Consider the following 57,260-nt stretch of genomic DNA (forward strand, 5'->3'; position numbering starts at 1 on the left):
GAACTCGGCCGTGAAACGCCTCAGCGCCGATGGTACTGCGTCTCAAGACGTGGGAGAGTAGGTCGCCGCCAGGTCACCACGGCACACGCCAAGCCACCCGCCCGGACAGGCCGCACACCACACCGTCACTTGCACGCGTCCTCACAGCGTCCCGTCCCCACACCCGCGGGGTGGAGCAGCCCGGTAGCTCGTCAGGCTCATAACCTGAAGGTCGCAGGTTCAAATCCTGCCCCCGCAACCAAATTTATCTGCTCGGCAAGGCCGGCCCCAGAGACGGGGCCGGCCTTTCGCGTTCCGGAGCACAGCGCCAGGATGCCGGCCAGCGCACCGTGCAGGTCCACCCGCAGCGTACCGTCCTCCGGCGTCAGCACCACGGCCTCGACCAACGACCGGATCAGTTCCGCCGCCTCGGCCTGCGTGTCGGGCGTGGTCAGCGCGTCCTGCAGCGCCATCACCCTCGCCCGATCCTCCGCCCTGTAGGCGGTGTCTTTGGCGCCAGTGGTGAGCACGACGTAGAGTTCCTGGCCCACGGAGATGTCGCGGGTCAGGTCCTTCAGGCGCGTCCCCGCGTCGTTGGCGGCGCCCGCGTCGGACTTCAGCGCGGCCTGCTGGGCGGTCAGCGAGGCGTACGTAAGGCACCATGCGCGAGACGGTGACGTAGAAATCTTCCTTCTTGGCCCGGAAGGGGAAATGCGGAAAACCCGGTGCGGCGCACAGCCGGAGTCCGGGTCCGGAACGTTCGCACTCCAAACATCGCTGTTGACCAAAGCTGTATTATCGATCATACAGGTTCCTGTCTGATCGAGATGCAGGCGGCGGTTTCCGGCGAGAGGGGAGGCGGGGCACTGTGAAGTCGGCGGTGGAACCCCTGAAGGCGCGCAGGATCTATCTGCTGCTGCGCGACCGCATCGTCGCCGGCGAGCTGCCGCCCGGCGGGCGCCTGCCGGGGGAGCCGGCGCTGGCGGCGGAGCACGCGGTGTCGCGGGTGACCGTGCGCCGGGCGCTCGATCTTCTGGAAAAGGAAGGGCTGGTGCAGCGCAAGCCCGGTTCCGGCACCTTCGTCCACGACAGCCGCAGCGTCCGCCCCATCGTCGCCGACCTGTCCAACGTGCTGTCGCACCTGATCGACATGGGGCGCAGCACCGACGTGAAGCTGCTGTCCTTCGGTTATGTCGCGCCGTCCGAGGCGATCGCCGACAGCCTGGGGCTGAAGCCCGGCGAACGGGTCCAGCGGTCGGTGCGCGTTCGCCTGATCGACGGGGAGCCCTTTTCCTACCTGACCACCCATGTGCCGGAATGGCTCGGCCTGACCTATTCGGAGGCGGAACTGGCGGCGCGCCCGCTGCTGGAGCTGATCGAGCGGTCGGGCGTGAAGACCGAGCGCGCCACCCAGGCGATCAACGCCACGCTGGCCGGGCCGGAGGCGGCGGCGGCGCTCGACCTGGAGATCGGTTCCCCGCTGCTGACGCTGACCCGCATCGTGTACGAGCCGTCCGGCCGCGGGGTGGAGCATCTGCACGCGCTGTACCGGCCCGACCGCTACAGCTTCCACATGGATCTGGTGCGCATCGGCGACGACGGCGAACGGCGCTGGAGCCCGGCGCTGGGCTGGCCGCGCGCCCCCAATAAAACCAAGGCCGATAAAGCAAAGACCGACAAAAACAAACCGGGCGAAAAGCCCACCCGCGGTCCGCGGGCCATCAAACAGAGGAGTTGAGCGTTATGGGACGTTCGGTTCAGGACTCCGCCATCTCCGGCATTTCCCGCCGCACGGTGCTGAAGGCCGGCGCCGCGGCCGCCGCCTTCACCGTGGTTCCGGTGGCCGCCCCGTCGATTCTGCGGGCGCAGACCCCGGCCGTGAAGATCGGCATTCTCCAGCCGGTGACCGGCGCGCTCGCCCATGACGGCGACCTGGGCCGGCTGGGCGCCGAACTGGCGATCAACGAGATCAACGCGGCGGGCGGCATCAAGGCGCTGGGCGGCGCCAAGATCGAAATGCTGTTCGGCGACGCCCGTTCCACGCCCGAAGCCGGCACGCAGGAGGTGGAGCGCATGCAGGCCGAGGGCGTGTCCGCCATCGTCGGCGGCTTCGCCAGCCCGATCTGCCTCGCCGCCTCGCAGGCCGCGGCGCGCTACGACCTGCCGTACCTGGTCGACGTCGGCGTGTCGGACCAGATCATGACGCGCGGCCTCGCCAACACCTTCCGCTTCAGCCCCGGCTTCGGCAAGGTCACGCAGGTGGCGCTCGACAACCTGACCGCGATCAACGAGCGGGCGGGCAAGCCGGCGAAGACCGTCGTGCTGGTGCACGAGGACGGGCTGTTCGGCTCCGGCCTCGCCAAGCTGCTGCAGGCCGAGCTGCCCAAGCGCGGCTTCGAGATCCTGGAGACCATCGCCCATCCGACGCCGGCGCGCGACATGTCCAACGTGGCGCTGCGCATCCGTTCGCTGAACCCGGACCTGGTCATCCCGTCCAACTACTACGGCGAGTTCGTGCTGCTCGCCCGCACCATGCAGCAGCAGCGCATCAAGCCGAAGGGCGTCTACGCGATCCTGGGCGGGGCGGCGTCGAACGGGCGCTTTGTCAAGGAATTCCCGCAGGCGGCCCAGAACGTCATCGACTGCAACCACTGGCACGACCCGAAGAACCCGAAGGCGCTGGCCCTGCGCAAGGCGGTGGAAGGGCAGGGCAAGTCCTTCGCCTACAACGTCCCGCTGAACTACTCGAACCTGCTGCTGCTGGCCGACGCCATCGAGCGCGCCGGCTCCGCGGATCGCAAGAAGATCATCGAGGCGCTGAACGCCTCCACCTTCGCCGGCCACATCATGCCCTATGGGCCGACGAAGTTCGTGAACGGCCAGAACGAGGGCGCCACCCCGATCAACACCCAGATCCAGGGGGAGGACATCAAGGTGATCTTCCCCGAAGCCTTTGCCGAGGCGAAGGCCAACTTCCCGGCGGCGTGATCCGCCCTTCCGCTTTCGCACCTCCGCATTGTCCCTCACCCGTCCAGGGTTGCCGCGAACCGGCGCCCGGACGGGTGCGGGAGCCATTTCCCATCAGGCGCGGGCTGCCATGTATTCACCTCAGATCATCCTGGAAGCGGCGTTGAACGGGCTGATGACCGGTGCGGTCTACGCGCTGATCGCGCTCGGCCTGACGCTGATCTACGGCGTGCTGCACATCATCAACTTCGCCCACGGCGCGCTGCTGACCTGCGCGATGTTCGCGGTGTGGATCGCCTGGGCTTGGCTGGGCCTCGACCCCTATCTGGTGATCCTGCCGCTGGTGCCGCTGATGTTCGCGCTCGGCTACGGCTTGCAGCGCTTCGTCATCGGGCCGGCCAGCCATGGCGACGACGGCAACATCCTGCTGGTCACGCTGGGCCTGTCGATCGTGCTGGAGAATGTGCTGCTGGCGCTGTTCCAGTCCGACACCCGCACGCTCGACACCGATTATTCCTTCCAGGTGGTGGCGCTGGGGCCGCTGCTGCTCTCCTACCCGCGGGTGATCGGGCTGGGGGTGGCGGTGGTGGTCACCGGCCTCCTGTGGCTGGTGCTGAACCGCACCGACACCGGCAAGGCGATCCGCGCCGTCGCCAAGGAGAAGCTGGGCGCCAACCTGGTCGGCATCGACGTGCCGCACGTCTACGCCGTCACCTTCGGGCTGGGCTGCGCCTGCCTTGCCGTGGCGGCGGGCTTGCTGATGCCGACCTTCTACGTCAACCCGCGCATCGGCGGCGCCTTCGTGCTGGTCGCCTTCACCGTGGTGGTGCTGGGCGGCATGGGCTCGCTGCCCGGCGCGCTGCTGGGCGGCCTGTTCATCGGCGTGGTGGAGAGCCTGTGCGGCCTGTTGCTGGGCGACAGCCTGGGCCAGATCGGCATCTTCCTGATCTTCATCGCCGTGCTGCTGGTGCGGCCGACCGGCCTGTTCGGAGCCAAGGCATGACCGCGCGCGACCTGATCCCGATCGCCGTCCTGACCGTCCTGGCGGCCCTGCTGCCGCTGGTGGTGACGTCCAGCCCGGTGCTGAACTTCCTGGTCTTCATGCTGATCGTGGCACTGGGCGCGCAGGGCTGGAACATCCTGGGCGGCTTCGGCGGCCAGTTCAGCTTCGGCCACGCCGCCTTCTTCGGCACCGGCGCCTACGCGACGGCGATCCTGCAGCTGCGCTACGGCGTCAACGCCTGGGCCGGGCTGGTCCTGGCGACGGCGGCCGGGGCGGCGGTCGGCTGGGCCATCGGCTTCCTCAGCTTCCGGTCGGGCCTGCGCGGGTCGTACTTCGCGCTGGTCACGCTGGCTTTTGCCGAGGTGTTCCGCATCCTCGCCAACGCCGCCTCCTTCACCGGTGGTGCGGCCGGCCTGCTGATCAAGCTGGACGTCCACCCGGCCAACCTGCAATTCGCCGACCGCGCCGTCTTCTACTGGCTGGTGCTGGCGCTGGTCGCCGCGGTGCTTCTGCTGACGCGCTGGATCCAGCGCTCTCGCTTCGGGGCCCAGCTGGTCGCGGTGCGCGAGAACGAGGACGCGGCCAAGGCGCTGGGTGTGGACTCCCTGAAGGTGAAGCTGCGCGCCATCGCCCTGTCGGGCGGCGTGACGGCGCTGTCCGGCTGCCTCTACGCCCAGTACTTCCTCTACATCGACGCCAACATCGCCTACGGCAGCTGGATTTCGGTGGAGTTGCTGCTGGCCCCGATCATCGGCGGCGTCGGCACCGTCTTCGGCCCCGTGGTCGGCGCGCTGACCCTGCATGGGCTGGGCGAGGTCGCCAAGCAGTTCGCCGGCCGCATCCCCGGCATCGACCTGATCGTCTTCGGCACCGTGCTGGTGCTGGCCGTCGCCTTTGCCCGCGGCGGCATCCTGGGCCTGCTGGAGCGGCTGCGCGACCGCGGCCGCGGGATGGTGGCGCGCGGCGCCAAGGAGGTTTCCCATGCTGGCCGTTGATGGCGTTTCAAAGCGTTTCGGCGGGCTGATGGCGGTGGACGGCGCGTCGCTGGCGCTGGAGCCCGGCGGGATCGTCGGCCTGATCGGGCCGAATGGCGCCGGCAAGACCACGCTGTTCTCGATGATCTCCGGCTTCGTGCCCCCGAGCGACGGGCGCATCCGGTTCGAGGGCACCGACATCACGGCGGAAGAGCCGCACCGCCGGGCGGAGCGCGGCATCGGCCGCACCTTCCAGATCGTCCAGCCCTTCGCCGGGCTGACGGTGTGCGAGAACATCGCGGTCGGCGCCTATCTGCGCCATGCCAAGCGGGCCGACGCCACCGCCCGGGCGCGCGAGGTGGCGCGCCGGGTCGGGCTGGCGGCCGAGCTGGACCGGCCGGCCGGCGGGCTGACGGTGGCCGGGCGCAAGCGGCTGGAGCTGGCCCGCGCGCTCGCCACCGAACCGAAGCTGCTGCTGCTGGACGAGGTTCTGGCCGGCCTGAACCCGTCGGAGATCCGCGACATCATCCCGGTGATCCGGGGCATCCGCGACGAAGGGGTGACGATCCTGATGATCGAGCACGTCATGCAGGCGGTGATGAACCTGTGCGAGCGCGTCTATGTGCTGGCGCAAGGGCGCATGATCGCCGAGGGGCCGCCCGCCGCCGTCTGCGCCGACCCCCGTGTGATCGAGGCCTATCTCGGCCACGGCGCCGCCGCCCGCCTGAAGGCGGAGGGGGCGGCCCATGGCTGAGCCGCTTCTGGACATCCGGGGCCTGAAGACCGGCTACGGCGCGACCGAGGTGCTGCGCGGCATCGACATGGCCGTGCAGGACGGCGAGATCGTCACGGTCCTCGGCTCCAACGGCGTCGGCAAGACCACGCTGAACAAGGTGCTGTCGGGCGTGCTGCCGCCCTGGGCGGGGGAGATCCGGTTCGCCGGCCGCCGCATCGACGGCAAGTCCGCCGCGCGCATCGTGGAGGAGGGGCTGATCCAGGTGCCGGAAGGCCGCAAGATCTTCCCCAACCTGTCGATCCGCGAGAATCTGGAGCTTGGCAGCTACCGCCGCGGCAAGCCGAACCGGGCGCGGAACCTGGAGCGCATCTTCACCACCTTTCCCCGCCTGAAGGAGCGGGAGGCGCAGCTGGCCGGCACGCTGTCGGGGGGTGAGCAGCAGATGCTGGCCATCGGCCGCGGCATGATGGCCGAACCGCTGCTGCTGATCCTGGACGAACCGTCGCTCGGCCTCTCGCCCCTGGTGGTGGAGGAGATGTTCGGGCTGATCCGCAGGCTGAACGGCGGCGGGCTGGCGATCCTGCTGGTGGAGCAGAACGTCGTCCAGTCGCTGGAGGTCGCCCGACGGGCCTACATCCTTGAAAACGGCGTCTTCGCGCTGTCGGGACCGTCCGACGAGATCGCGCGCGACCCCGAATTGAAACGCACCTATCTCGGCCTCTGAAGGGCCGTCCGCCTGGGAGCGGTGACATGACAAGCCTGTCCTTCGACGTGAAGCCGGCGAGCGAGCTGCTCGCCGCCGCCCGGCCGTCCTGGCTCGACCGCTGGGGCGCCTTCGCCGCCGGCCTGACCTTCGCCGACCTGCCGGCCCCGGTGGTGGAGCGGGCGAAGCTGGTGCTGCTCGATTGCATCGGCGTGATCGCCGCCGGCATGCAGGAACCGGAATGCCGCGCCCTGGCCGGCCGCATGGCCGAGACCGGCGGCGCCGGCGACTGCCCGGCCATCGGTGCTGGGCGCGGTTTCGCCGCCGGTCCGGCCGCCTTCCTCAACGGTGTGGCCGGAACCATGCTGGAGCTGGACGAGGGCAACCAGTACGCCCGCGGCCATCCGGGGATTCATGTCCTCCCGGCGATCCTTGCCGCCGCCCCGCGCCAGACATCCTCCGGCGCGGACCTGCTGACCGCGCTGGCACTGGGCTACGAGATCGGGTCGCGCATCGGCATCGCCGCCAAGCTGCTGGTCACCACCCACCCGCACGGCACCTGGGGCACCGCGGGGGCGGCGCTGGGCGTGGCCCACCTGAACCGGGCCGACGCGGCCGCGATGATCGAGACGCTGAACATCGCCTCCACCCTCGGCCTCGCCACCAGCCGGCGGACGATGCTGGAGGGCGGAACCGTGCGCAACGCCTACGCCGGCGTGTCGAACCAGCTGGGCCTGACCGCCTGGGATCTGGCGGCCAGCGGCTTCGTCGGGGAGACCGACGGGGTGGGCAGCGTGTTCGGCGGCGTCATCGCCACCGACTTCCGGCCGGAACTGATGGTGGAGGAGCTGGGCGAACGCTGGGAAATCGCCCGCAACTACTTCAAGCGCCACGCCGCCTGCCGCTACACCCACGGCGCGCTCGACGCGCTGGGCGACATCGTGGCGCGGGCCGGCGGGCGGATCGCCCCGGCCGACGTCGCGGCCATCGAGGTCGACACCTACGTCTGGGCCGCGCAGCTGAATGGCCCGGAGCCGAAGAACATGCTGGCGGCGAAATTCTCGCTGCCCTTCGCGCTGGCGACCTTCCTCGCCAACGGCGCCGCGACCCCGGACGCCTTCCGCGATGGCGCGCGGGAGGATGCGGCGACCCGCGACCTCGCCCGCCGGGTGACGGTGCGCGAGGACCGTGACCTGACCGCCCGCCTTCCAGGATTGCGCCCGGCCCGCGTCCGCCTGACGCTCGCCGACGGCCGCAGCTTCGCGGCGGAGGCCCTGACCAACAAGGGCGACACCGAGGATCCCTACAGCCCGGACGAGGTGCGCGCGAAGTTCGCCGACCTCGCCGCTCCGGTCTGGGGCGCCGCCCACGCCGCCGCCATCGCGGATTGCGTCGAGTCCATCGACCGCGCGGCCGACCTTTCAACCCTGACCCGGCTTCTGTCGGCGCCTGCCGTTGCCGGGGGGAGCGCCTGAGATGACCCATTCCGATCTCGCCTTCAAAAATCGGCTCGCCGAGGATCGCGTCGTGCTGGCCCCCGGCGTCTACGACGCCTTCACCGCCTCGCTGGCGGCGGCGGCGGGGTTCGAGGCGCTGTATCTGTCGGGTGCCGCCATCGCCTACACCCGGCTCGGCCGGCCCGACATCGGGCTGGTGTCGGTCAGCGAGGTGGCGGACACCATCGCGCTGGTGCGCGACCGCGTGCCGACGCCGCTGGTGGTGGACGCCGACACCGGCTACGGCAACGCGCTGAACGTGCAGCGCACCGTGCGCATGTTCGAACGGGCCGGCGCCACCGCCCTCCAGCTTGAGGACCAGAGCTTCCCCAAGCGCTGCGGCCACCTGACCGACAAGGCGGTGATCCCGGCGGGCGAGATGGCCGGCAAGATCAAGGCGGCGGTCGATGCCCGCGCCAGCGAAGGCACCCTGATCATCGCGCGCACCGACGCGGTGGCGGTGGAAGGCGTCCCGGCGGCGCTCGACCGCGCCCGTCTCTACGTCGAGGCCGGCGCCGACGTGCTGTTCGTCGAAGCGCCGAAGAGCCGGGAGCAGCTCTCTGCCATCGCCACTGACCTCGGCGGTATCCGCCCGCTGCTGGCCAACATGGTGGAGGGCGGGCAGACGCCGATCAGCTCCGCCGCCGACCTTGGCGACTTGGGCTACCGGCTGGTGATCTTCCCCGGCGGCATCGTGCGGGCGCTGGCCCGGCAGGCGCAGGACTATTACGCCTCGCTGGCTGCCCACGGCACCACCCAGCCCTTCCGCGACCGCATGTTCGACTTCAACGCGCTGAACGACCTGATCGGCACGCCGGAGATGCTGGCGCTCGGCGAGACTTACAAGGACTTCACCTCCGCAAAGCGGGAGGACGCGGCATGACCATTCAGAAAACCACCACCAAATCCATGGACATCGACCCCGTCACGCTCGCCGTCCTGAAGGGCCGGCTGGAGCAGATCGCCGACGAGATGGACGCGACGCTCTACCGCTCCGCCTTCAACCCGATCATCGCGGAGGCGCGCGACGCCTGCCACGGTCTCTACCATGCGGAGACCGGCGCCACCCTGGTGCAGGGCACCAACGGCTTGCCGATCTTCGTCGGCGCCATGGCCTTCGCGGTCAAGGCGGTGATCGACAAGGTGGCGAAGGAGGGCGACCTCCATCCCGACGACATCTTCCTGTTCAACGATCCCTACGACGGCGGAACCCACCTGAACGACTTCCGGCTGGTGCGGCCGATCTTCCGCCAGGGCCGCCTGTTCTGCTGGATGGCGTCGGTCGGCCACTGGCTCGACATCGGCGGCAATGTGCCGGGCAACTTCAACGCGCGGGCCACCGACAGCTTCCAGGAGGGCGTGCGCATCCCGCCGGTGAAGCTGGTCCGGGCCGGCGTGATGAACCACGACCTGTTGGCGATTCTCGCCGCCAACTCCCGCGTGCCGGTGTCCAATTACGGCGACTTGAACGGGCAGCTGAACGCGCTGGATCTCGGCGTGCGCCGCCTGACCGAGCTGCTGGACGAGCATGGCGAGGAGACGGTATCCGCCGCCTTCGACGCCTTCACCGCGCGCGCCGACGCCCTGATGCGCAGCGCGCTGTCCAAGCTGCCCGACGGCACCTACAGCTTCGAGGATTATCTCGACAACGACGGCATCACGGCGGACAAGCTGCGCATCGCGCTGGACCTCACCATCGAGGGCGACCGGATGGTGCTGGACTTCTCCCGCTCCTCCGCCCCCTGCGCCGGGCCGCTGAACATCGCCTATTCCACGGCGGTCGCCTGCTGCTACGTCGCGCTGAAGCATGTCTTCACCGACGTGCCGGCCAACGCCGGCTGCCTCAACCCGATCACCTTCGTCATTCCGGAAAGCACGCTGCTGGCGGTGAAGCCGCCCAAGCCGGTCGGCGGCTATACGGAGACCATCCTGCGCGTCATCGGCGTGGTGTTCGGCGCGCTGGCCCTGGCCGATCCCGCCCGCGCCACCGCCGCCCCCTTCGGCACCATCAACGCGCTGTCGCTGGCCGGCCACCGCCAGGACGGCTCGCGCTGGGTCATGTTCTCCTTCTTCGGCGGCGGCCTGGGCGGCAACCCGGAGAGCGACGGGCTGAACCACGCCAACAACCCGATCTCCACCGCCACCATCCCGCCGGTGGAAATCCTGGAGGCGGCCTATCCGGTGATGTTCACCCAATGGGCGCTGCGCCCGGACTCATCCGGCGCCGGCCTGCACCGTGGCGGGTTGGGTGCGGTCTACGAGATCGAGGCGCTGACCGACGCCGACGTCTTCCTGCTGGGCGAGCGTGGCGTCTTCGCGCCCTTCGGCGTGGCCGGCGGCACGCCCGCGGCCCTGAACCGCTTTACGTGGCAGAGCGACGAGGGCGAGAAGTCGCCGCCGCTCGCCTCCAAGGTCACCGACGTGAAGATCCGCGACGGCCAGCGCGTGCGGCTGGAGACGCCCGGCGGCGGCGGCTGGGGCGACCCGAAGCGCCGCGATGCGGAGGCCGTGGCCCGCGACGTGCGGCTCGGCTACCTCGGCCGGGAGGCGGCGCGCAGCGCCTACGGCGTGGCGCTGACCGACGACGGCGCGCTCGACCCCGCCGCCACCGCGGCGCTCCGCGAAACCCCCGCCGCCTGACGATTCCGGGACCAAGACCATGAGCAAAGGCATCTCCACGGGTGCGATCGTCGGCGTCGATGTTGGCGGCACCTTTACCGACCTGTTCCACTACGACGAGGCGCGCGGCAGCTTCCGCACCGCCAAGGTCCCCTCCAACCGCGGCGACGAGGCGGTCGGCTTCCTGGCCGGCCTGCAAAGCTTCGGCCCGGTAGCGGAACTCGGCTCCATCGTCCACGGCACCACCGTCGGCACCAACGCGCTTCTGGAACGCAAGGGCGCCAAGGTCGGGCTGATCACCACCGCCGGCTTCCGCGACGTGCTGGAGATGCGCCGCCGCGACCGCCGCCACACCTGGGGCCTGTGGGGCGACTTCGTCCCCGTGGTCGACCGCGACCTGCGGCTGGAGGTGGCGGAGCGCACGCTGGCCGACGGCACCATCCGCACCGCCATCGACCCGGAAGAGGTCCGCGCCGCCGCCCGCCGTCTGGCCGAGATGGGGGCGAAAGCGCTCGCCATCGTCTTCATCAACGCCTACGCCAACCCCGCCAACGAGCTGGCGGCGCTGGAGGCGGCGCGCGAGGTGTGGCCGAACGCCAACCTGGAATGCTCCTCCCGCATCCTGCCGGAAATCCGGGAGTTCGAGCGCACCTCCACCACCGCGCTGAACGCCTATCTCCAGCCGGTGGTCGGCAGCTACCTCGCCAAGCTCGACAACGCGCTGGCGGGGGAGGGGTTCGGCGGGCGCTTCCACATCGTGCAGTCGAACGGCGGCGTCATGTCCACCGACACCGCCCGGCGCCTGCCGGTGCGCACCGCTTTGTCCGGGCCGGCGGCCGGCGTCATCGCCGCGGCGGCGATCTCCAAGGCGGCGGGCTTCCCCAACGTCATCACCGGCGACCTCGGCGGCACCAGCTTCGACGTGTCGCTGGTGGTGGAGGGGCAGACCATGCTGGCGGCCCAGACCACCATCGACTTCGGCCTCGTCGTCCGCACCCCGATGATCGAGATCACCACCATCGGCGCCGGCGGCGGCTCCATCGCCGGGGTCGATCCCGGCGGTATGCTGCAGGTCGGGCCGGAAAGCGCCGGCTCGCGGCCGGGGCCGGTCTGCTACGGCCAGGGCAACACCCGCCCGACCCTGACCGACGCCAACGTGCTGCTCGGCCGCATCAACGCGGAGCGTCCCATCGGCGGCAAGCTTGCCCGGCTGGACGTGGACGCCGCACGGCAGGCCATCGCGACCCACGTTGCCGAACCCCTGGGCCTCGACGTCATGGCGGCGGCGGAGGCGGTGGTGCGCATCGCCAACAGCAAGATGGCCGGCGCCATCCGCCTCGTCTCCATCGAGCGCGGGCACGACCCGGCCAAGTTCGCCGCCGTGCCCTTCGGCGGTGGCGGGGCGCTCCATGTCGGCGCGCTGATCAAGGAGGTCGGTCTGAAGGCGGCGCTGGTGCCGCGCTTCCCCGGCGTGACCTCGGCGCTCGGCTGCGTCATCGCCGACATTCGCCACGATCAGGTGCAGACGGTCAACCTGCCGCTGGCCGGGGTCGACGCCGCGTCGCTCGACCGCCGCATGGTGGAGGAGGCCACCGCCGCCCGCGCGGTGGTGGAATCCGCCGGCCTCAGCGTCGATCGCATCGACCTCGTCTTCGAACTCGACATGCACTACATCGGCCAGACCCACACGGTCGCCGTGCCGCTGCCGGTGTCGGTGGAGAACGGCACGACCGGCCCCACCACAGGAATTGACGAGGCGACCATCCGCGCCGCCTTCGAGCGCGCCTATCAGGCATCCTTCAGCCGGCTGCTGCCGGGCGTCGGCGCCAAGATCGTCAACCTGCGCACCGCCGCCATCGGCCGCCGCCCGCATTTCGACCTCGCCGCCCTCGCCCCGCAGCCCGGCACGACGGTGGAGGGCGCCTACGCCGGGTCGCGGCCCGTGTGGTTCGACGGGGCGTGGCACGAGACGGCGGTCTACAACCGCCTGGACTTGCCGGTCGGCGCGTTGATCCAGGGTCCGGCAATCCTGGAGCAGCCGGACGCCACCACCGTCATCGACCCCGACCTCTCCGCCCGCGTCGATGGCTTCGGCAACGTCATCGTGGAAAGGACCGCCCGATGAGCGCCGCCGCGATTCCAATCGAGCGCACCGCCCTGCTAGTCTGCGACCTGCAGAACGACTTTCTGCACGCCGAGGGCGCCTATGGCCGCGCCGGCCAGACCGCGCCGGAGATCCTGGCCCTTCCGGAGCGGGTGAAGCCTCTGGCCGATCTGTTGCGCTCGCGCGGCGGCTGGGTGATCTCCACCAACTTCACCCTGGTGCCCGGCCGCGGCGGGGAGCCGATGATCTCCCCCCACCTGAAGGCGCTGCGCCCGTTCCTGGCGAAGGGCGATTTCCAGCCTGGAAGCTGGGGGCACCGCACGGTGGACACGCTCCAGCCCGTCGATGTGGAGGTGGAGAAGATCGCCTATTCCGCCTTCTACATGTCGCGGCTGGAATGGGTGCTGCGGAAATGCGGGGTGGAGCGGCTGCTGGTCTGCGGCATCGTAACCAACGGCGGCGTCGCCTCCACCGTGCGCGACGCCCATGTGCGCGAGTTCGACACCATCCTGCTGGAGGACGGCTGCGCCGCCTTCACCCCGCAGGTGCATGACGTCTCCGTCGCCGCCCTGCGCCCGGTCTGCCGCGTGGCGACCATCGCCACGATGCTGGAGGAGGTGGCCTCTCCATGAGCCGCATCCTGCCCGCCGACGGCGTGGAGTTCGAGTTCACGGTTCCCGTTGTCGTGATTGGCGGCGGGGCCGCGGGGATGATCGCCGCGCTCGCCGCCCATGAACGGGGGGCCGAGGTGCTGGTGCTGGAGCGCGACGCGCTGCCCCAGGGCTCCACCGCCCTGTCGGCCGGGCTGATCCCGGCGCCGGGCACCCGCTGGCAGCGCGAGGCCGGGATCGCGGACGGCCCGGAACGCTTCGCCGCCGACATCATCGCCAAGGCGAAGGGAGAGCCCGACCCGGCCGAGGTCGCCCGCGTCGCCCGGGCCGTCGGGCCGGCGCTGGAATGGCTGGCCGACCGCTATGGCCTGCCCTTCTCGGTGGTGGACAACTTCACCTATCCCGGCCACAGCGCCCGGCGCATGCACGGACTGCCCAGCCGGTCGGGGGCGGAGCTGATCGACCGGCTGCGCGGTGCCGTGGAGGCGGCCGGCATCGACGTTCTGTGCGAGGCGCACGTGACGGCGCTCTACGCCGACGGCCCCCGCGTCCGCGGCGTGGAGGTCACCCGGCCCGACGGCAGCGTGGAGCGGGTCGGCTGCGCGGCGCTGGTCCTCGCCTGCAACGGCTATGGCGGCAACAAGGCGCTGGTGGAGCGCCATGTGCCGGAGCTGGCCGACGCGCTCTATTTCGGCCATCCCGGCAACCAGGGCGACGCGCTGCTCTGGGGGCAGGCGCTGGGCGCCGCGACCCGGCACCTGTCGGGGCACCAGGGCCACGGCTCCGTCGCCCATCCCGCCGGCATCCTCGTCACCTGGGCGACGGTCACCGAAGGCGGCGTGCAGGTGAACACGGAAGGCAAGCGCTTCTCCAACGAGGCGCAGGGCTATTCGGAGCAGGCCGCCGTCGTGCTGCGCCAGCCCCAGGGCATCGCCTGGACCGTCTTCGACGAGCGCATCGCCGCCATCGCCCGTCAGTTCGAGGATTTCCGGCAGGCCGAAGCGATGGGCGCGGTGCTGGGCGCCGACACTCCCGCGGACCTCGCCCGCCTGATGAAGATCGACGCCGACGCGCTAACCGCCACGCTGGCCGAGGTTGACCGTTTGAAAGCCGGGGGCGGAACCGACGGCTTCGGCCGCGACTTCGCCGGCTCGGCGCCGCTGGTCCCGCCCTACCGCGCCGTCCGCGTCACCGGCGCGCTGTTCCACACCCAGGGCGGGCTGGTCGTCGATGACGACGCCCGCGTGTTGGATGGGCAGGGGAGGCCGCTGCCCAACCTCTTTGCCGCCGGCGGGGCCGCCTGCGGCGTGTCGGGATCGAAGGCGTCCGGCTACCTGTCCGGCAACGGCCTGCTGACCGCGGTGGCGCTGGGGCGCATCGCCGGGATGGCGGCTGCGGGCGCCGCAAGGGAGGAAACCAGCCAATGACCGCACAGCCACGCAGCCTGTTCGACAAGGTCTGGGACGCCCATGTGGTGGCGACCCGGCCGGACGGGCAGGCGCTGCTCGCCATCGACCGGCATTTCCTGCACGAGGGATCCTTCCACGCCTTCGGCATGATCGACCACGCCGGCCGCAAGGTGCGCCGGCCGGAGCTGACCTTCGCCGTCGCCGACCATTACGTGCCTTCGCATAGCCGGACCAAGCCGATCGCCGATCCGGAGATCGCCAACATGGTGACGATGCTGGAGGCGAACGCCGGCCGCCACGGGCTGCGCCATTTCGGCCTGCACGACCCGGCGCAGGGCATCGTCCATGTGCTGGCGCCGGAACAGGGCCTGACCCTGCCGGGCCTGACCATCGTCTGCGGCGACAGCCACACCTCCACCCACGGTGCCTTCGGGGCGCTGGCCTTCGGCATCGGCGCCACCGAAGTCTCGCATGTGCTGGCGACCCAGACGCTGTGGCAGCGCCGGCCCAAGACCATGCGCATCACCGTGGACGGGCTGCTGGGTCCGCATGTGACGGCCAAGGACCTGATCCTGGCGGTGATCGGCGCCATCGGCGCCGACGGGGCCGCGGGGCACGTGATCGAATACGCCGGCAGCGCCATCCGCGCCCTGTCCATGGAAGGCCGGCTGACCGTCTGCAACATGTCCATCGAGGCCGGAGCGCGGGCCGGCATGATCGCCCCCGACGACACGACCTTCTCCTGGATCGAGGGGCGGCACTACGCCCCCAAGGGGGCTCTGTTCGACCGCGCCGTCGAGCACTGGCGGACCCTGCCCAGCGACCCGGGCGCCGTCTTCGACCGCGAGGTGACGCTCGACGCCGCCGCCATCGCCCCGTCCGTCACCTGGGGCACCAGCCCGGAAACCGCGGTCCCGGTCACCGCCGCGGTTCCCGATCCGGGTGCGGAGGCGGATCCTGTGCGCGCCGGCCAGATGCGCAAGATGCTGGACTACATGGGCCTGACCCCCGGCACGCCGCTGGAGGATGTCGCCATCGACCGCGTCTTCATCGGGTCCTGCACCAACGCCCGGCTGGAGGACCTGCGCGACGCCGCCGCGGTGCTGCGCGGCCGGCGCGCCGTGGTGCCGGGGCTGGTGGTTCCGGGCTCGGTCCCGGTCCGCCGTCAGGCGGAGGCGGAGGGGCTGGACCGCGTCTTCATCGACGCCGGCCTGGAATGGGGCGAGCCCGGCTGCTCCATGTGCGTGGGCATCAACGGCGACCTCGTCCCGGCGGGGGAGCGCTGCGCCTCCACCACCAACCGCAACTTCCCCGGCCGCCAGGGCCCCAACGCCCGCACGCACCTGATGAGCCCGGCCATGGCCGCCGCCGCCGCGGCGACCGGGCACCTCACCGATGTGCGCAAGCTGGGAGCGTCATGAGCATGGACCCCTTCGTCACGCTGACCGCCCCGGCGGTGCCGCTCGACATCGCCAACATCGACACCGACCAGCTGCTGCCCGCGCGCTTCCTGAAGAAGCCGCGCAGCGCCGGCTACGGCAACTTCCTGTTCCATGACGAGCGCAAGCCCGTATTCCCGCTGGACGACCCCGCCTACGCCGGCGCGGCCGTGCTGGTGACCGACCGCAACTTCGGCTGCGGCTCCTCGCGGGAGGGGGCGGTCTACGCGCTGGTGGACGCCGGCTTCCGTTGCGTCGTCGCCCCCAGCTTCGGCGACATCTTCGCCGCCAACGCCGCCAAGAACGGCCTGCTGACCGTCACCCTGCCGGAGGAGACGGTGGCCACCTTGCGCCGCCAGCTTCAGGAGACGCCCGGCGCCACCGTCACCGTGGACCTGCCGGCCCAGACCCTGACCGGCCCGGACGGCAGCGCGCTGCCCTTCGCCATCGACCCCTTCAAGAAGGAATGCCTGATTGAGGGCCTCGACGACGTGGCCCTGACGCTCCGCCACCAGGACGCCATCGACTCCTTCGACCGCGCCGACGCCGCGGCGCGGCCATGGCTGGTGCCGGGCGGTCGGTAAAGGGTGCAGGGCTACAGGAGCTTGTCGAGCGTGATCGGGAAGTCCCGCACCCGCCGGCCGGTGGCGTTGTAGATGGCGTTGGCGACGGCGGCGCCCGTTCCGGTGATGCCGATCTCGCCGATGCCGCGGGCGCCCATCGGGGCGTGCGGGTCCGGGATGTCGGTCCAGATCACGTCGATCTCCGGTACGTCCCGATGCACGGGCAGGTGATAGTCGGCGAGCGTCCGGTTCATGATCCGGCCCTTGCGCTCGTCGAACTGCGTCTCCTCCATCAGGGCCAGCCCAAGGCCCATGATGATGCCCCCGCGAAACTGGCTCGCCGCCGTCTTCGGGTTGAGGATGCGCCCGCAGTCGAAGGACCCCAGGAAGCGGCTGACCCGCGTCTCGCCGGTGACCGCGTTGACGCGCACCTCGCAGAACATCGCGCCGTGGGAGTGCATCGACCAGTGCATGGTTTCCAGCGGCATCGGCGCGCTGCCCTCCGCGGCCAGTTCGCTGCGCCCGGCCCGCCCCAGGATCGAGGCGTAGCTCTCGAAGCGGCCGGGCTCGTCCAGCTTGCGCAGGCCGGCGTCGGCGCTCTCCACCTCCTCGGCGCGGAGGCCGGCGAGCGGTGAGTCGTTGCCGGCGAGCTTCAGCAGTTCGCCGACCAGCTCCTGGTGGGCCATCATCACCGAAAGCCCGACCGACGCCGTCTGCTGCGACCCGCCGGCGAGGATGACGCCGGGCAGCGAGGAGTCGCCGTAGCGGACGGTCACCGCCTCCAGCGGCAGGCCGAGCCGGTCCGCGGCGACCTGCGCCTGGGCGGTCGCGGTGCCCATGCCCATCTCGTGCGCCGCGACGTCGACGCGCGCGCGGCCATCGGCGTCCAGCGTGATGCGTGCGGCGCCGCCGGGCATGCGGTGATAGGGGTAGGTCGCGGTGGCGCACCCCATGCCGACCAGCCACTCGCCCTCCCGCCTTGCGCGGGGCGTCGGGCTGCGCCGGTCCCAGCCGAACCGCTCGGCGCCGGCCCGGTAGGCCGCCACGATGTTGCGGGAGGAGAAGGGGCGTCCGGAAATGGGATCCTTGTCCGGCTCGTTGCGGATCCGCAGCTCGATGGGATCCAGGCCCAGCTGCTCGGCCAACTCGTCCATTGCGCATTCCAGCGCGACGGTGCCGACCGCCTCGCCGGGCGCGCGCATGAAGGTGTTGGCGACCATGTCGAGGTAGCAGGTCTGCACCTCCAGCGCGATGGTCTCCGACGCGTAGGCGCTCTGGGTCGGCAGGATGAAGGGCTCCGGCATCGGGCTGTGGCGCGTCTTCGGCGTCACCCCGCGGTGGATGATCGCCGTCAGGCGCCCGTCCGCATCGGCGCCCAGCGCCACCCGCTGCTCGGTCGGGCTGCGGCCGCCGACGATGCGGTAGACGCCCTCCCGCGACAGGGCGATGCGGACCGGCCGCCCCGCCAGCCGCGCCGCCGCCGCCGCGAGGACCTGGTGCTGCCACAGCCCCTTGGCGCCGAAGCCGCCGCCGACGAAGGGGGAGGTGACGTGGACCTGGCTCTCCTCCAGGCCGAAGATCTGCGCCATCGACCATGCGGTGTGCGCGACCGCCTGCGTGGCGTCGTGGACGAACAGCTCGTCGCCCCGCCAGGCCAGCGTCGCGGCGTGCGGCTCGATGGCGTTGTGGTTGTGGCCCGGCGTGCGGTAGACGACCTCGACCTTGTGGGCGGCGGCGGCCAGGGCCGCGTCGGCGTCGCCGACCACGGCGCGCAGCGGCTCGCCCATGAAGGTCCCGACCTCGCAGCCCCCAGCCGCTTGGGAGACCGTCGCCAGGGAGGTCGCCGCCGGTTCCTCCTCGTAGGCGATGCGGATCAGCGAGCGGGCGTGGTCGGCCTGCTCCTGCGTTTCGGCGAGCACCAGGGCCACCGGCTCGCCGTTCCAGCGCACCCGGTCGTCCTGCATGATCGGCGAATCGTCGCCCGCCGCCGCCTTGTCCCCGCTGAGGAAGCGCGGCGGCGGGTTGAGGCGCGGCGCGTTGCGGTGGGTCATCACCAGCACCACGCCGGGCGCCGCCTCGGCCGCGGCGGTGTCGATCGCGGCGATGCGCCCCTTTGCGATCGTGCTGTAGGCGAGTGCGGCGTAGGCCATGCCGTCCAGCGCGACCTCCGCTGCGAAGGGGGCCGCGCCCCGCACCTTCAGCGGACCGTCGACGCGGCTGACCGGCTTGCCGATGTGGCCGTGCTGGCGCCGGATCAACGGGTCGGGCCGCCCGCCCGGCATGAGGCTGTCGGGCGCCAGCTCTGCGGCCTTCTTCATCACCGCCTGCGCGACGCCCTGCACAGCTTCCTTGCCCTTATCAACGATGCTCATGCCCCGCCTCCCGTCACCTCAACCCCCGCCAACTCGCCGAGCACGGCGACGATCGTGCGCTGCGCCAGCTCGACCTTGAAGGTGTTGTCCCGCAGCGGCTCGGCCGCGGCGAGTTCCGCCGCCGCCGCCACGCGGAAGGCGGCCTCGGTCGCGGGCTGGCCGCGCAGCGCCTGCTCCGCCTTCGACGCGCGCCAGGGCTTGTGTGCGACGCCGCCCAGCGCCAGCCGCACGTCCGTCACGGTCCCATTCTCGACGGACAACGCCGCGGCGACCGAGACCAGGGCGAAGGCGTAGCTCGACCGGTCGCGGACCTTCCGGTAGGTGGAGCGTTCCGCGAGCGCGAGGGGCGGCAGTTCCACGGCCGTGATCAGGTCGCCGGGCAGCAGCACCGTGTCCAGGTCCGGCGCATCGCCGGGAAGCCGGTGCAGGTCGGCGAAGGGCAGCCGGCGTTCGCCGTCAGCGCTGCTCACATGCACGGTCGCGTCCAGGGCGGCCAGCGCCACGCACATGTCGGACGGGTGGGTCGCGACGCAGGACGGCGAGGCCCCGAGGATCGCGTGCATGCGGTTGAAGCCGTCGATGGCGTCGCAGCCCCGGCCCGGCTGCCGCTTGTTGCAGCGCGATCCCGCCCGGTCGTAGAAATAGGCGCAGCGCGTGCGCTGGAGGATGTTGCCCGCCACCGTCGCCATGTTGCGGATCTGCGGGGAGGCGCCGGCGACGATCGCGCGCGCCAGCATCGGGTAGCGGCGGCGGACCAGCCCATGCTCCGCCAGCGCCGTGTTGCGCACGGCGGCGCCGATCAGCAGCCCGCCGCCGTCGGTCTCGGTGATCCCGGCCGACAGGCCGGTGACGTCCACGAGCGTCCCCGGTCGCTCGATGGTTTCGCGCATCAAGTCGACCAGGTTGGTGCCGCCGCCGAGATACTTGGCGTCGGCGCCGGAGTGCCGAACCGCCGCGTCCGCGTCGGCCGCCCGCACATAGCTGAAGGGTGTCATTCCGCGGCCTCCCGGTGGGTCTCCGCCCCGTAGGTCTCAGCGATCGCGTCCATGATGCCGTTGTGCGCGCCGCAGCGGCACAGGTTGCCGCTCATCCGCTCGCGCAGCTCGTCCCGGCTGCACGGAATCGCGGTCGCGGCGAGGTCGGCGGTGACGTGGCTGGGCACCCCGCGCCGCAACTCCTCGATCATGCCGACGGCCGAACAGATCTGGCCGGGCGTGCAATAGCCGCACTGGAAGCCGTCATGCTCGATGAAGGCTTGCTGAAGCGGGTGCAGCGCGCCCTCGTCGCCCAAGCCCTCGATCGTGGTGACGGAACGCCCCTCATACTGCACGGCGAGCGCAAGGCAGGAGAGGATGCGCTGGCCGTCCACCAGCACCGTGCAGGCCCCGCAGGCCCCCTGGTCGCAGCCCTTCTTGGTGCCGGACAGATGGAGCCCTTCCCGAAGCAGGTCGAGCAGGGACACGCGCGGATCATCCGGCAACTCCACGTCGGTCCCATTCACGATGACGCCCATCCGTTCCTCCCCTCCAGCCGGTGGCGGCCGATACCGACCGGCCGCCGTCTGGACGGGGTAACACCCGATCGCCGCCTTCGTGCCCGGTACGGGACCCTCTGTAACGGCGTTGTGATCTCCGCGCGCTTCGCCCGGAACCATCCTTGTGCGTCCGCATTATGAGTCTTGAACACTAATTCGCGCGTGCTTGGGCACGCCGGTTCCTTCGAATTCGCGTTTGGGCTTCGGCGGAAGCGGCGCACCCGGTGCGTTGACGCAGGGCCCCGTCGCGCAAGGAGACAACGCTGTGGCTGCCGTCATCGATGAAAGACCGCATTACAGGCCGGATCATCGGCCGGTAAGGAGCATCCATCCCTTGCACGCGGTGCTGCTCGCCGCCACCATCCCCCTGTTCCTGGGTGGCCTGCTCAGCGACATCGCCTACTATTCGAACTACGATGTCCAGTGGAACAACTTTGCCGCCTGGCTGATCGCGGGCGGCATGGTCTTCACCGGGCTCGCGCTTCTGTCGTCGCTCATCGACCTGTTCCGCGCCCGCGGGCGCCGGAAGCAGGCGCTTTTCACCGTCGTCCTGCTGCTCGTCACCTTCGCGCTCGGCCTCGTCAACTCGTTCGTGCACGTGCGGGACGCCTACGGAACCATGCCGGACGGCCTGATCCTGTCGGCGGTCGTCACCGTGGCCGCCATCCTGGCGACCTGGGTCGGCTTCTCCAGCCTTCGCACGGGAGTGACGCCATGAACCGGTCCAGCCTGCTGGCCGCCGCAGCGCTTGCAAGCCTGCTGACCGCCTGCGATAACAGCGATCCGGGCAGCGATCCGGGCAGCGATCCGGGTCCGTCGGCGTACGGCGCCAACCCGCAGCTGCCGGAGCAGGAGCACGGGCTGCTTCCCAGCATGAAGATCGCCGAACCCGCGCAATGGGGCGGCAAGAAGCCGACCGTGCCGGACGGCTTCACCGTCACGGCCATCGCCACCGACCTCGGCATCCCGCGCCAGACCCTCGTCCTGCCCAACGGCGACATCCTGGTCGCCGAGGGGAGGGGCGGCGGGGCACCGCCGCTGCGGCCGAAGGACTTCATCGCCGGCATCATCAAGGCCAAGGGGACGACGTCGGTCAAGAGCGGCAACCGCCTGACCCTGCTGCGGGACAAGGACGGCGACGGCGTGTACGAGGAACGCACCGTCTTCGCCGACAAGCTCAACGCCCCCTACGGGCTGGCCCTGGTGAACGACCAGCTCTACGTCGCGAACCAGGACGCGCTGGTGCGCTTCTCCTACCACGAGGGGCAGACCCGCGCCGACGGGCCGCCGGTCAAGGTCACCGACCTGCCGTCCTACATCAACCACCACTGGACCAAGTCGCTGGCCGCCAGCGCGGACGGGCGCTTCCTCTACGTCGGCATCGGCTCCAACAGCAACATCACGGAACGCGGCATGCCCGCGGAGGCGGACCGGGCGATGATCTGGGAGATCGATGCCCAGACCGGCGCGCACCGGCCCTACGCCACCGGCATCCGCAACCCCACCGCGCTTGCCATCCAGCCGGGGACGGGCAAGCTGTGGGCAGTGGTGAACGAGCGCGACGAACTCGGGCCCAACCTCGTTCCCGACTATCTCACGTCGGTCCGCGACGGCGCCTTCTACGGTTGGCCCTACAGCTATTGGGGCCAGAACGTCGATCCACGCGTCCAGCCGCAGGATCCGCAGAAGGTCGCCTCGGCGATCCAGCCGGACTACAGCCTGGGCGCGCACGTCGCCGCACTCGGCGTGGCCTTCTCCGTACCGGCGATGGGCGGGCGCTTCGCCGACGGCGTGTTCGTCGGGGAGCATGGCAGCTGGAACCGGAACGTGCCCAGCGGCTACAAGGTGGTCTTCGTCCCCTTCCGCGACGGCGCCCCCGCCGGTCCCCCGGTCGACGTCGTGACCGGATTCCGCGGCGACGACGGCAAGACCTACGGCCGGCCCGTCGGCGTCACCGTCGACCCGAAGGGTGCCCTGATCGTCGCCGACGACCTCTCGAACACGATCTGGCGCGTCACGTCCAACAACCGAACGCCCACCGCCGAAGCGCCCTCGCGCCCGGACACGGCAAAGCCTTAAGGACGGCCGGACCGGCCGGCCGCCGCCTCAGCGGATCTCCACCGTCGCGCTGTCGCTGCGCCCGTCGGCGTCCAGCACGGTGATCCGCACGGTGCCGGCCCCGCCCGGCGTCCAGTCGATGTCGCGGCGGATCGGCGTCACCGCGACGCGCCGCCCGTCAACCAGCCAGGACAGCGGCCGGCGCCCGCCCGTGGCGGTCAGGGTCAGCGCGTCGGCCTGCCCGTCCGGGCCCAGCGCCTCCAGCACCATGTCGTTGGACGGGAAAACGAGGCGCGGCGGGTCGGGCTGGCGCGGCCCGGCGGCCAGGGCCGGCTCCCCGGCGTTCAGGCGGCGGAGCAGCGCCGGCGGCGCGGTCCCGGCGGGGAGCGGCCCGGCCGGCCGGCCGCGGTCGCGCGGCAGCAGGTCGTAGACGCGGTAGAGCAGGGGGGCCGCCGTGTTGCGGCCATAGCGGTCGGGGCTGGGCGTGCCGTCCGGTCGCCCGACCCAGACGCCGACGGTGAAGCGCTCTGTCACGCCGAAGGCCCAGGCGTCGCGGAAGCCGTAGCTGGTCCCCGTCTTCAGCGCGATGGGGCCGAGCGCCTGCTGCCCCTGGTCCTGCACCACCCCGGTGGGCGGCGGCGCCCCCTCCAGGATGGCGCGCACCTGCTGCGCGGCGGCGGGGGACAGCAGCCGGTTCGAGGCACCCTCGGGCGCGGTGGGATCGGCGCGCAGCGGCGCCACCATGCCGTCGCGCGCCAGCCCGGCGTAGAGCGCCGCCATGTCCAGCAGGCTGATCGAGGCGCCGCCCAGCGCCACGGGCAGGCCCGGCTCCGCCGTGCCCGGTGGCATCACCAGCGTGGCGCCGGCCCGCCGCAGGGCCTCGGTGAAGCGCATCGGCCCGACGCGGTCCAGCACCAGCACCGCCGGCACGTTCAGGGAGCGCTGCAACGCCTCCGCAATGGTCAGGTCGCCGCTGAAGCCGCGGTCGAAGTTGCGCGGGGCGTAGGCGCCGAAGCGGGTGGACACGTCGGCCACCTGGGTCAGCGGGTGGATCAGCCCCTCGTCGAAGCCCAGACCGTAGATGAAGGGCTTCAGCGCCGACCCCGGCGAGCGCACCGCCCGCACCATGTCGATCGGCCCCTGCCGCCGCTCGTCCAGGAAATCCGGGCTGCCGACCCAGGTGAGGACGCTGCGCGTCCGGTTGTCCACCACCAGCACGGCGAGGCCGGCGCGCTCGTGCAGGGTCTCGGCCTCGCGCCGCGTCATCGCCTCGACGGCGCGTTGCAGGACCCCGTCGAGCGTGCTCGCCACCACCGCCTGGCCGGGATGGGCGCCGCGCAGCGCGTCGGCCAGATGGGGGGCGGAGGCGGGCAGGGGAAGCTTGGCGGCGGGCACCGGATCCTGCTTCGCCTCCGCCGCCGCGCGCGGCGACAGGGCCCCGGCCAGCACCGCGCGGTCCAGCACCTTGTCGCGCGCCGCCCGCGCCCGCTCCGCCGCCCGGTCCGGCCGCAGCAGGGACGGCGCCTGCGGCAGGGCGACCAGCAGGGCGGCCTCGGCCGGGGGCAGCTCCGTCGGCGGCTTGCCGAACAGGGTCAGGGAGGCGGCGCGGATCCCCTCCACATTGCCGCCATAGGGGGCCAGCGTCAGGTACATGCCCAGGATGGCCCGCTTGTCGTAGCGCCATTCCAGCTGCGCCGCCCGCGCCATCTCGATCAGCTTGGACCTCAGCGTGCGCGGCCGCGGCTCCAGCAGGCGGGCCACCTGCATGGTCAGGGTCGACGCGCCGGAAACCACGCGCCCCGCCGTCAGGTTCTGCCCCGCCGCCCGCAGCACGGCCAGCGGGTCGACACCGGGATGGTTGGCGAAGCGCCGGTCCTCGTAGGCCAGCAGCAGATCGACAAAGGCCGGCGCCACCTGGTCCGCCGTCGCGGGCAGGCGCCAAGCCCCGGCCTTGTTGGTGAAGACGCGCAGCGGCTCGCCCGCCCGGTCGGTGACGGTGACCGACAGATCCTGCAACCGCTGCAACGGCGGTGGAAACAGCGCGTCGAGGGCGAGGAGGGCGGCGGCGAGGGTGCCCGTAGCAAGGATCGCAACCAAAAAGCCCCTCGCCCCTTGGGGGAGAGGGGTTGGGGTGAGGGGTACGTTACGGGCGGCAGCCCGGAAAAAATCCCGTATTGCAGCCGATTTCGATGCATCCGGCCGGCTTGCGCCGGCGCCACCCTCACCCCAACCCCTCTCCCCTCGAGGGAGAGGGGCTTTTTGCGGCGTTTCCTTTCCCATCACATCGCCGGCTTCACCGCGATCCGCCCGGCGGCTTGGCGGGCGAAGAAGCGGGGCTTGTACATGTCCTCGACCGAGGCGCCGGGCAGTTCGTAGCTTCCCGGCGTCACCGCCCGCACCAGGAAGGCCAGCTTGAAGGTTTGCGGGCCATTCTCAGGGCCGCCCTCCGCGATGTCGACCGCCGCCGTGAAGCGGTCGTCGCGCGACTCAAAGCTGTTGGGGACGGACAGGTCGGTCAGCCACTCGAAGTCGCTGGTGCCCCCGGCGCCGAAGCGCGGGTTCTCGATCTCCCAGCCGGCCGGCAGCGGGTGGGTCACGGCGAGCTGGTGGAACAGCTTGGTCGTCGATTCCCCCTCCAGAACCACCAGGAACACGTCGTTCTGGCGGATCTCGTCCAGGTTCACCGGGCTGCCGTCCTTGTGGAAGAAGTTGCGCTTGATGCGCAGCCCCTCGCGCGCCGCCGGGGCTGGGATGGTGGGCACGCCGGACAGCGACACCGCCTGCCAGACCGCCGCCTTGCCGGCGTTGCCGACCGGCAGACCGCCGGCGAGCTGCGCCGCGGTTGGCGTCAGGTCGACCCGGGCTCCACTGCGCTTGACGCCGCCGGGAAGCGCCAGCTCCACGGGGCCGGGGCTGCCGCGCAGAAGCGCGTCGGCGGCCAGCACCGCCCAGGCCTTCTCCTGCGTGTTGGTCCGGTTCGCCGCGGTGGCGGAGGCCGGCAGCCGGTCCAGCAGGGCCGGCAGGCGGTTGCCGAGCATGTTGACCTCCGCGGCGATCGCGATCAGCGCCGCCGCGTCGCGGGTGGTGGAGCCGTAGTCGGCGCGCCACTCGTTGCGCGCCAGCCGCGCGACCGCGGAATCGAAGGCGCTGTTCGCCCGCTCCGTGTCGCCCATGCGGGCCAGCGCGGCACCCAGCTGTCCCTTGGCGAGCGGGGTCGGCAGTTGCTCCAGCGCCGTGTCGTGCAGGTAGCGCGCCGGCCCCGGCAGCGCAATGCCGCCCAGCGCCAGGACGTGCAGGGCGTAGGCGCGCGCCGCCAGATCCTCCGGCCCGCCGGCGCTGGCGATGGCCCGCTGGCGCAGCCAGCCGAGCGCGTCGGCCAGCGGCTTGTCCGGCACGGGGTTGCCCTTCTCCCGCGCGCGGATCAGGAACTCCGTCGCGTAGGCGGTGAGCCAGGGGTCGGAATCCTCATAGGCGCTCCACAGGCCGAAGCTGCCGTCGAAGCGCTGGCGGTCCAGCGTGCGGGCCACCGCCTGCTGGATGCGCGATTCCAGACCGTCGTCCGGCTTGCGATCCGCACCGAGCGCAAGCTCCACGTCGCGCACCGCCAGCAGGGGCAGGGCGCGGCTGATGGTCTGCTCCGAACAGCCGAAGGGATAGCGGTCCAGCGCCCGCAGGATGCCCGCCACGTCGAAGGGCGGGGCCGTGCTGAAGCTGACCGACAGGCCCGTGGTCCCCGGCACGAAGGCCGCGAGCTGCACGCCATCGATGCGCACCTGCTCGCCGGGCGCCAGCTGGCTGGTGGTGAACTGCGTCTCCACCGGGCGGGCCGGCCGCACGGTGATGGCGGTGTCGTGCGACAGCGTCCGGCCGTCCGGCCCGGTCACCGACAGCGCGATGTGGCCGATGCCGGCGGACACGCCCTTCAGCGGCAGGACCAGCGATTTGCGCTCGCCCTTCGCCAAGGGGACGGACTGCTGGCCGCCCTCCACCGCCACGGCGTCGCGCCCTTCGACGGTGACCGCGTAGGCGCCCTCCGCCCCCTCCACGTTGTGGAGGTTGAGGGTGACGCGGCTTTCGTCGCCGGGGGCGAGGAAGCGGGGCGTGATGGCGTCGGCCACCAGCGGGTCGCGGACAGTCAGGGCTTGCGCGGCCGACCCGACCCGGCGGCTGCTGTAGGCCACGGCCATCAGCCGCAGTTCCCCGTTGAAGTCGGGGATGTCCAGGCGGATGCGGGCGGTGCCGTCGGCGCCGACCTTGACCGGCCCCTTGAACAGCGACACCACCGTGAAGGGCACCACCGGCAGGCCAGCCCCGCTGGAATCGCCGCCCTGGCGCAGCGCGCCGAAGGGGCCGTCCAGCGCGTCGATCAGCCGGCCGTAGTCGTCGCGGATGTCCAGCCCCAGCATACGCTTGCCGAAGAAATGCTTGCCCGGCTGCGGGCTGGCGAAGTCGGTCAGGCGCAGGATGCCCTCGTCCACCGCGGCCAGCGTGACGTAGGCGTCGTCCAGCGTCCCCGCCGCGGCGGCGACCTTCACCCCGACCTCCACGGACCCGCGCGGCGTGATCACCGCGGGGGCGTCGAGCGCCACGTCGAGCGTGCGCACCGCCGGATTGATGCCGAGCCAGGCGAGACCGATGGCGCGCACCGGCTGCCGTTCCCGCCCCTTGACCGGCGGGCGGTAGGCGGTGGCGGTGACGTAGGCGCCGGGACCCCAGGTCGGGTCCACCTTGACCTCGACGGTCGTGCCCTCGGCCGGGACCGACAGGGTGCGGACGTCGAGCAGCCGGTCGGTGGCGACGGTCAGCAGGACCTCGCCCGCGAAGGGCGGCGTGATCTTCAGCCGCGCCGTCTCGCCGGGAGCGTAGGTTGGCTTGTCGGCGGTGACCTCCAGCTTGTCCGGCGTGCTGCCGTTGTCCTCACTGGTCTGCCAGCCCGACGCGAAGCGGACGGAGCTGGCGACGCGCGCCGCCTTGTCCGTCACCTCCAGCCGGTAGCGGCCGAAGTCGCGCTTGCCGACCGACAGCACCGCCGGCTTGTCCGCCGCGACGCCGACCGTGCCGGACGTGATCGGCACGTCGCGGGTCACCGCCGTGTAGCTGACGCGACCGCCCTGCCGGTACCACTGGAAGGTGACGCGCTCCTCCACCAGTTCCCAGCTGAGATTCTGCTTGGGCAGCGGCGTGCCGTCGGGGGCTACGGCGACGAGGTCGAACAGGGCCTCCTGGCCCTCCCCGATATGGCCGTCGCGGAACTGCGGGCGCAGGCCGATGGCGTAGGATGCGCTGCGCACCGGCACGGTCACCGACGCGCGCGCCGGCCGGCCGCCGGGCTCCGCCAGGGTCACGCGGATCTCGGCGCGCAGGGGGCGGGTGGTGTCCGGCAGGCCGGGCAGGGCGACCGAAATGCGCGACTTGCCCTCCGCGTCGGTGGTCGGGAACTCCAGCGTCTCCAGCCGGCTGTTCACCGTTTCCTGGGCGAGGCCGAAGCGGTAGTCCTTGAAGGCCGGGTAGGGCATCGGGTCGGGCTGGAGCGCCACCTCCGCGGTGCCGTCAAGCCCGGCGGCCGGCGGGCCGTAGAGGAAGCGGCCGCTCGCCACCACCTCGAAGGGCTCCCCAATGGTCAGGACCGGGGCCGATGGGGCGACGTCCAGCGCCAGCTTCAGCGGCACGAAATCCTCGACCTGGAAGCTGGCGCGGCCCACCGGCTCCCCCTTCGGGTCGCTGTAGACCAGCACCTGCCAGCCGCCGAGCGGCGCCGTCTTCGACAGGGCCAGCGGCAGGAAGAAGCCGCCCGCCGGATGGGCGGGGGCTTGTCCGGAATAGTATTCGGTCCCGCTCGGCCGCAGCACCTTGACGGTCAGCGGGAAGTTCTCCACCGCGTCCGTCTTGTCGTCGCGCAGCAGGATGCCGAGGTTGACGGTCTCGCCTTGCCGGTAGACGCCGCGGTCGGTGTAGACGAAGGCGTCCATCGGCCCCGGCGCCGCCCGTCCGCCGACCCCGCGGTCGGACAGGTCGAAGGCGGCGCTGGTCAGGTCCAGCATGGCGAAGTCGCCGCCGGCGTAGGCCATGGCCATTTCCGGCATGTTGCCGCCGCGGTTGCGCACGACGCCCGGCGGGAAGGTGGCGCGGCCCATCGCGTCGGTGGTGACGCGCGCCAGCTCCGCGTTGTTGCGGGCGACCAGCGCCACCTCCACCCCCGGCATCGGCTTGGCGGTGCCGTAGGAGCGGGCGAAGACCGTGATGCCGTCTGCCCCGCGCAGGCTGGTCAGGCCGATGTCCGACACGACCACCCATTGGGTGGCAAGGTCGGACCACTCCTCCGCCCGCTCCACGTCCGCCGGTTCGGCGGTGACGGCGTAGAGGCCGGGCTTCGGCGCGTCGCCCGCCGCTTGGCGGAAGGGCAGGGCCGTGGTGGTCTCCTTGTTGCGCTCGCCTTTTGTTTCCAGCGTGCCCTTCCACACCAGCTCGCCGCGCTGGTCGGCCAGGACCTCGGCGGCGCTGCCGGTCAAGGGGGTGAACAGGCGCCCGTCCTGCGATCCGGGGACGAGGTTGCGGTCGGCGATGCGGTAGACCGCGACGTTCAGTTTTTCGGCGTTGACGCTGACCACCGGGATGCCGTCCGCCCCGCTGCGCGGCAGGATGAAGGCGCTGCCGCGGAAGGCGGCCATGGCCGGCCGGTCGGGGACGCGCACGCGCTGCGTCTCGTCGGCCTTCAGCAGCACGCCGTCCTCGCCGGGCAGTCCCTGGCGCAGCGTGACCGTATAGCCGTTGCCGTGGGTGAAGCCACGCAGGCAGAGGTCGCGGTCGCGCGTTTCCACCGCCACGCGGGTCGGCGGCTCGATCCGCAGGAAATCGTCGAAGCGCAGCCCGCGCTTGGTGCTCAGCGCGTCGGAGAAGGTGAAGCAGACCCGCGGCGCCTCGTCCTCCGGGTTGACGCGGACGGCGCGCAGCGACAGCCCGACCTTCTGGCGCAGCGCCAGCACCCGCCCGTCCAGGCCCGGCGCGCGGGCATCCAACAGGGGCTTGTCCAGCGTCGGCGCCATCGCCTGGATGTCGCGCAGGACCCGCACCGCCTCCTCCGGCTTGCCGAAGGGACCTTCCAGCAGGTCGGCCATGCGCCACAGGGCGGCGACGCGGTCCTCGTCCTTGCCGCCCTCGGCGGTGTAGGCGAGCCGGGCGGCCTGGAGCGCGCGCTCCTTGTTGGGGCTGGGCTGGGCCATCCAGGCGTTGCTGAGGTCCAGCCACACCGAGGGGCTGCCGGCGCCCAGCGTGATCGCCTGCTCGAACTTCGGCACGGCCGCGGCGCCGTTGCCCTGCTGGAGGAGCGACCGCGCCTGCTTCAGCGCATCGGCCCGCTGCTGCGCGCTCGGCTGCGGCGGCGCCTTGGCGCGCAGGGACTGCGCGTAGGCCGCGGCCTCGTTGCCGAGGCCCGGCGGCACATACTCCGCCCGCACCGGCGGGCTCGCGACAACGACACAGAGGACGAGGAGAAGCGCAAGCAGCCGGGCCATGGACATCACCCTTCTTCGCGGGGGCGTTAACACGCCTTAACCAAAGCCTGGGTGTTATAGCCGAGCAATCCAGCGCTGGCGAGCGGCGTTGCCTTCTCTTTGGTGTGGGCCCTCCTTCAGGCGACGTTTAAAATTTTGCGACGTCGAGCACCGCCTGGGCGAAGGCCTGCGGCGCCTCCTGCGGCAGGTTGTGACCGATGCCGCCGGTGATCAGCCGGTGCTCATAGCGGCCGGTGAACTTCTTGGCGTAGACAGCCGGATCCGGGTGCGGGGCGCCGTTCGCGTCGCCTTCCATCGTGATCGTCGGCACCGCGATGGCCGGGAAGGTGGCGAGCGTCTTCTCAAGCGCGTCGTACTGCGGCTCGCCCTCCGCGAGGCCCAGCCGCCAGCGGTAATTGTGGATGGAGATCGCGACATGGTCGGGATTGTCGAAGGCGGGGGCCGACCGCGCGAAGGTCGCGTCGTCGAAGGCCCATTTCGGCGAGGCCAGCTCCCAGATCAGGCGGGCGAAGTCGCGCGTGTATTTGGCGTAGCCGTCCCGGCCGCGGTCGGTCGCGAAGTAATACTGATACCACCACTGCAACTCGGCCTTGGGCGGCAGCGGCATCCGGTTCAGCTCCTGGCTGCCGATGAGGTAGCCGCTGACCGACACCATGGCCTTGCAGCGCTCCGGCCAGAGCGCCGCCACGATGTTGGCGGTCCGGGCGCCCCAGTCGCAGCCGGCGACGACCGCCTTTTCGATCGTCAGGGCGTCCATCAGCGCGATGGCGTCGGCGGCGATGGCCGCCTGCTGGCCGTTCCGGCGCGTGTCGTCCGACAGGAACCGCGTCGTGCCGTAGCCCCGCAGGTAGGGGACGATGACCCGGTAGCCCGCCGCCGCGAGGATGGGGGCCACCTCCACATAGCTGTGGATGTCGTAGGGCCATCCGTGCAGCAGGAGCACCGGCGGGCCGTCGGCGGGGCCGTCCTCGGCATAGCCGACGTTCAGCGGACCGGCGTTGACCTGCTTCAGGGCCTTGAAGGCGGTTGCTCCGCCACCCGCCGCCGGGCGGGGCGCTGGCGTTTCCGCCGACAAGGCCGGCGCGGCGGTCACGCCGAATCCGGCCGCGGCGACGCCCAAAGCGGCCGTGCCGATAAACCGGCGCCGCCCCCGGTCCACGCTGTCCGCGGCGGGCGTTCCCGCAACGCTGTTCTCTGCCATCGATCCCTCCATGACTGCATCAACCACACCCACAGATTCCGACGCCGATGTATCTCCAGCATGTTCGGGCGGCGGAAATTTGAAAGCCTCTGTACCGGCGGGCCGCCCGGATACAGTGGGATACAATGTCTCCCCGGCGGGGGGCCGCGTCGCCTCTCCCGACTTTGAAATCCCCTCTCCCCTCTGGGGAGAGGGTTAGGGTGAGGGGGTTGTGCTTGTGCCGGACGTCCCAAGATGGCCGGACCCCCTCACCCTGCCCTCTCCCCAGAGGGGAGAGGGTTGAACGGCGCCGGAGGTAGGCTGAGGTCCAGGCGCCGGCCGACCCCCAGGTTGGCGAGGAAGGCTTCGTCGTGGCTGACCAGCAGGAGCGCGCCGTCGTAGGACGCCAGCCCCGCCTCCACGGCTTCGATCGACTCCACGTCCAGATGGTTGGTCGGCTCGTCGAGCAGCAGCAGCGACGGCGGTTGCGGCCCGCCCAGCGCGCAGGCGAGCCCGGCGCGCAGCGTCTGCCCTCCGCTCAAGGTGCCGACCGGCTGGAGTGCCGCGTCCGCCCGGAACAGGAAGCGGGCGAGGGTGGCCCGGCAGGCGTTCTCGCTCGCACCGGGGTTGAGGCGCAGGAAGTTGTCCAGGATGGAGGCCGCGGGGTCGAGGATGCCCACGCGCTGGTCGAGCATGGCGAAGCCCACGGCGACGGACACCGTTCCCCGGATGGGCGTGATCCGGCCGGCGATCAGGTTCAGAAGCGTCGTCTTGCCCGATCCGTTCGGCCCGACGACGGCGACGCGCTCCGGCCCGACCATGGACAGGGACAGGTCGCGGATGACCGGATGCTCGGCGTCGTATCCGGCGGTGACGCCGTCCAGGCGCAGGACCGTCCGGTTCGCCGGAAGCCCGGTCGGCGGCAGCGTCACCGACAGATCCCGGAGGATTTCGATGCGGGACCGCGCCGCCTCCACCGCCGCCCCAGCCTCGGCCCGCTGGCGCCCGGCCAGCTTGGCGGCGTCGCCCCGGCTGGCTTCGGCGCGGTTCTTCCGGCCACCCAGCAGGATGCGGGGCAGGTCGCCGCGGTCGCCCTTCCGCGACCCGGCGGCGTCGCGGCGGTCCTTCCGCTCCGCCGCGCGCTGCGCCCTGCGGTCGACCTCCGCCGCCGTCTTCTCCGCATGCGCCAGATCCTGCCGCGCCGCCGCCAGCTCGGCCGCCTTGCGCTCCCGGTAGAGGGTCCAGTTGCCGCCATAGCGGGCCGCGCCCAGCGACGTCAGCTCGACGATGGCGTCCATCCGGTCGAGCAGCGCGCGGTCGTGGCTGACCACGATGGCCCCGGCCCGCCATCCGGCGAGCAGCGACGCCACCGCCTCCCGCCCGTCGCGGTCGAGGTTGTTCGTCGGCTCGTCGAGCAGCAGGACGTCCGGCTCGGCGAAGACCGCGGCGGCGAGGCTGGCGCGCGTCCGCTGGCCCCCGGACAGTTCCGCAAGCCGCGTGTCCGGCCCGGCGTCCAGCCCGACACGCCCCAGCGCCGCCGCGATGCGCTCCGCCAGCGTCCAGTCGGCCCCGGCCAACTCGTCGGCGTCGGCAAGGCCGGCCTCGGCCCGGCGCAGGGTGGCCAGCGCCGCCGTCGCGCCGAACAGGTCGGCCACGGTTTCCCGCTCCCCGGGCTGGACCACCTGCTTCAGGACGCCCAGCGTGCCATTGACCGAGATGTTGCCGGACAGCGGCCGAAGCTCCCCGGCGATCAGCTTCAGCAGCGTGGTCTTGCCGGTTCCGTTGCGCCCGACCAGCCCCGTGCGCTCCCGCCCGAAGGCGAGGTCGAGATCGGACAGGACGCGGCGGCCGTCGGGCGTCGACCAGGACAGCCGGGTCAGGGTGATGGACGCCATGCCTGGGGACCTCGTTGAAACCGGAATAACAGCACGGTATGGTGCTGATATCAGAGGTCGGCGGAAAACGCAACGGTATCGTGCCGTTTCGATCCGTTCCGCTTTCGAAAGGACTGTGCATGGAAGCCGGCGCACGCAAGCCCGGGGGCAAATTGGGAGGACGGCCGACCCGGGAACAGGCGGCGGCCATCGACGCGCAGGTCCTGGACGGGGCGCGCTCCGTCTTTTGCCGCAAGGGCGTCGCGAACAGCTCGGTGGAGGAGATCGCCCTGGAACTGGGCGTGTCGAAGCACACGATCTACCGCCGCTACCCCAATAAGGCGGCGCTGCTCGACGCCGTGGTCGCGCGCGACATCGGCCGGTTCCGCCAAGCCCTGTCCTCGGCCGCCGCCGAGGGGACAGGACCTTTGGACGCGTTGCGGCGCGCGGCGTTGCGCTACGTCGAGATCGGGTCGTCGCGCGACTACGCGGCCTTCTACCTGTCCGTCAGCGCGGAGGCGGCCTTGTCGCCAACGTTGCGCGCGAGGCTGGCGGCTTGGTCGGGGGAGGCGCTGGCGCCCCTGGTCGAGGCCGTCGCGTCGGCGCAAGCGGCGGGCGCGCTCCGCCCCGGCGACCCGGCCGGGGCCTGCGGGATCCTCGTGGATTTGCTGGAAGGCGTGAACAACCGCATCCGCCTCGGCGACGGGCCACCGGCCGACCCGTCGCTCCTTCAGCGGCTGTTCGACGAACGCTGGACGGTCTTCACCGCGGCGCTGGGCTGACCGCTCCGCGCGAGGGAACGCCTCAGCCGCAGATCTCCAGGATCGTCAGCATGTAGACGCGGATCATGTCGAGGTAGTCATCGATGTCCACGCGCTCGTCCGGCATGGTGTTGTAGCGGCCGCCGGGGCCGCAGACGACGCCCTCCATGCCCCCGGAATGCAGCAGGTGCCCGGCGTCGGTGCCGTAGAATCCCGGCGGGGTGATGGCGCCGGTCGGCTGCTCCGTCCCGCGCACCGCGCGGTAGGCCGTGTTGATGGCCTGGACGATCGGGCTGGTCTTCGCCACCTCGAAGGTCGGCATGGTCGGGGTGCCGCGCTGGTTGTCGGACAGCACCGTCGCCTTCAGGCCGGGGAAGCGTGCCTCCAGCGCGTCCAGCTCGCGGCGCAGGTCGGCGAGCACGCCCTCTTCCGTCTGGCCGGTCGCGTAGCGGGCGGAGCCCTTCAGCCGCACGAAGTCGGCGACCTGCGGCGGGCGCCATTCGTGCAGGTCCTTGCCCAGCGCGCCGTGCACCACGCCGACATGGACGCGGTTGATCTTCTCATGCTCCGGCGAGCGGGCGCCCGACAGCTTCATGGCGGTCATGCGGGGGATCAGGTCGCAGGCGGCCAGGATGGCGTCCACCGCCTCCTCCCGCTTCGACAGGTGGCGGGTGTCGCCGACCAGCTCGATCACGAAGGACAGCGCCGCCGCGTGCATGGTCATGGCCTGCAGGTCGGTCGGTTCGCTGTTGACGAAATAGTCGGCGCGCAGCCCCTGCTCCATCAGGGCGTAGGTGCCGATGCCGCCCTGAAGCTCCCCCACCACATAGGTCAGGATGACGTCGCCGCGCAGCGTCACGCCGGCCTCGATCAGCGTCTTGACCGCGCAGAAATAGGCGGCGTCGCCCGCCTTCATGTTGGAGCAGCCGATGCCGTAGATGAAGCGGTCGTCGATCTTCCCGCCCCAGGGATCGACGGTCCAGCCCTCCGTCACCGGGTTGGTATCGATGTGGCCGTTGAACAGCAGGCTCTTGCCGCCGCCGGTGCCGGACCAGCGGCCGACGGCGTTGACCCGGTCGCCGGGGACGGGGGTCAGCTCCGCCGCTAGCCCGATGCCGGCCATGGCATCCTTCATGAAGGCGGCCAGCGCGCGCTCGCCGTCGGTCTGGCTGTAGCTTTTGTGCTGGACCATCCGGGCGAGGAACGCCAGGGCGGCGTCCGTGTCCAGGCGGTCGAGAAGGGCTTTCTTGTCCATATCGGAAATCCTTGGCCTCAGCCGACGGGGGTGGGGGACGCGGCGATCAGGTCGCGCGTGTAGGGGTGGACGTGTTCCGCGTCGATGGCGTCGATGGGGAGCAGGTCGACCAGCTCGCCCCCGCGCATCACGGCGATGCGGTGGGCGATCTGGCGGATCAGGTTCAGGTCATGGGTGATGAACAGGTAGGCGGTCCCGGTCTCCGCCCGCAGCGTGAGCAGAAGCTCGATGATCGAGGCCTGGACCGACACGTCGAGCGGGGCGGTGATCTCGTCGCAGATGACCAGCGACGGCTTGGCCGCGAAGGCGCGGGCGATGGCGACGCGCTGCTTCTGCCCGCCGGAGAGCTGGTGCGGCCAGCGGTCGGCGAAGCTCGCGGGCAGGCGCACCTGCTCCAGCAGCCGGCCCACGTCCGAAACGTTGCCGCCGAACAGGCGCAGCGGCCGGGCCAGGATCTCGCCGACCTTCTGGCGCGGGTTCAAGGAGCTGTCCGGGTGCTGGAAGACGATCTGCACGGCGCGGCGGTACTGGCGGTCCATGGCGCGCCCCGCGGCGATGGGCCGGCCGTCGAAGCGGATGGAGCCGCTGAAGTCGGCCAACCCGGTCAGCGCCCGCGCGATGGAGGATTTTCCGGAGCCGGATTCGCCGACCACGCCCAGGATTTCGCCTGCGCGCACGTTGAATCCCACGGCCTGGGTGGCCGGCGGCGGGGCCGGGCGGAACAGGCGGCGGCGGGCGTAGCGGACGGAGATGTCCTGGGCCGCCAGCAGCACCCGCTCCCCCGGCTGGTCGTGGACGAGGCGGCGTTCCGGCCGCGGCACGGCGTCGACGAGGATTTGCGTCTCCGGGTGCTGCGGCGCGCGGAAGATGCGGTCGGCCGGGGCCTCCTCCACCAGTTTCCCGTGCTTCATCACCGCCACCCGGTCGGCCACGCGCGAGACCAGCGCGAGGTCGTGGGAGATGTAGAGGGCGGCCACCCCCGTCTCCGCCCGCAGGCGGGTGAACAGCTCCAGGATCCGCGCGCCGGTGATGACGTCCAGCGCGGTGGTCGGCTCGTCGAAGACGATCAGCTCCGGCCGGCAGCCGAAGGCGGTGGCGATCAGGATGCGCTGCTTCTCGCCGCCCGAGATTTCGTGCGGGTAGCGCTTCATCAGCGCCTCGGGGTTGCGCAGCTCCACATGGCCGAGCAATGCCAGCGCCTCCGTCCAGGCCTCCGCCTGACTAAGGCCGCGGGTGATGACCAGCGTTTCCGTGATCTGGCGGCCGACGGGTAGGGTGGGGTTCAGGGAGGTGGACGGGTCCTGGAACACCATCCCGATGCGCCGCCCGCGCACGCGGGTGAGATCCCGGCCGGGCAGGGCGCGCAGGTCGGTGTCGCCCAGGCGGATGTCGCCGGACACCTCCCGCGCGTTCTTCGGCAGGTGGCGCATGATCGCCCAGGCCAGCGAGCTTTTGCCGGAGCCGGACTCGCCGACGAGGCCCAGCACCTCCCCCGGCGCGATGTCGAGGGCGATGTCCTGCAACACGCGGACGGGGCCGCCCGCGGTCAGGTAATCGAGCGTGTAGTTGCGGATGGACAGGACCGGAGTCGTCATCGTTCGTTCCGCGGGTTCATGGCGTCGCGCAGCCCGTCGCCGAGCAGGTTGAAGGCGATGGCGGTCACCGCGATGGCGATCGACGGCGCGATCAGGATCCAGGGCGCCTGATGGACGTACTGGCGCGCGTCGGCCACCATCAGCCCCCATTCCGACGCCGGCGGCTGCGCGCCGAGGCCGAGGAAGCTGAGCGTGGCGAACAGCATCACCGCGAAGGACACGCGGATGGTCGTCTCGATCACCACCGGGGCCATGACGTTGGGCAGCATCTCGCGAAAGACGATCCAGGACCCGCGCTCGCCGCGCACGATGGCCGCCTTGACATAGTCCTGGTTGCGCACGTTGAGCGCGACGGACCGCGTGACGCGGGCCATGCCCGGCGCGAAGGCGACGGCGATGGCGACCATGGCGTTGGTGGCGCCGTTGCCCAACGTGCTGACCAGCAGAAGCGCCAGCAGCAGGCCGGGCACCGCCATCACCGCGTCGATGGTGCGCATGATCGCCTCGTCCCAGCGCCCGCCGAGATAGGCCGACGCCGTCCCCACCACCGAGCCGATGACCGTGCCGAGCAGGGTCGCCGCCAGCGCCATGGGGATGGTGGAGCGCGCGCCGACCAGCAGCCGGCTCAGCACGTCGCGGCCGAGCTGGTCGGCGCCGAACCAGTTCTCCGCCCCCGCCGGGCGGAAGCGGCCAAGGAAGTCGATCTTCTCCGGGTCTTGCGGGGCCAGCCACGGGCCGAACAGGCAGACCGCCGCCAGGACGAGCAGGAGCAGCAGCCCGATGGCGCCCTGCGGCGTGCGCACGAGGCGTCGCAGGAGGTCAGTCATAGCGGATTCTCTTGTCGAGGAAGGCGTAGGCGACGTCGGCCAGCGTGTTGGCGACGGCGTAGGTCGCCGACATGATCAGCGCCCCGGCCTGGATGGAGGGCAGGTCGCGCGCGGTGATCGCCACCATCAGCTGCCGCCCGATGCCGGGGATGGCGAAGATCTCCTCGATGACGATGATGCCGCCCAGCAGGTAGCCGACGTCCAGCGCCACGATGGTCACCACGGGCAGCAGCGCGTTGCGCAGGGCGTGGCGCGTCAGCACGGTCCGCTCCGGCAGTCCCTTCAGCCGGGCGGCGCGGACATAGTCGCTGTGCAGCACGTCCAGCGTCTCCGACCGGACCATGCGGGAGACGTGGGCCACCAGGATCACCGACGCGGTCAGCACCGGCAAGGCGAGGTGCCGGACGGCCCCCCACGGGTCCTCGAAGGGGGAGACGTAGCCGGTCGCCGGCAGCCATTGCAGCGTGTCGGCCAGCAGCATGGCGAACAGCGTCGCCGTCACGAACTCCGGAAAGGCGACGCCGAGGTAGGAGACGAGGCTGGTCAGCGTGTCGGCCAGCTTGCCCTGCCGCACCGCCGCCACGACGCCCAGCGGCACCGCGACCACCAGCATCAGCGCGATGGCGGCGAAGGCCAGCAGGAGGGAGCGGCCGAGTGCGGCCACCATCTCCGGCCCGACCGGCTGGCCGGTCCGCATGGACAGGCCGAAGTCCCCGGTGACGGCGTGCCCGACCCAGCGCAGATACTGCATCCAGATCGGGTCGCCCAGGCCCAGCCGGTCGCGGATGGCGGCCAGCGCGTCGGCGGTCGCGTTCTCGCCCAGCAGGGTCACCGCCGCGTCGGCCGGCAGCACCTGGGTGATGCCGAAGACCAGGACCGACACGACGAACACCGTGTAGACGATCAGCAGCAGCCGCCGCAGAATCCAGGACAGCGACACCGGCCTCAGCCCCGCTTCGGTGCGTCGGCGCCGAGCGACACGAAGTCGAGGCGGAAGACCGAGCCGCGCGGGTGCAGGCCATAGCCCTGGACATAGGTGCGCTGGGCGGCCAGCAGGTCGAAGAAGACCGGGATGACCGACGGGATCTCCTCGTGCATCAGCTGCTGCGCCTTGGCGTAGAGCGCCTGCCGCTCCGCCTCGTCGGTCTTGGTGCGGGCCTCGGCCACCAGCGCGTCGAAGGCCGTGTTGTTCCAGCGCGTCTCGTTCCACGCCGCGTCGGAGGTGTAGAGCAGCGAGAAGATGGCGTCGGCCGTCGCCTGCATGTTGTAGAAGCCGACGTAGAAATTGCCCTTCTTCCACACCTGGTCCAGGTATGTGGCGTGCGGCATCGTCTGCACCTGGATGCGGAAGCCGGCGGCCTTGGCCATCTCGCGGATCGCGACGGCGAGGTCGGTGCGGGTCCCCGGCTTGTCCGACGCGATCAGCGTCAGGTCCACGCCGTTGGGGTAGCCGGCCTCGGCCAGCAGCTTCTTGGCCTGGGCGACGTCCGCCTTGCGTAGCGGCATCTCCTTGTGGAAGTGGTAGGCCGGGCTGACCGGTGAATCGTTGCCGGGCGTGCCGTAGCCGCCGGCGACGAAACCGACCATGGCGTCGCGGTCGATGGTCAGCGCCAGCGCCTTGCGCACGCGCACGTCGGAGAAGGGCTTCTGGTCGCAGCCCATGTTGACGTTCAGGAACTGGCCCGACGGCACGCGCAGCGCCTTCACGCCCGACGCCTTGCCCAGCCGCTGGAACTCGCCGGGGGCGGTCGCCATCATCAGGTCGGTGTCGCCGGAGATGAGGGCCGAGGCCTCCGCCGTGCGGTCGGGATAGACCAGCACCTCCACCCGGTCCACATAGGGGCGCGCCGGGTCGTAGTAGGCGGGGTTGCGCTCCACCACGATCTTGCGGTCCGGCTCGAAGGAGACGAGCTTGAACGGGCCGGTGCCGATGGCGGTGCGCGACAGGCTGTCCAGGTCGCCCTCGATCACCGCCGCGGGGATGATGCGGGCGTTGGTGTAGGCGAGCGTCACCGGCAGGTCGGCGAAGGGCGACTGCAGGCGGATCAGGACGGTGCGGTCGTCGCGGGCCACCACCTCCTTGATCGGGCCGACGTTGGTGCGGGCGGGCGAGGCGGTCTTGGGGTCGAGGATGGCGGTGAATGTCGCCACCACGTCCTTGGCCGTGCAGGGCGACCCGTCATGGAAGGTCAGGCCCGGGCGCAGCGTGAAGGTCCATTCGGTCAGGCTGGCGTCCGGGCTCCAGGACTCGGCAAGGTCCGGCTCCGCCGTCATTTCCGGGCCGAGGCGGGTCAGGCCGGAATAAAGCAGCTCCGCCACCAGATATTCCGGGTTCACGCGGGTGCGCAGCGGGTGGATGACGCTGGCCGCCTGATCGACGGAAATGCGCAGCACGCCGCCGCGCTTCGGCGCGGCCGTTTGGGCCAGCGCCGAGCTGGCCGGGCCGAGCAGAACGGTGCCGGAGGACAGGGCGCAGACGGCGGCGGCGGTGCCGCTAAGAAAGAGCCGGCGGGTCACGGGGATCATCGAACGAACTCCTTCTGAGTGGTGGGGGACGCGTCGGCAGCGTTTTCAGGAATGAGATCCGGGGCGAAGCCGGCCGCGAGGTAGGCGAGCACGCTCTTCGCCAGGGCGACGATGTCGGTCAGCGTGGTGTGCTCGTCGGGGGAATGGATGTGCCGGTCCGGGCGGCCGAGGCCGGTCAGCAGCACCTCCTGCATGCCGGTGCGCTGCACCCAGCCGAAGTCGGAGCAGCTCGACGCACCCCAGGCGCGGAACTCCTCCGGCCGGTAGCCGAAGCCAGTGGACAGGGCGGCCTGCCAGCGCAGCCAGTGCGGGCCGGTCGGGTCCGAGGTCGGGGCGAGATGGCCGACGAGGTGGGTTTCGACCTGCACGCTGGGGGAGGCCGCCTTCACCGGCGCCATGGCCGCGGCGATGGCGTCGGTGATCTCGGCATAGGCGTCCTCGAACCGCTCCTCCGGCGCGTAGCGGCGCGACACCAGGATCTCGAACAGCGACGGGACCTGCCCGCCGGCCGTACCGCCGTTCGCGGCGGCGATGTCCAGCCGCGCGGTCAGCGGGCCGTTCGCCGTGGGCGGGGCCGGCAGGGCGGAGGTGCGGGCGGCAACGGTGGGCTTCAGCGCGGCCAGCGCCTGGAGCGCCGGCAAAGCGGCCTCGATGGCGTTGACGCCGGCGCCGCTGTTGTTGCCCTCGCCCGCGTGGACCGTGTGGCCGTGGATGCGGACCAGCAGGTTGAACAGGCCGAAGCAGCCGGCCCAGATGCGCGGGGCGGCGCTGCCGTTGAAGTTCAGCACGTGGCCCTTCAGCAGCCCCAGCTCCGCCAGATAACGCACGCCGGGATACAGCCCGCCTTCCTCGTCGGTGCAGAACAGCAACATCGGGTCGTAAGCGAGATCCAGGCCGCTGGCCTGCGCGGCGCGCAGCGCCAGCAGGACCGCGACGATGGTCCCCTTCATGTCCGCCGCCCCCAGCCCGTAGAGCCGGTCGCCCTCGCGCGTCAGGGCCAGTGGATCGCGCGTCCAGCCGGGGGCGGCCGGAACGGTGTCCACGTGGAAGTAGAGCCCGAGAACGGGCTTGCCCGTCTCGCGCTCCCCGATGAGATTGGTGCGCCGGCCCTTCGCCCAATTGCCGGGAGCCGCCCACAGCGCCTCCGGCACCACGACGCGCTGGGACCGGAAGCCCAGCGGGGCGATCAGCTCGTCCATCAGGTCGGCGAAGGCGTCGTAGCCGGCGCCGGGAGGAAAGGAGGTGTCGATGGCGATCATGCGCGCGAAGTCGGCGACGGCACCCTCCGCCGCGCGCTCGATCCAGGCCATCGCTCCATCGAGGCTATTCATGGAACATACCGGGCATGGCATCCACCGGGCTATTTCTATATTCTATAAAGAAATAGACGGCCGGACAGACACTTTGTCAATCGTCAAGTTTTGAGCAACAAAATGACCGATAATGAGGCGGCGGTGCCGAAAAAGCAGGCAAGTGGCCAGATTGAGCTTCCGGTGCCGCTGTACGAGCATGTGAAGCGGCGCATGGCGGAGGCCATCCTGCTGGGCGAATGGCCGCCGGGCATGGTGCTGCCGGGCGAGGTGGCGCTGGCCGCGGAATATGGCGTCGCGGTGGGCACGATGCGCCGCGCGCTGGCCGACCTGACCGCCGACGGCATGCTGATGCGTCGGCGCAAGACCGGCACCATCGTCACCGGCCGCACGCCGCAGCACAGCCTGCGCTTCTTCTTCCAGTACTACCGGATGCACGGCCCCGACGGCCGTCTGCTGACGTCGGAGGCGGAGGTGACCCGCCTTGCGATTGAGCCGGCAACATCCGCCGAGGCGCTGCTGTTCGGGGAGGCGGAGGGGGAACCGCTGCTCCGCATCGAGCGCGTGCGCCGGGTGGACGGCCGGGCGGTGATGCGGTCGCGCATGGCGCTGGTCGCCCGTCGCCTGCCGAACTTCCCGATGGAGCCGGCCGAGGTGCCGCAGCGCCTGTACATCCACCTGCTCGACGCCTACGGCATCCGCATCTCCGCGGTGCGGGAACAGGTGTCCGCCGGCCTCGCCACCGACGATGACCGCGCCGTCCTGGGCCTTCCCGACCCGTCCGCCCTGCTGGTCATCGACGAGGAGGCGTTCGATCAGGCCGGAACGCTGACCATCATCGGCCACCACCGGACGCTGGCCGACAACCACCGCTACGTCAACGAGGTGCGGTGAGAGGCTGTGAGTCTTCAGGCGAGACCCCCCACCGTCATCCCCGCGAAGGCGGGGATCCAGAAAACTCCGCTGCTCAGCGACTGATGTGCCCTGGATTCCCGCCTTCGCGGGAATGACGGTGGAAGGGTGTTGGCACGTTGAAGAAATTGTTTTCCGGTAACGGGCATATCTAACAGTCTCGCCACTGTGAATACAGTAATACGCATCACTGAAAGTCAGAAAGTCGAACAAAATCAAGCCTGCCATGCAAGTGGAGCCCTGCCCGGCGGGTCCGCGGACGCTTCCATTTGCGGCGGTGCAGCGTTAAATCCGTTGTTCCGCTTCCGCTTGAAGGCCGTTCCGATGATCCGTTTGCCTCGCCTGAACCTCGACGGCTTTACGATGGCGCTGGCGGCGACGGTCGGGCTCGCGACGCTGCTCCCCGTGCAGGGCGAGGCGGCGGAGGGGATGCATTGGCTGGCGGGCGGTGCCATCGCGCTGCTGTTCTTCCTGCACGGCGCCCGCCTGCCGCGCGAGGAGGTGATCGCCGGCATCGCCCATTGGCGGCTGCACCTGCTGATCCTGTCCCTGACCTACGTCGCCTTCCCGCTGATCGGCTGGCTGGTGGTGGCGACGATGCCGGCCAGCCTGCTGCCGCCCGCGCTGGCGATGGGCGTGCAGTTCCTCTGCCTGCTGCCCTCCACAGTGCAATCCTCCATCGCCTTCACCTCGATGGCGCGCGGCAACGTGGCGGCGGCGGTGTGCAGCTCCACCCTGTCCAACATCGGCGGCATCCTGGTGACGCCGCTGCTGGTCGCGCTGTTCCTGAAGGTGCAGGGGGCCGGGCTGTCGCTCGACACGATCGGGACCATCGCGGCGCAGCTGCTGCTACCCTTCGTCCTTGGCCAGCTGCTGCGCCCCTGGGTCGGCGGCTGGGCGGCGCGGCACAAGACGCTGCTGAAGTTCACCGACCGCGGGTCGATCCTGCTGGTCGTCTATCTGGCCTTCAGCGAGGCGGTGGCGAACGGGCTGTGGCATCAGGTGCCGCCGCAGTCGCTGGCCGTGCTGCTGGCGATCGACTGCATCATCCTGGCGGTTTTCCTGGGCGGCAGCACGTTGCTCACCCGGCGTCTCGGCTTCTCGAAGGCGGACGAGACCGCGATCGTCTTCTGCGGGTCGAAGAAGTCGCTGGTCAGCGGCGTGCCGATGGCCGGGGTGCTGTTCTCCCCGGCCACGGCGGGGCTGGTGCTGCTGCCGGTGATGCTGTTCCACCAGATCCAGCTGATGGCCTGCGCCGTCCTCGCCCGCCGCTACGCCGACGCGGCCGAGGCCCTGGATCCGGAGCCCGCGGAACCGGCCCCGCAGGCGCGGATCGCCGCCACCGCCCAGCCGCTGGGCCGGACCTAAAAACTACGCCACGAACAGGCACCGGGCGGTCTGCGTCAGCCGCTCGGCGCCATGGTCGGTGACCAGGATCGTCTCGCTGAAGGCGATGCCCCAGGCCGACACGTACATGTGGAAGGTCATGCCCGTCTCCAGTACCCAGTCGGAGGTCGGCAGGAAGACGCGCGTGAAGTCGCTGGTGCGCGGCGTCGAGGGCGGGTAGTGGCCCAGCGTGTAGCCGGTGACGTTGACGTAGCTGTCGCGCAGACCCGCGCCGAGGATCCCCTCGCGGGCGATGGCGTCGACCTCCCGCGCCCGGGTGCCCGGCCGCATCGCGGCGAACTGCGCGTCCTGGATGCGGATCAACGTTTCGGCGGTGTGCCGCTGCTCGTCGGTCGGCGCGCCGATGGCCGCCGGGCGCATCAGGCGGGCGCCGTAGCCGTTGACGGTGGGGATCAGCTCCAGGTGCAGGATCTCCCCGGCGCTCATCGCCCGGCTGTGCAGGTGGCCGTGCAGGAAGCCCAGCCCAGTCCCGGCGGTGATCGGCCCGGCGCGCCCGGTGTCGGCGCCCAGCCGGACGAAGGCGTGGCTGGCCGCGGCGGCGGCGTCGCGCTCGCTCTTGCCCACGCCCGCCACGGCGATGGCCTCGGCCATGGCGAGGTCGGCGATGGAGGCCGCCTTGCGGATGTAGGCGATCTCCGTCACCGACTTGCGCGCCCGCAGCACGTCCAGGACGCCCGAGAAATCAACGAAGCGGGCATCCGGCAGGGCCGCCTGGAGCGCGCGGAAGCGGCGCACCGTCATGCAGTAGGAATCCTCGTCCAGCCCGAGGCGCGCGCCGGCCCAGCCGTTCCGCCGCAGCGTGTCCGCCAGCACCGCGACCGGGTCCTCCCAGTCGGCGAAGGCGACGTGGCGCGTCAGCCAGGTGTGTTCCTGGAAGGGGGCGACGTCGATGGCGCGCAGCACCATCACCGGCTCGGCATCCAGCGGCACGAGGCAGGCGCGGTGCATGGTCTCCGACGGGCCGAAGCCGGTCAGGTAGGACAGGAACTCCGTCTGGTCGACGAGCAGGACATCGACGCCGCGCGCCTGCATCTGCGCGCGCACCGCCGTCAGACGCGATTCATACTCGGCGGTCGTGAAGAGGAGCGAGGTCGGCTCCGCGTTGGCTCGGGGCATTCTCGGCTTTCGACGATGGGTTTTGATGCGGGAAATGGCATGGCGCGGGCGGGGAAGGGCATGCCCACGCGCTACGGCCGCAGCGCGCGGCCGGCCGCATCGTCGAACAGGATGTCCGCCGGATCAAGCGGTTGTTGCGCCGGCCTTTGTGACCTTGGGCTTCCGCTTCTTCGGTGCCGCCGGCTTGGGCGGGCTTTCCGGCACGGTCGGGGCGGGGGCCACCATGCCCGCGGTGACGAAGCTGCTGATGGCCGTCATGATCTCCTCCGGGTCGTCCGGGTTGCAGACGCCGCGGGCCATCTCCTCCAGCCGGTGGGTGTCGGAGAAGGCGTAGAGATAGGCGCCGATCATCAGCGTGATGCGCCAGTAGACGTCGCGTTCCGACAGGTGCGGCAAAGCCTCGCGCAGCGCGTCGGCGTAGGCGCGGGTGGACTCGTCGTAGGCCTGGTTGCGCAGCTTGTAGGAGATTTCCGGCGGTTCGGTGTGCAGGCGGGCGTGCAGCCGCATGAAGGTGCGTCCGCCGTCCGTCTCCCGCATCGACAGGGCCGGCCTCAGGAAGGCGTGGACGATGTCCGGGACCGACAGCGGCTTTCCGGAGCGGCGCAGCGCGTCCAGCCGCTGGAGGCGGTCGTCGGCGATCTGCCGGCCGCGCCGCAGGAAGACCTCCTCGAACAGGCCGTTCTTGGAGCCGAAGTAATAGTTGATCAGCGCCTGGGTGACGTTGGCCCGCTCCGCGACGTTGCGCAGGCTGGTGCCGGCGTAGCCGAGTGCCGCGAACTCCACCTCCGCCGCGTCGAGGATCGCGTCGCGCACGTGGCTGGTGCCTTCCGGCCGGCCGGGACCGGCCCGCCGCCGCGGCGCCCCCTCGGAGGGGGCGTCGGAGGAGGACGGGTCGTCCCGGGATGTGGTCTTCGCCTGGCTCATTCTCAACGCTGCGTCTCTTCCCAATCCCTCACCATACCACCGTCCCCCGCGCGGCTCACAGCGCGAGGATGCGCTCTGCCGGAACGACGTCGCCGTATTTCTGGGCGATGTCGAACAGGTTGGCCTCGTGCGGGCCGATGGCCCGGTCGCCGACGCAGTCCGCCATGATCACTGGCCGGAAGCCGTGGCACATGGCGTCCACGACGCTGGCCCGCACGCAGCCGCTGGTCGTCGCACCGGCGATGAGAAGTGTCTCGACGCCGCGCTGAGTCAACCAGGGCGCCAGCCCGGTGCCGAAGAAGGCGGACGGGACGGTCTTGCGGACCACCAGTTCGCCCTCCACCGGCGTCAGCTCCGGCACGATGGCGCTGATGGCCGCGTGCTCGGTCAGCGTCTGCATGCCCGGCACCTTGATCGAGAAGATGTTCCCGTCGGAACCGTCATCGGCGTAGACGATCCGGCTGTGCGCCACCTTCCAGCCGCGCTTGCGCGCCTTGGCCAGGACCTCTTTCGTGCGTGCGATGGCCGGCGGGATGTTGCCGCCGCCGAACACCGCCGGGTCGGCGAAGCCGTTGACGAAATCGACGATCAGCAAGCCGATCTGCCCCTGGATGCCCAGCGACCGGCCGAAGCCCTGGCGCTCGTAGACCTGCGTTTCTGCGGTGCTCATGCCGGTTCCTTCTGGGCGAGAATCTTGCCGTCGCGCACGACCTCGCGGCCGTCCAGCGCCACGGTGCAGTTGCGCATGGGGATGTCGATGTGGCAGGCGGTGACGCGCGATCCGCCGGCCTCGTTGTTGGGGCCGAGCGAGAACAGGAAGTTCCCGGCGAAGGCGCGGGCGTCCATGCCCAGCGTCTGCTCCCGGTCGTAGAGGCCGAGCGTCGACCAGCGCGCGCGGGCCTGCGTTCCCCAGCCGACGTGGGAGATGGCGTAGGCCTCCGGGTCGTCGAAGGCGTCCATGTAGTCGTTCAGCAGGTCGGCGTCCAAGCCGCCGGTGATGGCGGTGACGAAGCCGTTCTCCACCGTCATCTCGATCTGCGAGGTCAGGTAGGACTTCATCGGCAGCAGGATGTCCCCCCGGTCCAGCACGATGCGGCCGCTCGCCTTGCCCTCGTTGGGGAAGGTGAAGCTGAAGCCGCTCGGCCAGTGGTCCCAACGGCCGGGCTCGTCCACGAAGCCGTATTCCTGGACGACCGGGAACTCCCCGATGGGCAGGCGCAGGTCGGTGCCGGCCTTGGAGGTGACGCGCATCTCCTTCGCGGCCTTCAGGAGTGCTGCGGCCTCGCCGACGGTCGCCTTGTCCTCCAGGCTGGGGAGCAGGCGGACCAGCACCTCCGGCGGTTCGACGGCCAGCAGGATCTTCGTGCCGCTCTCCAGGATCTCCATCTGCTCCGGCGAGAAGAGCAGGGTCATCAGGTCCAGGACGAGGTCGCTTTCCTTCAGCGCCGCCATGGCGGCGCGGTTGCCGGTCAGCGGCGTGGTGCCGAGATAGGCGAGGCTGTCGCGGCTGTGGGCGAACTCCGCGTTCACCGGCGGCAGGTCCAGCCGGTTGACCCGCGCGCCCAGGTTCCCGGCGGCGATCAAGGCGGTGCGCAGGGTCTGCGGGTGGGTGCTGTCGCTGGTCAGCACAGTCACCACGTCCTGCGGCTTCAGCTTGGAGAGGGTCAGGACATGGGTCCAGGCGCGGACCATGTCGGCGTCGCTGACGGCCATGGGTGCTCCCTTTCTGTATGCGGTCAGGTCAAACCGGGGTGCCGAGGAAATCGCCGAAGGCGCGGTAGAAGCCCTCTTCGTCGTCCCACGGGATCATGTGCCCGGCACCCGCCACGCGGACGGTGCGGATGGCGGGCTGGAGGTCGCGGATCTCCGCCTCGTCCTCCGGCAGGATCACGGTGGCGCCGCCGGCGATCATCAGCAGCGACGGGCAGGTCAGCCGTGGGAAGTCGGCGTGAATGTCGTCGGTCTGGAAGGCCTCGAAGGCGGTGACGATGGCCCGCTCGTCGCAGGTGTGCAGCCACTCCGCGCGCAGGCGCAGCTGCTCGTCGGTCCAGGTCGGGCAGAAGGGCCGCATGGCCTCCAGGTCGGCCCCCTTGGTCATCAGGCGGATGGAGTCCACGTACCAGGGCAGCTGCGCCGGATAGGGGCGGCGGTCGGGGCCGGACACGGGGGGATCGACCATCACCAGCCGGGCCGGCGTGGCGCCGTGCCGGCTGACCGCGCGCAGGCCGATGCGGGCGCCCATGCTGTGGCCGACCAGCGCGTAATCCCGGAGGCCCAGCGCCTCGGCGAAGGCCGCGACGTCGGCGGCCATGGCGTCCAGGCCGTAGTCGAGCGTGTCCGACGCTTCCGACAGGCCGCGGCCGCGGACGTCCAGCACGTAGGTGTCGAAGTTGCGGCCGAACCGCTCCCCCACGAAGCCCCAGGTGACGGCCGGGCTGGTGATGCCCGGCACGATGATGACGGGGCGGCCTTTCCCACCATAGCGCAGGTAATGCTGGCGGATGCCGTTGGCGCGGACGTTGGCGCCGTACCGGTAGGTGCTGGTCATGGTCGGACCCTTCCTCAGTAGGCGCCGGAGAGCAGCGCGCCGGCGCCCGGCACGACCGTCTTCAGGTCGAGCGCCTTCAGCATGGCGTAGGTCGTGGCGACCGCCGCGGTGACCACCGGCTTGCCGGTCATCGCTTCCACCTGCGGGATGGCGGGCAGCGACGGCATCTGCACGCAGGCCGACAGGACGACCGCGTCCACGTTGGACGTCTCCATGCCGGCGACGATCTGCGGCAGGCGGGCCGGATCGTGGCGGCCGACCTCCAGGTTGTCGGGGATCTCCAGCGCGCGCCAGTCCACGACCTGCACGCCTTCATGCTCGATGTAATCGACGACGAGCTGGGTCAGCGGCTTCATGTAGGGGGCGACCAGCGCGATGCGCTTCGCCCCGATAACGTGCAGCGCGTCGACCAGCGCGCCGGCGCTGGTGATGACCGGGGCGGCGCCGCCATTCTCCACCGTGCGGGAATGCAGCCGCTCCTGCGAGACGCGGTGGTAGCCCTTGCCTATGGACATGATCGCGACGAGGCAGGCGTAGCCCAGCACGTCCACGCGGGCGTCGGACAGCTCCAGGGCGCAGCGGTCGGACTCCGCGTCCATGGCCGCCAGCTCCTCCTTCTTCACCGTCTTCATCCGCATGCGGCTGGAATGGAAGGTGAAGCGCGTGCCGTGCGCCAGCGCGTGCGCGGTCAGCATCGCCGGGATCTCCGTCTCCATGGTCGTGTTGGAGCTGGGGACGATCTGGCCGATGCGGTGGGTCTTGATGGTCATGGTTGATCTTCTTCGATCGGGTTGCGGCTGGCCGGGAAGGTGTCGCAAGGGTTGGGATTCACAACAAAGACACAAAGTCACAAAGAATTTCACAAAGGACTTTTCGAGCGCTCGGATTGTCCAAACAAAGCCGAGTTCTTTGTGATCTTCTTTGTGTCCTTTGTGTCTTTGTGGTGAAAATCCTTCGCAATGCCTAAGGTCGGCGAACTTAAGCGGCCAGTTCGGGCTTGGCGGCGACGTTGGGGCGGAAGGCGCGGGCGTCGTACTGGTAGACCCAGTTGGCCTGGATGCCGGTGGCCTGCGGGTTGAACAGGCCGCGCACCCAATAGACGAAGTCGCGCTTGGCCTGGGCGAGCGGGGAGGGCAGGTGGTAGGTCCGGCCGCGCTCCCGCGCTTCCAACTGCACGCGGCTGGTGCGCGGCAGGCGCTCCGCCTCGTAGTCGCGCAGCGCCGAGGCCACGTCGCGGCCGTGGCCCTTCAGGGATTCGGCCAGCACATAGGCGTCCTCGATCGCCATGGCGGCGCCCTGCGACAGGAAGGGCAGCATGGGGTGGGCGGCGTCGCCCATCAGCGTCACGCGGCCCTTGGACCAGGTCTGCATCGGGTCGCGGTCGAACAGGCCCCACTTGTAGACCTGATCCACCCTTTGGAAGAGCGTCTCCACGTTGCGGTGCCAGCCGCGGAAGGCGTTCAGCATCTCCTCCTTGCTGCTGGGGGCGTTCCAGGACTCCTCCACCCACTCCTTCGTCTCGGCCACCGCGACGATGTTCACGGCCTTGCCGCCGCGCACGTAATAGGTCACGACGTGGCTGTGCGGGCCGAACCAGAAGGAGCTGTCGGGGCTGACGAAGTCCACCACACCGTCGACCGGCACCACGGCGCGGTAGCACATGTGGCCGGTGAAGCGCGGCGCCTCCTCCCCGAACAGGGCGGAGCGGACGACGGAGCGCACGCCGTCGGCGCCGACGATCAGGTCGGCCTCGAACTCGCTGCCGTCGCTGAAGGTGGCGACGGCGGTGTCCTTCTCCTGCCGGATGCCGGTGCCGCTGACTCCGAAGGTCGCCACGGACTCAGGGACCAGCGTCGCCAGGATGGCGTGCAGGTCGGCGCGGTGGATGTGGATGAAGGGCGCGTCGTACAGCACCGGGCAGGTGTCGATCAGCGGCGTCCGGAAGCTCTCCCGCGCGGTCTTCCAGTTGCGGCCGACCAGCGCCTTGGGCAGGAATCCGGCCTTCAGCATCGGGTCGAGCAGGCCCAGCGACTTGATGACCTTCACGGCGTTGGGGGTCATCTGGATGCCGGCGCCGATCTCGCCGAAGCCCGGCGCGCGCTCGAACAGGCGCACCTCGAAGCCGCGCTGGAGCAGGCTGCCCGCAAGCGCCACGCCGCCGATGCCGCCGCCGACGATGCCGATACGCAGTGTCTTTCGCACTCTTGCCTCCTGAACTCGGACTGCGGCCGAATTTAATCGGCCGATTGTTTAATTGATGGGGCTCGCGGGGGCTGCGCCGTCGCCCACTCAGCCGCCCAGATAGGCCCGCAGCAGGTCGGGGTCGTCGCGCAGCTCCGCCGCCGGGCGGCTGGCCGCGATGCGGCCGGTCTTCACCACATAGGCGCGGCTGGCCACGCTCAGCGCGTTGTGGATGTTCTGCTCGACCAGCAGCACGGTGACGCCGTGGGCGTTGATGCTGCGGACCACGTCGAACACCTCGTCGGCCATCTTCGGGCTGAGGCCGAGGCTCGGCTCGTCCAGCATCAGCAGCCGCGGCTCCGACATCAGCGCGCGGGCGATAGCGAGCATCTGCTGTTCGCCGCCGCTGAGCGTGCCGGCCAGCTGCTTCGCCCGTTCCCGCAGGCGCGGGAAGCGGTGGAAGGCCATGCCGGCGCGGCGCTGCACCTCGCTGCGCGAGCGGCAGAGATAGGCGCCCAGCATGATGTTCTCTTCGACCGTCATGTGCGGCCAGACGTGCCGCTCCTCCGGGCAATGGGCGATGCCGGCGGCGACGATGCGGTCCGGGGGCAGGTTCGCGATGGGCTTGCCGTCCCAGGTGATGCTGCCGGACCGCGCCTTCAGGATGCCGGAAATGGCGCGCAGCGTCGTGCTCTTGCCGGCACCGTTTGCGCCGATCAGGGCAACCGTCTCGCCGGCCCGGACGTCGAGCGACACGCCGTGCAGCGCCGCCGTGCTGCCGTAGGAGACGTGCAGGCCGTCCACCGTCAGCACGGTGGGGGCGTCCGCAGCCATGACGGCGGGGGATTCGGACAGGAGCGTCATGCCGCCGCCTTTCCGAGATAGGCTTCCGCCACCTCCCGGTTCTCCAGGATGTCCGTGGGCTTGCCCTCGGCCAGCTTGCGGCCGAAGTTCAGGACGACGATGCGGTCGGACACGGACATGACCAGTTCCATGTTGTGCTCCACGATCAGCAGCGCGTCGATGCTGCGGCCGACCAGCGTCTTCAGAACCGCGCCGAAGGTCGTCGCCTCGTGGCTGTTCAGGCCGGCGGCCGGCTCGTCCAGCATCAGCAGGCTCGGCTTGGCGGCCAGGGCCACGGCGACCTCCAGCAGGCGCAGCTCGCCGCAGGACAGCAGGCTGGCGGGAGCGTTCATGCGGTGGGACAGGCCCATCGTCTCGACGATCTCCGCGGCACTCTCCCGCGCCTCCCGCTCCGCCCGGCGGACCTTCTCGCCGGGGAAGAAGGTGGACAGAAGCGACTGGCGGCCGGCCATATAGTGGCCGGTCAGCACATTCTCGAAGACCGTCAGCCGCTTCATGACGTTGGTCTTCTGGAAGCTGCGCACGAGGCCGAGGCGCGCGATGGCGTGCGGCTTGCGGTTGGTGATGTCCTCGCCCTTGAACAGGACGCGGCCGTTGCTGGGCGAATAGAAGCCCGTCAGCATGTTGAAGCAGGTGGTCTTGCCGGCGCCGTTGGGGCCGATCAGGCCGACCGTCTCCCCGGCGTCGATGTGGAAGCTGAAGTCCTTCACCGCCATGATGCCGCCGAAGTTCATGCAGAGCGTGTCGGCGCGCAGCAGCGGGGACTTGCCGTTGGACTGGCCGGTGGGGGCGCTCATACGGTCCTCTCCTTCGTGGCGGCGCGGGGGGCGGGCTTGGCGCCCTGCTGCTCGCGGCGCTGCGCGATGAAGCCCATCAGCCCGTTGGGCAGGAACAGGACGACCGCCATGACGATCAGCCCGAACAGGGTGAGGCGGAGTTCCTGCATCTCGCGCAGGTATTCCTCCAGCAGGGTCACGATGACGGCGCCGGCGATGGGGCCGATCAGCGTGCCCTTGCCGCCCAGCAGCACCATGATGATCATCGTCACCATGAAGGGGAACCGGAACACCTCCGGCCCGACGAAGGAGATGTAGTGGGCGTAGAAGCCGCCGGCCAAGCCGGCCAGGAAGGCGCCCAGCACGAAGGCCTGCATGGCCGTGCCGAAGGGATCGACGCCGATGGACTGCGCCACGTAGCGGTTCTCCCGCACCGCGACCGCCGCCCGGCCCGTGTTGGAATGGACGAAGCGGAAAGCGAGGTAGAGCGCCACCGCCGTCAGGCCCAGCACGATGTAGAAGAAGGTGCCCTTGTTGGTGATGCCGAACTGGTCGATGCCCGCAAGGCCCATCGGGCCGTTGGTCACGGCGATCCAGTTGTTGGCGACGATGCGTAGCACCTCCGCGAAGGACAGCGTGACGATCACGAAGTAGGGGCCCTGAAGGCGCAGCGTGATCGCGCCGATGCCGAAGCCGAAGAGTGCGGAGATCAGGCCGGCCAGCGGGATCGTCGCCCACATCGGCAGGCCGAGCTGCGTGGACAGCAGGGCGGCGGTGTAGGCGCCGGCCCCCAGGAAGGCGGTGTGGCCCAGCGAGAATTCGCCGACATAGCCGACCACCAGGTTCAGGCTGGTCGCCAGGATGGCGTAGAACAGCGCCATGACGCCCAGGTGCAGAAGATACTGGTCCGTCACCAGCGCCGGCAGCAGGGCCGCGGCGGCCAGGAAGGCCAGAAGGACGTTTCGTTCCAGGGTCATGTCACGCCCTCTCCGCGCGGATGGAGAAGAGGCCCTGCGGCCGGAACAGAAGGATCAGGATGACCAGGACGAAGCCGACGACGTCCACCATGCCGGTGGCGACGTAGCCGCCCCAGAAAGCCTCCGCGATGCCCAGCAGCAGGCCGCCCGCGATGGCGCCGGCGAAGCTGCCCATGCCGCCGAGGATCACCACGACGAAGCTCTTCAGGCTGATCAGCCCGCCGACCGAGGCCTGGGCGGAGTAGATGGAGCCCAGCAGCATCCCCGACAGCGCCGCCAGCGTGCAGCCGAGCGCGAAGGTCGCGGCGTAGACGTTGCCCGTGCGGATGCCGGCGAGGCTGGCCGCCATCGGGTCCTGGAAGGTGGCGCGCATGGCCGCCCCCAGCCGCGTCTTGCGGATGATCAGGTGGGCGCCGGCGATCAGCGCGATGCCCACACCCACGGCGATCAGCCGCAGCTTGGTGACGGCGATCGGGCCGAAGAACAGCGGCCCTTCCGCGACGGCGCCGGCCACCTTCATGGGGGCGGGGCCGACCACCAGCAGGGTGGCGTTGACCAGGAAGATCGACAGCCCGATGGTCAGCAGGATGCCCGGCTCCTCGCCCTGGCCGCGCACGCGTTCGATCAGGAAACGGTCCACGAGCCAGCCGAACGCCGCCATCGCCACCGCGACCAGCGCGAGGCCGGAGAAGAAATCAAGCCCGAGGTAGGAGGTGACGAACCAGCCCGTCACCCCGCCCAGCATGTAGAACTCGCCATGGGCGAAGTTGACCACGCGCATCAGGCCGAAGATCAGCGTCAGACCCAGGGCGGACAGGGCGTAGAACACGCCCATGACCACCCCGTTGGTCAGAAACTGCAGAAAGAGATCCAGATCCATGGCGGTCTCGCGAATGCTTGGCGTGGATCGTCAGGTGTGCGGGGAGGCTCCGATGCGGAGACCTCCCGCAAACGGTCAGTGCGGCGCGTCCACGGGGGTGGAGGCGATGACCTTCGGCTGCCCGCCCTCGATGCGGACCAGAACCGCGTCGAAACCGTAGGCCTGGCCCTTCTCCGTGAAGCGGTAGACGCCGTTCGGCGCCTCGTACTGCGTCTTGTAGAGGGCGGCGCGGATGGCCTCGGCGTCGGTGTTGCCGGCCCGCGCGATGGCCTGCGCGGTGATGTTCAGGGCGTTGTAGCCGGCGGCGCCGTACTTGCCCGGCTTGATGCGGTACTTCGCCTCGTAGCTCTTCACGAAGGTCTGGTTGCGCGGCGCATCCATGCTGGAGGCGTAGGGCACGGCGGCGTGGATGCCCTCTGCGGCGGAGCCGGTCAGGTTGATGAAGTCGGCCGTCGCCCAGGAGCCGACGCCGAACACCTTGGCGTCCAGGCCCATCTCGCGGATCTGCTTGACCAGGATGGAGCCGTCCTGCGTTTCCGCGGCGACGAAGACGCCGTCCGGCTTGGCCGCGCGCAGCTTGGTCAGCAGCGTGAAGAAGTCGGTGGTGCCATGGTCGAAATACTCGGTCAGGACGCTCTTCGCGCCCAGCGCCGACAGGTCGCGGGAGAATTCCTCCACGCCGCCGCGGCCCCAGTCGTCGTTGACGCCGATGTAGGCGACCTTGGTCAGCTTCAGGTCGTTCGCCAGGATCTTGGCGAAGGCCTTGGCCATCAGCGCGTCGGTCTCCGCGGCGCGGAAGAAGTAGGGATTGCCCTGCTCCGTCAGGCTGGCCTGCGAGGACACGCCGGTGACCAGCGGAATCTTGTACTTCTGCGCCACCGGCATGATCGCCGCGGTGGCGGAGCTGCAGAAGGCGCCGACGAGGGCCGCGACCTTGTCCTTCTGCACCAGCTTCTCGACGGCGTTCACCGAGTTGGCCGGCGTGCACTGGCCGTCCTCGATGACCAGCTCGATCTTCTTGCCGAGGATGCCGCCGGCGGCGTTCATCTCCTCAACCGCGAGCTTGGCGCCTTCCACGACGGACTTGCCGTTGTAGGCGACGGAGCCGGTCAGCGGCTCGACCATGCCGATCTTGATCGTGTCCTGCGCCTGCGCCGAAAGGGGCGCGGCGACGCCCGCCAACAGCAGGCTGCCCAATACGAGTCTCTTCATCTCTCCCTCCGCTTCGACGGTGGTTTTTCAACGGTTGCCATCGACGACTCCCCGCCCGATCCACGCCATCCGAAAGGCCGCGGTTGCGGCCCGGGAAGGGGGATCGGTGTCGTCCGCAGGTTCTGCGGTTGCCGTGTTTTATTATACGGCCAATTAATTATGGGGCGATGCTAACGGGGGCCTCGCGGCGCTGTCAATCGAATTTCCGACGGTCCTTGTTGGGCATTCGCCCGGGGGTAAGGCGTTGCTGCACTGCAAAGCGCGGGCCATGTCCGGGTGCGGTGCTGGGGTAAGCAGCCTCGGAAACCCGCATCCATCCATTGTCCATCGTCATCCCAGCGAAGGCTGGGATCCAGGGCATCCCGACCAGTGTCCGAGAAGCCCTGGATTCCCGCCTTCGCGGGAATGACGGTGAGTGACAGGATTCTTGCCGAAATCGGCGGCGAATGACGCGCTTCCAGGCAACGTGAACGAATTCTCGTCAACCCGCGCGCATCGGCGGCATTGCGCTCCAGCCGATCATCTCTTCCATGACGGCGGCCAGGGTCAGCACGCGGGCGTCGGACAGGCGCGGGCCGGCGATCTGCAGGCCGACCGGCAGCCCGCGGTCGTCCAGGCCGCAGGGGATGGAGCAGGCCGGCGCGTAGCAGTGGTTGAACAGCGGCGTGAACACCGCGTGGCCGCGCGGGCTGGCCGGGCGCCCCTCGATGGTCGCCGGGCCGAGCTGGTCGAGCGGCCAGGCGGTGACCGGCGTGGTCGGCGTGATCAGCAGGTCGAAGCGCGTGAAGAAGGCGGCGAGCGCGCGGTAGGCCTCCTCCCGCAGATGCAGGGCGCGGGCGACCTCGGCGCCGGTGGTGCCGAGGCCGGCCTCGATCTGGACGGCGATGTCCGGGTCGAACAGCTCCGGCTCCGCACGGAAGCGGTCGCCGTAGAGCGACGCCAGACCGGCGAACTGCAAGGCCATCAGGCCGGACTCGCCGGCCCCCTCCGGCCAGACGGGGTCGGCCTCCTCCACAGGAACGCCGGCATCTTCCAGGAGGCGCACCGCGCGCTCCACGCAACGGGCGACGTCCGGCTCCACCGCGAAGCCGAGGCCGAGGCGCGGGCTGTAGGCGACACGCAGGCCCGTGGGGTCGGGTTTGGAGGCCAGGTCGAGGAAGCGGCCTCGCACGGTGACCGACTGCGGATCGCGCGGATCGGGTCCGGCCAGCGCGTCCAGCATCAGCGCCACGTCGCCGACGGAGCGGGCCATCTGCCCGACGACCGAGTTGCCGAACACCGGCTCCGCGAAGCCGATGGGGTGCGGCACCACGCCGGCCGACGGCTTCATGCCCACCACCCCGACATGCGCGGCCGGCCGGCGCGTGGAGCCGCCCCCGTCGGTGGTCAGCGCCAGCGGCGACAGGCCGGCCGCAACCGCGCTGGCCGCCCCGCCGGACGAGCCGCCGGGTGTCAGCTCCGGGTTCCAGGGGTTGCGGGTGGGGCCGTGCAGCAGGTTGGTGGTGACGCCCTTGCAAGCGAATTCCGAACAGTTGGTGATGCCGGCGAAGACAGCCCCCGCGGCGCGCAGCCGGGCGACCGCCACGGCGTCCTGCGGCGCCACGAAGTCGGCGAACAGGCGGGAGCCCTGGGTGGCCGGTCGGCCGCCGACCCAGATGTTGTCCTTCACCGTGAAGGGGACGCCCAGCAGGGGCAGCGCCTCCCCCCGTGCGGCGCGGGCGTCGGCCGCCGCCGCCTCGGCGCGCCCGGCCTCCGGCTCGAGGTGGACGAAGGCGTTCAGGCGTGGGTTCTCCGCGGCAATGCGCTCCATCAGCGCGTCGAAGAGGGCGACGGCGCTCAACTCGCCGGCGGCGACATGCTCGGCGATCCGGCGTGCGCTCAGCTGCATGATGTGGACTTGACCTCTTCTGGAAGCCGGGTGTTCATGACGGCACACGACAACAGGGGACGGTGCGATGGCCGGCGGAATTTCGGTGCATGCGGTGGACGTGGCGCGCGGCGTGCCGGCGCAGGGGATGCGGGTGGAGCTGTTCGCCCTTCGCGACGGCGGGCGGGCG

At 70.7% G+C, this 57,260-nt stretch carries 47 protein-coding genes, 1 tRNA gene and 1 rRNA gene (1 of these 49 running past the window's edge); 23 read left to right on the plus strand and 26 right to left on the minus strand.

What is annotated here, in order from left to right:
- From rrf to leuD, 17 genes are all read left to right on the plus strand, one after another.
- A 5S ribosomal RNA gene (gene rrf / locus J2851_RS36760) occupies positions 1-74 on the plus strand; the annotation flags it as partial.
- Positions 75-164: 90 nt separating this feature from the next.
- Positions 165-241 (plus strand) — tRNA-Met (locus J2851_RS29535).
- Between the two features lie 71 nt (positions 242-312).
- On the plus strand, positions 313-480 hold the full coding sequence (locus tag J2851_RS29540) for a hypothetical protein (protein WP_209770924.1): 168 nt from the start codon (positions 313-315) through the stop codon (positions 478-480).
- A gap of 367 nt (positions 481-847) precedes the next feature.
- Positions 848-1,717, plus strand: coding sequence for a GntR family transcriptional regulator (locus J2851_RS29545; protein ID WP_209770926.1), 870 nt, complete (start codon positions 848-850; stop codon positions 1,715-1,717).
- A gap of 5 nt (positions 1,718-1,722) precedes the next feature.
- Positions 1,723-2,967, plus strand: a complete 1,245-nt coding sequence (locus J2851_RS29550; protein ID WP_209770927.1) for an ABC transporter substrate-binding protein — start codon at positions 1,723-1,725, stop codon at positions 2,965-2,967.
- 109 nt (positions 2,968-3,076) lie between these two features.
- Positions 3,077-3,949 carry a branched-chain amino acid ABC transporter permease gene (locus J2851_RS29555; protein WP_209770929.1) on the plus strand — a complete coding sequence of 291 codons (873 nt, stop codon included), beginning with the start codon at positions 3,077-3,079 and terminating at the stop codon, positions 3,947-3,949.
- Complete coding sequence (locus J2851_RS29560; protein WP_209770932.1) at positions 3,946-4,944, plus strand: branched-chain amino acid ABC transporter permease; 999 nt, start codon at positions 3,946-3,948, stop codon at positions 4,942-4,944. The genes J2851_RS29555 and J2851_RS29560 overlap by 4 nt, the downstream gene beginning before the upstream one ends.
- On the plus strand, positions 4,931-5,677 hold the full coding sequence (locus tag J2851_RS29565; RefSeq protein WP_209770934.1) for an ABC transporter ATP-binding protein: 747 nt from the start codon (positions 4,931-4,933) through the stop codon (positions 5,675-5,677). Before J2851_RS29560 ends, J2851_RS29565 begins: the two co-directional genes overlap by 14 nt.
- Positions 5,670-6,383, plus strand: coding sequence for an ABC transporter ATP-binding protein (locus J2851_RS29570; RefSeq protein ID WP_209770937.1), 714 nt, complete (start codon positions 5,670-5,672; stop codon positions 6,381-6,383). The genes J2851_RS29565 and J2851_RS29570 overlap by 8 nt, the downstream gene beginning before the upstream one ends.
- Before the next feature lie 26 nt (positions 6,384-6,409).
- Positions 6,410-7,837 (plus strand): MmgE/PrpD family protein, encoded by a 1,428-nt coding sequence (locus J2851_RS29575; RefSeq protein ID WP_209770940.1) that lies wholly within the window; start codon positions 6,410-6,412, stop codon positions 7,835-7,837.
- 1 nt (position 7,838) lies between these two features.
- The gene (locus J2851_RS29580; protein ID WP_209770942.1) at positions 7,839-8,741 is read left to right on the plus strand and encodes an isocitrate lyase/PEP mutase family protein; all 903 of its coding nucleotides are present in this window, start codon (positions 7,839-7,841) and stop codon (positions 8,739-8,741) included.
- The gene (locus J2851_RS29585) at positions 8,738-10,498 is read left to right on the plus strand and encodes a hydantoinase B/oxoprolinase family protein (RefSeq protein WP_246501018.1); all 1,761 of its coding nucleotides are present in this window, start codon (positions 8,738-8,740) and stop codon (positions 10,496-10,498) included. Before J2851_RS29580 ends, J2851_RS29585 begins: the two co-directional genes overlap by 4 nt.
- Positions 10,499-10,517: 19 nt before the next feature.
- Positions 10,518-12,602, plus strand: coding sequence for a hydantoinase/oxoprolinase family protein (locus J2851_RS29590; protein ID WP_209770944.1), 2,085 nt, complete (start codon positions 10,518-10,520; stop codon positions 12,600-12,602).
- Positions 12,599-13,213, plus strand: coding sequence for a cysteine hydrolase family protein (locus J2851_RS29595; protein ID WP_209770946.1), 615 nt, complete (start codon positions 12,599-12,601; stop codon positions 13,211-13,213). The genes J2851_RS29590 and J2851_RS29595 overlap by 4 nt, the downstream gene beginning before the upstream one ends.
- Positions 13,210-14,619 carry an FAD-dependent oxidoreductase gene (locus J2851_RS29600; protein WP_209770948.1) on the plus strand — a complete coding sequence of 470 codons (1,410 nt, stop codon included), beginning with the start codon at positions 13,210-13,212 and terminating at the stop codon, positions 14,617-14,619. The genes J2851_RS29595 and J2851_RS29600 overlap by 4 nt, the downstream gene beginning before the upstream one ends.
- Entirely contained in the window at positions 14,616-16,022 is a 1,407-nt protein-coding gene (leuC, locus tag J2851_RS29605) for a 3-isopropylmalate dehydratase large subunit (protein ID WP_209770950.1), read from the plus strand. Before J2851_RS29600 ends, leuC begins: the two co-directional genes overlap by 4 nt.
- Positions 16,019-16,624: a 3-isopropylmalate dehydratase small subunit gene (leuD, locus tag J2851_RS29610; RefSeq protein ID WP_343206626.1), complete on the plus strand. Its 606-nt coding sequence runs from the start codon at positions 16,019-16,021 to the stop codon at positions 16,622-16,624. Before leuC ends, leuD begins: the two co-directional genes overlap by 4 nt.
- A gap of 11 nt (positions 16,625-16,635) precedes the next feature.
- On the opposite strand, the gene J2851_RS29615 is transcribed toward leuD, so the two are convergent.
- Genes J2851_RS29615 through J2851_RS29625 form a run of 3 tightly spaced genes read right to left on the minus strand, consistent with a single transcriptional unit; the run spans position 16,636 to position 20,488 of the window.
- Positions 16,636-18,975: a xanthine dehydrogenase family protein molybdopterin-binding subunit gene (locus J2851_RS29615; protein ID WP_246501019.1), complete on the minus strand. Its 2,340-nt coding sequence runs from the start codon at positions 18,973-18,975 to the stop codon at positions 16,636-16,638.
- Complete coding sequence (locus J2851_RS29620) at positions 18,972-19,970, minus strand: FAD binding domain-containing protein (protein WP_209770952.1); 999 nt, start codon at positions 19,968-19,970, stop codon at positions 18,972-18,974. Before J2851_RS29620 ends, J2851_RS29615 begins: the two co-directional genes overlap by 4 nt.
- Positions 19,967-20,488 carry a 2Fe-2S iron-sulfur cluster-binding protein gene (locus tag J2851_RS29625; RefSeq protein WP_209770955.1) on the minus strand — a complete coding sequence of 174 codons (522 nt, stop codon included), beginning with the start codon at positions 20,486-20,488 and terminating at the stop codon, positions 19,967-19,969. The genes J2851_RS29620 and J2851_RS29625 overlap by 4 nt, the downstream gene beginning before the upstream one ends.
- Before the next feature lie 355 nt (positions 20,489-20,843).
- Here J2851_RS29625 and J2851_RS29630 point away from each other — a divergent pair, with 355 nt between their 5' ends.
- On the plus strand, positions 20,844-21,227 hold the full coding sequence (locus J2851_RS29630) for a DUF2231 domain-containing protein (protein WP_211114481.1): 384 nt from the start codon (positions 20,844-20,846) through the stop codon (positions 21,225-21,227).
- A complete protein-coding gene (locus J2851_RS29635) occupies positions 21,224-22,588 on the plus strand; it encodes a PQQ-dependent sugar dehydrogenase (protein WP_209770958.1) in 1,365 nt (454 codons plus the stop codon). Before J2851_RS29630 ends, J2851_RS29635 begins: the two co-directional genes overlap by 4 nt.
- 27 nt (positions 22,589-22,615) lie before the next feature.
- Here the strand turns inward: J2851_RS29635 and pbpC are convergent, their stop codons facing one another.
- The 4 genes from pbpC to J2851_RS29655 form a co-directional block, all read right to left on the minus strand.
- The gene (gene pbpC / locus J2851_RS29640) at positions 22,616-24,664 is read right to left on the minus strand and encodes a penicillin-binding protein 1C (RefSeq protein WP_246501020.1); all 2,049 of its coding nucleotides are present in this window, start codon (positions 24,662-24,664) and stop codon (positions 22,616-22,618) included.
- 182 nt (positions 24,665-24,846) lie between these two features.
- Positions 24,847-30,078, minus strand: a complete 5,232-nt coding sequence (locus J2851_RS29645; RefSeq protein WP_209770964.1) for an alpha-2-macroglobulin family protein — start codon at positions 30,076-30,078, stop codon at positions 24,847-24,849.
- A 127-nt stretch (positions 30,079-30,205) separates the two neighbouring features.
- Positions 30,206-31,279, minus strand: coding sequence for an alpha/beta fold hydrolase (locus J2851_RS29650; protein WP_209770967.1), 1,074 nt, complete (start codon positions 31,277-31,279; stop codon positions 30,206-30,208).
- Positions 31,280-31,527: 248 nt separating this feature from the next.
- Positions 31,528-33,153, minus strand: coding sequence for an ABC-F family ATP-binding cassette domain-containing protein (locus J2851_RS29655; protein ID WP_209770969.1), 1,626 nt, complete (start codon positions 33,151-33,153; stop codon positions 31,528-31,530).
- A 119-nt stretch (positions 33,154-33,272) separates the two neighbouring features.
- On the opposite strand from J2851_RS29655, the gene J2851_RS29660 reads away from it, so the two are divergent.
- Complete coding sequence (locus tag J2851_RS29660; RefSeq protein ID WP_209770972.1) at positions 33,273-33,914, plus strand: TetR/AcrR family transcriptional regulator; 642 nt, start codon at positions 33,273-33,275, stop codon at positions 33,912-33,914.
- Positions 33,915-33,936: 22 nt separating this feature from the next.
- Here J2851_RS29660 and J2851_RS29665 read toward each other — a convergent pair whose 3' ends face one another.
- Genes J2851_RS29665 through J2851_RS29690 form a run of 6 tightly spaced genes read right to left on the minus strand, consistent with a single transcriptional unit; the run spans position 33,937 to position 41,427 of the window.
- A complete protein-coding gene (locus tag J2851_RS29665) occupies positions 33,937-35,148 on the minus strand; it encodes a M20 family metallopeptidase (RefSeq protein ID WP_209770975.1) in 1,212 nt (403 codons plus the stop codon).
- 17 nt (positions 35,149-35,165) lie between these two features.
- A complete protein-coding gene (gene nikE / locus J2851_RS29670; protein WP_209770978.1) occupies positions 35,166-36,743 on the minus strand; it encodes a nickel ABC transporter ATP-binding protein NikE in 1,578 nt (525 codons plus the stop codon).
- A complete protein-coding gene (locus J2851_RS29675) occupies positions 36,740-37,570 on the minus strand; it encodes an ABC transporter permease (protein WP_209770979.1) in 831 nt (276 codons plus the stop codon). The genes nikE and J2851_RS29675 overlap by 4 nt, the downstream gene beginning before the upstream one ends.
- On the minus strand, positions 37,563-38,510 hold the full coding sequence (locus J2851_RS29680; protein ID WP_209770981.1) for an ABC transporter permease: 948 nt from the start codon (positions 38,508-38,510) through the stop codon (positions 37,563-37,565). The genes J2851_RS29675 and J2851_RS29680 overlap by 8 nt, the downstream gene beginning before the upstream one ends.
- A 5-nt stretch (positions 38,511-38,515) precedes the next feature.
- Positions 38,516-40,096 carry an ABC transporter substrate-binding protein gene (locus J2851_RS29685; RefSeq protein WP_209770983.1) on the minus strand — a complete coding sequence of 527 codons (1,581 nt, stop codon included), beginning with the start codon at positions 40,094-40,096 and terminating at the stop codon, positions 38,516-38,518.
- Positions 40,093-41,427, minus strand: coding sequence for a M20 family metallopeptidase (locus J2851_RS29690; RefSeq protein WP_209770985.1), 1,335 nt, complete (start codon positions 41,425-41,427; stop codon positions 40,093-40,095). Before J2851_RS29690 ends, J2851_RS29685 begins: the two co-directional genes overlap by 4 nt.
- Positions 41,428-41,529: 102 nt before the next feature.
- Here J2851_RS29690 and J2851_RS29695 point away from each other — a divergent pair, with 102 nt between their 5' ends.
- Positions 41,530-42,300 (plus strand): GntR family transcriptional regulator, encoded by a 771-nt coding sequence (locus tag J2851_RS29695; RefSeq protein ID WP_209770987.1) that lies wholly within the window; start codon positions 41,530-41,532, stop codon positions 42,298-42,300.
- A gap of 342 nt (positions 42,301-42,642) precedes the next feature.
- Complete coding sequence (locus J2851_RS29700) at positions 42,643-43,686, plus strand: bile acid:sodium symporter family protein (RefSeq protein WP_209770990.1); 1,044 nt, start codon at positions 42,643-42,645, stop codon at positions 43,684-43,686.
- Between the two features lie 3 nt (positions 43,687-43,689).
- Here J2851_RS29700 and J2851_RS29705 read toward each other — a convergent pair whose 3' ends face one another.
- From J2851_RS29705 to J2851_RS29765, 13 genes are all read right to left on the minus strand, one after another.
- Entirely contained in the window at positions 43,690-44,841 is a 1,152-nt protein-coding gene (locus J2851_RS29705; protein ID WP_209770993.1) for a M24 family metallopeptidase, read from the minus strand.
- 123 nt (positions 44,842-44,964) lie between these two features.
- The gene (locus tag J2851_RS29710; protein ID WP_209770996.1) at positions 44,965-45,765 is read right to left on the minus strand and encodes a TetR/AcrR family transcriptional regulator; all 801 of its coding nucleotides are present in this window, start codon (positions 45,763-45,765) and stop codon (positions 44,965-44,967) included.
- A 55-nt stretch (positions 45,766-45,820) separates the two neighbouring features.
- Positions 45,821-46,435 (minus strand): isochorismatase family protein, encoded by a 615-nt coding sequence (locus tag J2851_RS29715; protein ID WP_209770999.1) that lies wholly within the window; start codon positions 46,433-46,435, stop codon positions 45,821-45,823.
- Positions 46,432-47,478, minus strand: a complete 1,047-nt coding sequence (locus J2851_RS29720) for a 2,5-dihydroxypyridine 5,6-dioxygenase NicX family protein (RefSeq protein ID WP_209771001.1) — start codon at positions 47,476-47,478, stop codon at positions 46,432-46,434. The genes J2851_RS29715 and J2851_RS29720 overlap by 4 nt, the downstream gene beginning before the upstream one ends.
- Before the next feature lie 28 nt (positions 47,479-47,506).
- On the minus strand, positions 47,507-48,313 hold the full coding sequence (locus tag J2851_RS29725) for an alpha/beta hydrolase (protein ID WP_209771004.1): 807 nt from the start codon (positions 48,311-48,313) through the stop codon (positions 47,507-47,509).
- 14 nt (positions 48,314-48,327) lie between these two features.
- Positions 48,328-49,083, minus strand: a complete 756-nt coding sequence (locus J2851_RS29730) for a maleate cis-trans isomerase family protein (protein ID WP_281416106.1) — start codon at positions 49,081-49,083, stop codon at positions 48,328-48,330.
- A gap of 208 nt (positions 49,084-49,291) precedes the next feature.
- Positions 49,292-50,515 carry an FAD-dependent monooxygenase gene (locus J2851_RS29735; protein WP_307419813.1) on the minus strand — a complete coding sequence of 408 codons (1,224 nt, stop codon included), beginning with the start codon at positions 50,513-50,515 and terminating at the stop codon, positions 49,292-49,294.
- Between the two features lie 87 nt (positions 50,516-50,602).
- Complete coding sequence (locus J2851_RS29740; RefSeq protein ID WP_246501021.1) at positions 50,603-51,358, minus strand: ABC transporter ATP-binding protein; 756 nt, start codon at positions 51,356-51,358, stop codon at positions 50,603-50,605.
- On the minus strand, positions 51,355-52,155 hold the full coding sequence (locus tag J2851_RS29745; RefSeq protein ID WP_209771006.1) for an ABC transporter ATP-binding protein: 801 nt from the start codon (positions 52,153-52,155) through the stop codon (positions 51,355-51,357). Before J2851_RS29745 ends, J2851_RS29740 begins: the two co-directional genes overlap by 4 nt.
- Positions 52,152-53,111 (minus strand): branched-chain amino acid ABC transporter permease, encoded by a 960-nt coding sequence (locus tag J2851_RS29750; RefSeq protein WP_209771008.1) that lies wholly within the window; start codon positions 53,109-53,111, stop codon positions 52,152-52,154. Before J2851_RS29750 ends, J2851_RS29745 begins: the two co-directional genes overlap by 4 nt.
- Before the next feature lies 1 nt (position 53,112).
- Entirely contained in the window at positions 53,113-53,991 is an 879-nt protein-coding gene (locus J2851_RS29755) for a branched-chain amino acid ABC transporter permease (protein ID WP_246501022.1), read from the minus strand.
- A 75-nt stretch (positions 53,992-54,066) separates the two neighbouring features.
- On the minus strand, positions 54,067-55,203 hold the full coding sequence (locus J2851_RS29760; protein ID WP_209771010.1) for an ABC transporter substrate-binding protein: 1,137 nt from the start codon (positions 55,201-55,203) through the stop codon (positions 54,067-54,069).
- Between the two features lie 481 nt (positions 55,204-55,684).
- On the minus strand, positions 55,685-57,091 hold the full coding sequence (locus J2851_RS29765) for an amidase (protein WP_211114482.1): 1,407 nt from the start codon (positions 57,089-57,091) through the stop codon (positions 55,685-55,687).
- Between the two features lie 67 nt (positions 57,092-57,158).
- Here J2851_RS29765 and J2851_RS29770 point away from each other — a divergent pair, with 67 nt between their 5' ends.
- A protein-coding gene (locus tag J2851_RS29770; protein ID WP_209771012.1) for a hydroxyisourate hydrolase crosses the window boundary here: on the plus strand, positions 57,159-57,260 show its beginning. Its footprint extends 255 nt past the window's final position; only the first 102 of its 357 coding nucleotides appear in the window; the start codon lies at positions 57,159-57,161; its stop codon lies beyond the right edge, outside the window.

Source organism: Azospirillum rugosum (assembly GCF_017876155.1).
In the GTDB taxonomy this organism is placed as follows: Bacteria; Pseudomonadota; Alphaproteobacteria; order Azospirillales; family Azospirillaceae; genus Azospirillum; species Azospirillum rugosum.

Bases quoted from the DNA above. Each gene is read 5' to 3' on its own strand.
- nikE (WP_209770978.1), bottom strand. From the start codon at position 36,743: ATGACGACTCCGGTCCTGTCCATCCGCAACTACACGCTCGATTACCTG.
- J2851_RS29645 (WP_209770964.1), bottom strand. From the start codon at position 30,078: ATGGCCCGGCTGCTTGCGCTTCTCCTCGTCCTCTGTGTCGTTGTCGCG.
- J2851_RS29635 (WP_209770958.1), top strand. From the start codon at position 21,224: ATGAACCGGTCCAGCCTGCTGGCCGCCGCAGCGCTTGCAAGCCTGCTG.
- J2851_RS29570 (WP_209770937.1), top strand. From the start codon at position 5,670: ATGGCTGAGCCGCTTCTGGACATCCGGGGCCTGAAGACCGGCTACGGC.
- J2851_RS29590 (WP_209770944.1), top strand. From the start codon at position 10,518: ATGAGCAAAGGCATCTCCACGGGTGCGATCGTCGGCGTCGATGTTGGC.
- J2851_RS29765 (WP_211114482.1), bottom strand. From the start codon at position 57,091: ATGCAGCTGAGCGCACGCCGGATCGCCGAGCATGTCGCCGCCGGCGAG.
- J2851_RS29585 (WP_246501018.1), top strand. From the start codon at position 8,738: ATGACCATTCAGAAAACCACCACCAAATCCATGGACATCGACCCCGTC.
- J2851_RS29565 (WP_209770934.1), top strand. From the start codon at position 4,931: ATGCTGGCCGTTGATGGCGTTTCAAAGCGTTTCGGCGGGCTGATGGCG.
- J2851_RS29705 (WP_209770993.1), bottom strand. From the start codon at position 44,841: ATGCCCCGAGCCAACGCGGAGCCGACCTCGCTCCTCTTCACGACCGCC.
- J2851_RS29550 (WP_209770927.1), top strand. From the start codon at position 1,723: ATGGGACGTTCGGTTCAGGACTCCGCCATCTCCGGCATTTCCCGCCGC.
- J2851_RS29715 (WP_209770999.1), bottom strand. From the start codon at position 46,435: ATGAGCACCGCAGAAACGCAGGTCTACGAGCGCCAGGGCTTCGGCCGG.
- J2851_RS29560 (WP_209770932.1), top strand. From the start codon at position 3,946: ATGACCGCGCGCGACCTGATCCCGATCGCCGTCCTGACCGTCCTGGCG.
- J2851_RS29730 (WP_281416106.1), bottom strand. From the start codon at position 49,083: ATGACCATCAAGACCCACCGCATCGGCCAGATCGTCCCCAGCTCCAAC.
- J2851_RS29710 (WP_209770996.1), bottom strand. From the start codon at position 45,765: ATGAGCCAGGCGAAGACCACATCCCGGGACGACCCGTCCTCCTCCGAC.
- J2851_RS29660 (WP_209770972.1), top strand. From the start codon at position 33,273: ATGGAAGCCGGCGCACGCAAGCCCGGGGGCAAATTGGGAGGACGGCCG.
- J2851_RS29760 (WP_209771010.1), bottom strand. From the start codon at position 55,203: ATGAAGAGACTCGTATTGGGCAGCCTGCTGTTGGCGGGCGTCGCCGCG.
- J2851_RS29595 (WP_209770946.1), top strand. From the start codon at position 12,599: ATGAGCGCCGCCGCGATTCCAATCGAGCGCACCGCCCTGCTAGTCTGC.
- J2851_RS29700 (WP_209770990.1), top strand. From the start codon at position 42,643: ATGATCCGTTTGCCTCGCCTGAACCTCGACGGCTTTACGATGGCGCTG.
- J2851_RS29555 (WP_209770929.1), top strand. From the start codon at position 3,077: ATGTATTCACCTCAGATCATCCTGGAAGCGGCGTTGAACGGGCTGATG.
- J2851_RS29665 (WP_209770975.1), bottom strand. From the start codon at position 35,148: ATGGACAAGAAAGCCCTTCTCGACCGCCTGGACACGGACGCCGCCCTG.
- J2851_RS29690 (WP_209770985.1), bottom strand. From the start codon at position 41,427: ATGAATAGCCTCGATGGAGCGATGGCCTGGATCGAGCGCGCGGCGGAG.
- J2851_RS29720 (WP_209771001.1), bottom strand. From the start codon at position 47,478: ATGGCCGTCAGCGACGCCGACATGGTCCGCGCCTGGACCCATGTCCTG.
- J2851_RS29625 (WP_209770955.1), bottom strand. From the start codon at position 20,488: ATGGGCGTCATCGTGAATGGGACCGACGTGGAGTTGCCGGATGATCCG.
- J2851_RS29655 (WP_209770969.1), bottom strand. From the start codon at position 33,153: ATGGCGTCCATCACCCTGACCCGGCTGTCCTGGTCGACGCCCGACGGC.
- J2851_RS29755 (WP_246501022.1), bottom strand. From the start codon at position 53,991: ATGGATCTGGATCTCTTTCTGCAGTTTCTGACCAACGGGGTGGTCATG.
- J2851_RS29745 (WP_209771006.1), bottom strand. From the start codon at position 52,155: ATGAGCGCCCCCACCGGCCAGTCCAACGGCAAGTCCCCGCTGCTGCGC.
- J2851_RS29650 (WP_209770967.1), bottom strand. From the start codon at position 31,279: ATGGCAGAGAACAGCGTTGCGGGAACGCCCGCCGCGGACAGCGTGGAC.
- J2851_RS29695 (WP_209770987.1), top strand. From the start codon at position 41,530: ATGACCGATAATGAGGCGGCGGTGCCGAAAAAGCAGGCAAGTGGCCAG.
- J2851_RS29580 (WP_209770942.1), top strand. From the start codon at position 7,839: ATGACCCATTCCGATCTCGCCTTCAAAAATCGGCTCGCCGAGGATCGC.
- leuD (WP_343206626.1), top strand. From the start codon at position 16,019: ATGAGCATGGACCCCTTCGTCACGCTGACCGCCCCGGCGGTGCCGCTC.
- leuC (WP_209770950.1), top strand. From the start codon at position 14,616: ATGACCGCACAGCCACGCAGCCTGTTCGACAAGGTCTGGGACGCCCAT.
- J2851_RS29540 (WP_209770924.1), top strand. From the start codon at position 313: ATGCCGGCCAGCGCACCGTGCAGGTCCACCCGCAGCGTACCGTCCTCC.
- J2851_RS29575 (WP_209770940.1), top strand. From the start codon at position 6,410: ATGACAAGCCTGTCCTTCGACGTGAAGCCGGCGAGCGAGCTGCTCGCC.
- J2851_RS29600 (WP_209770948.1), top strand. From the start codon at position 13,210: ATGAGCCGCATCCTGCCCGCCGACGGCGTGGAGTTCGAGTTCACGGTT.
- J2851_RS29740 (WP_246501021.1), bottom strand. From the start codon at position 51,358: ATGACGCTCCTGTCCGAATCCCCCGCCGTCATGGCTGCGGACGCCCCC.
- J2851_RS29725 (WP_209771004.1), bottom strand. From the start codon at position 48,313: ATGACCAGCACCTACCGGTACGGCGCCAACGTCCGCGCCAACGGCATC.
- J2851_RS29615 (WP_246501019.1), bottom strand. From the start codon at position 18,975: ATGAGCATCGTTGATAAGGGCAAGGAAGCTGTGCAGGGCGTCGCGCAG.
- J2851_RS29750 (WP_209771008.1), bottom strand. From the start codon at position 53,111: ATGACCCTGGAACGAAACGTCCTTCTGGCCTTCCTGGCCGCCGCGGCC.
- J2851_RS29620 (WP_209770952.1), bottom strand. From the start codon at position 19,970: ATGACACCCTTCAGCTATGTGCGGGCGGCCGACGCGGACGCGGCGGTT.
- J2851_RS29685 (WP_209770983.1), bottom strand. From the start codon at position 40,096: ATGATCCCCGTGACCCGCCGGCTCTTTCTTAGCGGCACCGCCGCCGCC.
- J2851_RS29675 (WP_209770979.1), bottom strand. From the start codon at position 37,570: ATGACTGACCTCCTGCGACGCCTCGTGCGCACGCCGCAGGGCGCCATC.